Raw genomic sequence first — 56,871 nt, 5'->3', positions numbered from 1 at the left:
CCGGCTGAGCAGCGAGGTCAGCATCCCGACCCTGCTGATGCAGCGCATCAATGGCACCAACCCCTATGCCGATGGCGGCTATCCCAGCGGCCATACCAACCTCGCCAATTTCCAGGCGCTCAGCCTTGCCTTCCTGGTGCCGGAGCAGATGCAGAGCCTGCTCGCACGCGCCTCGGAACTGGGCGAGAACCGCATCCTGGCCGGCATGCATTCGCCGCTCGACGTGATGGGCGGGCGTATCCTCTCCACCGCGCTGGTCGCCAACAACATCTATCAGGCGCTCTATGACGCGAGCGGCAACCGGCTGGACTGGACGAACCCGGCCAATGCCAATGCCTATGCCACCTACCGCGCCTTCACCGAGACCCAGGCCTATCTCGCTTCTGCCTGCGGCACGGCAACAGTCGCGGCCTGCGTCGCCCAGGGCGGCAATGGCACCAGCGCCGCCTATGGCAGCTATGCCCAGAACCGCGCCGACTATATCCGCCGCCTGACCTACGACTTCACCCCGGAAGGCGAGAATGTGCCGATGACGGCGGCCGAGGTGCCGGTCCAGGCCCAGGTCCTGCTGCTGACCCGCCTGCCTTACCTCTCCGACCAGCAGCGCCTGGAGGTTCTGGCCAGCACTGCGCTGCATTCCGGCTATCCGCTGGCCTCCGGGAACACTTATGACGGCTGGGGGCGGCTTGACCTCTTCTCTGCCGCCAATGGCTATGGCGCCTTCACCGGCAATGTCGCCATCACCATGGATGCCAGCCAGGGCGGCTACAGCGCCTCGGATACCTGGATGAACGATATCGGCGGCAGCGGCGGGCTGACGCTGAACGGCACCGGCAAGCTCTCCCTGGCTGGCGCCAACACCTATAGCGGCGCCACCATCGTCAATGGCGGCACGCTGTCGGTGGATGGCTCCATCGCCTCGCAGGTCACGGTCAATAACGGCGGCACGCTGCGCGGCACCGGCACCATTGGCGGTGCGACGACGGTGGCCAGCGGCGGCCGCCTTGCCCCCGGCAACAGCCCGGGCACACTGAATTTCACCGCCCCCGTGACCCTGGCCGATGGCGCCACGACGGAATTCGACATCGACGGCACGGGCACTGGCACGGGGGCCGGCAACTACAGCCGCATCATCGTCTCTGGCACGGGCAACAGCTTCACCGCCGCCGGCACGCTGGAGCCGCTGCTGCGCGGCATCACGGGCAGCGCCACCAACACCTATACGCCGGAGATCGGCCAGCAGTTCACCGTCATCCAGGCGGAGGGCGGGCTGCTCGGCAGCTTCAGCGGGCTGACGCAGCCGGCGGGCCTGGCCAGCGGCACGCGCTTCGACGCCCTCTATGACAGTACCGCGCTGCGTCTGGTGGTGACCCCTGCCGCCTATGCCAGCTTCGCCACGACAGGCAACCAGGCCGCGGTGGCCGCGGCGCTCGACAGCCAGCGCCCAGTGGCCGGGGTCCGCATGGGCGCGGGGCTGGCCAGCGTCTATGCGCCGCTTTACGTCCTGCCGGCGCAGGCCATCCAGCCGGCACTGGAGCAACTCTCGCCCTCCGCCTATGGCGATGCGCTGGTGGCAGCGCGCGATGCCTGGTACCTGACCGACGCGGCGGTGAACCGTGCGCTGGAAGCCCGCCGTGGCGCCCAGCCTGATGCCGGCACCAGCACGGCCACCGATGCGCGTGGCCTCAACACCTGGATGACGGCGCTCAGCCAGTTTTCTTCCACCGGCGCCAGTGGCGGCGCGCCGGGGCACAGCCGCAGCCTGGGTGGCTTCGCCGCCGGCCTGGATGGCGACATCCGGCCTGGCCTGACGCTCGGCCTCGCGGCTGGCTATGCGACGCAGGATATGCGGGTGCGCAATGGTGCCAAGCTCTCCGCCGACACGTTGCAAGTGCGGCTCTATGCCAGCCTGCGGCAGGGCATCGGCTTCCTCGATGGGCAGATCGGCCTTGGCTATAACGAAGGCGGCCTGCGCCGCAGCGTCACCGCTTATGGCAGCCGCAGCAAGGGCGATGTGGATGGGCTGCTGGCCGGTGGCCAGATCCGCGCCGGCCTCGGCCTTGACTGGGGCGGCACGCGGATCGAGCCAAGCCTGGGCCTGCAGGGCGTGCAGGTGAGCCGCGACGCGACGCGCGAGAAGGGTGGCAATGGCGCCGCACAGGCGATTGATGCCGCCGACCTCACCAGCCTGCAGAGCGTGCTGGCGCTGCGGGCGGAGCGGCGCTTCAGCCTGCCGGGCGGCTACGCGCTGGTGCCTTCCGCCCGTATCGGCTGGACGCATGAGATGCTGGATATCCGCGGCACCACCACCGCGCGCTTCCTTGGTGCGCCGGACAGCGCCTTCACCGTGCGCGGTAGTTCGGCTGGGCGGGATGCCGCCGTCGCCGGCCTGCGCGCGGAATTGGAGACGGGCGCGCCCTTCACTCTCTATGCCGGCTATGACGGCGCCTATAATGCCCAAGCCAAGGCGCACAGCGTGACCGCAGGGCTGCGCATGAGTTGGTAAGAGAACCAACGCCACCCAGCCTCGTAGAGGCCGGGTGGCGTTGGAGTTGGAGTTGACCCACTTCTGTGGACGATTTGCGGGTTAGGATCAACTCCAGTGCGCAGCGCGCCGAAGCGGTCCATCAGCCGGCCGGTCAGGGCGGAGGCGATGGCCGCGGCCAGCGTGCCACAGAGCGGCCCGAGCGAGGCGGCGGAGCGGGACCACCCGAATTCCGCCGCCAGAGGCTTGAGGAACAGCCCCTGCGAGTATGAAGAACAGCGAGCTGACTCCCGCCGCCACGCCGATGAAACAGCCGAGCACGATGGCCCAGCCCCTGCGGAATTCTCCCATGGGTTCCTCCTGGTCTTGCTTGGTTTTGTCAGAAGGTCCGCCGGGCGGGGCAGGCGCGCGCCTTTCCATCCGGCAGCCGGGCGCCAGAGGAAGGAAGGCAGAATGATGCAGGGGCCGCAGGCCCCGCCCGTGCGGGGAAAGAGGACCAGCGCCCCTGTCCGGTCAGACCGGTTTGCGCTGGCCCTGGCCTCGTCGCGGATGGCGGATCACGGTGCGGGGGCGCATGCCCGGCGTCCTCTGCTGTGCGGTTTGTGGGGTCTCAGCCCTGCCGTGGCGGAGGCTGGGCCTGATCCCAGTACCCGGCGGCGTCGAGCACATCGGCGGTGATCATCATGTGCCGCTCGACGGCCGCCGCCGCCGCCGCCGCATCGCGCGCCAGGACGGTGGCCACCAGGTTCTCATGCTCGGCGATATGGGCATCGCGCGAGACCTCCGGGATGACGATCAGGCGGCGGTAACGCAGATGCTGTTCCTGGTAGCGCGCCTGCAGCGCGAGAAGCCGGGGGGAGCCGCAGGCGCAGATCAGGGCGCGGTGCAGGGCGTCATGCGCCTTCTCCCAGGCTTCCAGGGCGGCATCCTCCTCGAAGGCGCGGGCGGCGAGGCGCTTGTAGTGATGCAGCGCGCCAACGATCTGCGCCTCCCAGGCATCATCCCCCAGGGCTATGGCCCGGCGCACCGCCGCGGTTTCCACCGCGCCGCGGGTGATGGCGATGTCCAGCAGATCCGCCCGGCTCAGGGCGGGAACGCGGAAGCCCCTGTTGGCTTCCAGTTCGACAATGCCTTCCGCCAACAGGCGGGAGAGCGCCTCGCGGATGGGCGAGAGGCCGGCATCGAAGCGCGCCTTGAGCAGTTCCATGCGCAAGGGCTGGGAGGGTGCGAAGACGCCGCGGGCGATATCGGCCTTCAGCAGTTCTTCGACATGGTCTGTCAGGGATCGCGACATGAATCGATGATCGATTCGATTTTCGATAATATCAAAAAGATTCTAAAATCCTGGCGGCCTGGCCGGCTGCCCGCGCAGCCCGGGCGGAATCCCGGAAGCACCGCGCCACCGCCAAAGGCCTACGGCCTCTGGAAACTCATTCGCCAATGCCTCCCGGCGGCGGGTGCAGAGGCCCCTGTCCCCTGCCCGGAGACGGAGGCCCCTCACCCGCCCCCGGCGGCCCTCTTGCGCAGCGGGCGGGAAACGCTCTCGCCATTGCCCGTGAAGCCCAACGCGGCGCAGAAGCACGACGCCACCGTGCTTCCAGATGGCAGCGCCAGTTCCAGCCTGTCACAGCCAGCGGCACGGGCCCATTGTGACGCCGCCTTCACCAGCAGCCGGCCGATACCGGCGCCGCGCTCCGCCTCATCCACCACCAAGGCGGTGATGCGCGCTTCCGGCCGTTCAGCCAGCAGACTGGGGGTGCGATGCAGCGCCACCAGCCCGATCACCCGGCCATTCCAGCCCGTGGCCACCAGCACGCCACAGGCAGGGTCACGGGCCAGGGCCTCCAGCCGTGCCCCGGCCTGGGGCGGGGAGGAAGGGGCGCCCAGTTGTGCCAGCAGGGCCGCAACATCGGCGGCATCCGCCGGCAGCGGCCCGCGCAGTTCCACGCCGTAGCGCTGGCCGGCCGCCATCAGCGATCAATCGGGGGTCTGTGCATGCCCCCGATCTTGGCCCGGCTGTGCCGGCTGGCAAGCATCCGCCCCATTGAGACTTTCCCACGGCACGCGCCGGGCCACCGCCATCACCAGCGACAGCACCGCGAAGAGCAGCAGCGAGCCCGCCAGCAAGGCGTAGCTCTCCAGCCCCAGCACGATGTAGAGCACGCCATAGAGGGCGGCCAGCACGCCGCCGAAGACCAGGCCGAGCCCCCAGCGCGTGATCCCCGCGGTGAAGAGCGTGGTCTGCGCCGCCACCGCCAGGGCGCTGATCAGATAGGCGGTGCCGAAGCCCAGCGGTTCCCCCAGCGCCAGCAGCAGGAGCGGGAACAGCACCACGGCGCAGCCCAGCAATCCGTAATGCACCAGATGGATGCGCAGCCGGGCCAGCAGTTCGAAAAGCAGATAGGTGGTGAAAGCCAGCACCAGGAAGAGCAGCGCGTATTTCGCCGTGCGGTTGACCATGCGGTAGGTCGGCACCGGCTCCAGCAGCGTCACGCCGGCCGCTTCAGCGCCCGTTTGAGTCAGGGCCATGCAAGGGTCCGGGCTGCGCCGTAGAAGGTTGCCCTGTTGGGCTGTCACCCAGCGGGCACTGAAGCCATCGGCGTCGTTCTCGATGCTGTCCGGCATCAGGGCCTCGGCGAAACCCGGCGTGGGCCAGGGGGCGGAGACGGTGACCTCAGCGCGGGCGGCGGCGGCGCGCAGGCCGAAGTGCTGCGTGCCGCGCAGATCCAGCTGCAACCGGAAGGGAATGCGCTGCTCCGCCGCTGGCGGCCCGGCGAGCCGCACCGGCCAGCGCAGTGCCTGGGGGCAGCTGCGCGTCTCCGCCAGCATCACCTCCGGCGCCAGGCTGGCGCCATCCCATTGCAGAGGCGTCGCAGCGGGCAGGTCGCGCAGGTCGGTGGAACTGGCCATGACATAGGCCGCATCCCACAGGATCTCGCCCTCCGGCATGCCGGGGTTGCCCAGCAGGAACTCACCCTCCATCACCGTGGCGGCGGTATAGACGGTGGCGCTGAACAGGCCGCGCTGCCGCGATGCCGGGCTGAGTACCGCCTCGGCGCGCAGCGTGGCGGGGAGCAGCAGCAGGTTACCCTGCGTTTGGTTGTGGGCTTGGTGCTGGGCTTGGCCCGGGCCTGGGCTGGAGGCCTCGCCCGCCACCGGCCGGAGGGCGCGATAAGGCACCACCAGCACGGGCGTATGCACCATCTGCGCCGCCCCCCATTTGCGGGCGATCTCGCGCTGCACCTCCTGCTGCCGCGCCTCGCGTTCCCCGATCACATCGCCGATCATCAGGGTGGGTACCAGCAGCACGGCCAGCAGCACGGCCAGGGCGCCGAGCTTGCCGGGGCCGGGCAGGCCGCGCCGCAATGGCGAAAGGGAAGGAAGGGTCTCGGTCATGATGATGCGCCTCGTCGCGGTGGCAAGGCGGGCATCCTGGCGCGGCGGCATGCAGCCTTGACGGAAACGCCTTGCAACCGCCAAGGACATGCTGTGCAGACCCTGTGCAGGAGGCCATGCCGAAGGTCCTGGTCGTCGATGACGATCCCCATATCCGCAGCGTGCTGTGCTTCGCCCTGGCGCGCGACGGCTTCGCCACCGCCGAGGCCGCCGATGGCCTGGCCGCGCTGGAGGCCTTCGCCCGCGAGCGGCCCGACCTGCTGATCCTCGACGTGATGATGCCGGAGATGAGCGGCACCGACCTGCTGCGCCACCTGCGGCGGGAGGCGGCGACCCCGGTCATCTTCCTCTCCGCCCGGGATGACGAGCTGGATCGGGTGCTGGGCCTGGAGCTGGGTGGCGATGACTACGTGACCAAGCCCTTCAGCCCGCGCGAGGTGGTGGCGCGGGTGCGCGCCGTGCTGCGGCGCGGCGCCGCCGAGATGGCACCGCCACCGCAGGCGCCCTCCCCCGCGCTTCCACCCCCTGAGGCGCCGCTGCGGCATGGCCCGCTCTGCCTGCATCCGGAGCGGCTGGAAGCCTTCTGGCAGGACCAGCCGGTGCCGCTGACGGTCACCGAATTCGCCCTGCTGCGCAGCATGGCGGCGCAGCCCGGCCGCGTCTTCACCCGCGACATGCTGATGGACGTGGCCTATCCCGACCGCCGCGTGGTCAGCGACCGGACGCTGGACAGCCACATCCGCAACATCCGCGCCAAATTCGCCGCGCTGGGCGCGGAGCCGATCGGCACGGTGCATGGCATGGGCTACCGCGTCTTGCCGGTCCAGGGCGGCTGAGCGCGTGGCCCTGCCGGCCTGGCTGCGCCGCAAGCCGCGCATCCGCAGCCTGCTGCTGCTGGCCAATCTGCTGCTGCTGGCGCTGCCGCTCGGCGGGCTCTGGCTGCTGCGGCTGTATGAAAGCGCCCTGGTGCGGCAGACCGAGAGCGAACTGGTGGCCCAGGCGGCGGTGATCGGCGCCGCCTACCACGCCGCCTGGCGCGCGGCGGAAACCGGGCCGCCCACCGGGATGGCGCCCCTTGGGGCGTCCGGCTGGGCGCCGCGCCTGCCGCGGCTGGACCTGGCGCGCGACCCGGTGCTGCCGGTGCCGCCGCCCGCCACCGTGCCGCCGCAGCCGCCCATACCGCGCGCCCTGGCCGCCGCCCAGGGATTGCAGCCCGTGCTGCAGGAGGCGCAGCGCATCACCCTGGCCGGCATGCGGGTGCTGGATGCCCAGGGCATCGTGGTGGCCAGCAGCCGCGAGGAACAGGGCCTGTCGCTGCTGGGGCAGGAGGAGGTGGCCGCCGCCCTGGCCGGGCGCGAGGCGGCGGTGCTGCGCCGGCGGATTTCCACCTCGCCCCCGGCCGCGGTGGATTCCATCAGCCGCAGCGCCGGCCTGCGGGTTTTCGTGGCGCAACCGGTGCTGGAGGACGGGGCGGTGATCGGTGCCGTCCTGCTCTCCCGCACGCCGGCCAGCCTGGGGCAGGTGCTCTGGGGCAAACGGGCGGAGGTGGCCGCGCTGGTGCTGGCGGTGCTGGCAGGGGCGGCACTGCTGGCCCTGTTCATCGGCTATGCCGTGGCGCGGCCGATCCAGGCCGTGGCGGCGCAGGCGCGGGCGGTCGCCGGGGGCGCGCGCCGGCCGCCGCAGCGCCTCCGGGCCAGCGCGGTGCGCGAGGCGGACGAACTCCGGGAGGCGATCCAGGCCATGGCCGCGACGCTGGAGCGCCGGGCGGAGTATATCGGCGGCTTCGCGGTGGAGGTCAGCCACGAGTTCAAGACGCCACTGGCGGCGCTGCGCGGCGGGCTGGAACTGCTGCAGGACCATGGCGCGACCATGACCCCGGCGGAGCGCGATCGCTTCCTGGCCCAGGCCATGGCCGATGTGCAGCGGCTGGACCGTCTGGTGCGCCAGTTGCTGGAACTGGCCCGGGCCGAGGCGCCGCCACCGGCCGCAGAGGCGCGTTGCGAGGTCGGCGCCGTCGTGCAGGTGGCGGCGACCACGGCCCGGCAGGCGGGGTTGCCGGTCGCGCTCGAGGCGCCGGCGGCGCCACTCTGGGTCCGGATCGGGGCCGAGCCACTGCGCGCCGTGCTGGTCCTGCTGCTCGACAATGCACGCCAGCATGCCGGGCCGCAGGCCCAGGCGCGGATCACCTGGGGGCCGGCGGCGGGCGGGGCGGTGCTGCGGGTGTCCGATAGCGGGCCCGGCATTTCCCCCGGCCATGCCGGGCGGATCTTCGAGCGCTTCTTCACCACGGCACGGGCGCGGGGCGGCAGCGGGCTGGGCCTGCCGATCGCCCGCGCCCGGCTGGAGGCGGCGGGCGGGAGCATCCGCCTGCTGCCGGGCCAGGGTGGCGCCTGCTTCGAGATCCAGCTGCCCGGCGCGGACGGCTCGCTGCCTGCTGGGAGACGTCCTCGAACTGCCCAGTGAGAGCGACCCAGTGAGAGCGGCCCAGTGAGAGCGGCCCAGTGAGAGCGGCCCAGGCTCTGACTTTCGCATGGCTTTCTTACCACAGCGCCGGCTTCGCGATCATCAGCCAGAAGATCACGGCCACGCCCAGGAAAGCGGGCCAGCCCAGGCCAAACCAGAATGCGGCATAGCGATGATAGAGAGGCGGCAGAGGTGAGCCGGCCGTGGCGGCCTCCTCGGCCAGGCGGCGCATCCGGATTTGCAGCCACACGACAGGCAGCCAGCAGGCGCCAACGAGCACGTAGAGCATGATCGAGCCCAGAAGCCAGGAATCACGCAGCCCGAAGCCCGCCCGCTGTGCCAGGAGCAGGCCCGTCACAGGCTGCAGGATCACGGCGGGTGTCGTGAAGATCCAGTCGGCGATGACAACGTTCCGGCCGGAGATGGCCATCGCCTGCAGGTTTCCGCTGCGGGTTGCCATCCATCCGTGGAAGGCGGTGCCAAGACCCGTGCCGAAGAGCACGGTTGAGCTCAGCACATGGACCCATTTCAGAAGGAGATAGAGATCCATCGCTCAGTCCCTCATCGCCAGCAGGGCCAGCGTGGCCATGATCATGGCGAGGTTCTTCAGCAGCGGCGCGAAGGGATGGGCCCACATCTCCGGTGCCGCGATGCTCGCCAGGAGCGTGAAGGCGAGTGTCATGGCGATGGCCAGGGCGCCGGCCAGCCCCGTGTGGCGTGGCCGTAGAAAAGCCAGTCCCACCGCGATATCGAGCAGAGCCCCGGCCAGCAGCACGGCCTGCCCGGACATCCCGTGCAGGCCAAGACCTGCCAGGAGGGCCGCGTTGAACGCTGGCGGTGTGAACAGCAGGGGCACCACGCCCGAACCGATCCAGACGACCGCCAGGGCGCCGCGCAGGGCCGGGCGCAGGGGCAGCAGGCGCGCGTGCCAGCGATCCGCCGGGGTGGCCGGCTCCATGGCCAGGGCCTGTGCCAGCGGGCGTGCCTGCCAGCCTATCCGTTCCATGGCGGGGCGCGGATCACCGGTGCTGCCGTTCCGCAGCATCGCCAGCGTGTCGGGGGTCAGGGGTGAGGCGGGCAGGATCGCGCCCATGCTGGCGGCCAGGCGGAGCACCGCGCCCGGCACGGCGACGAAGCGGCGGGCCGGCAGGCGCAGCCAATCGCGCAGGGCCAAGGTCAGCGCATCCGTGCTCATGGCCTCTGGCCCGACCAGATCGAGGCCATCCGGCACAGGCAGCGGGTGCTCCAGCAGGGAGAGCACAGCGGCGGCGAGGTCCTCGACATGGAGGGGCTGGACCTGCCATGGCCCGCCGCCCAGCCGCGCCGGCCATGGCAGCGCGGCGAGCGCCGCGAAAAGCCCCGTGCTCGCCCCGCCGCGCCCCACCACCAACGCGGGGCGGAGCACGCACCACCCTGCCCTGCCAGCCTCCCGCCGCAGGCGCAGCAGATGGGCATCGGCCCTTCCCTTCGTGCGCAGAAAGGCCGTCGGTGCGTCTGGCGCGGCGCCCAGCGCGGAAATCTGGACCAGCCGGGCAATGCCCGCCACCGCGCAGGCATCGAAGAGCGTGGCCGGCCCGCGGTGGTGAATGCCATCGAGGTCACCGCGCAGGATGCCGGCCGCATTCACCACCGCATCCACCCCGGAAAGATGCTCCGCCCAGGTGGAGGGCTGCGCGCGGGAGAGGTCGGCATCGCGGCGGCCGAAGTCGAGGACCGTATGGCCCGCCTCCCGCAGCCGGGCGGCGATGCGGCCACCCAGGAAGCCACGGGCGCCCAGCAGCAGAATCCGCATGGCCGCCTCACTCCGCTTGCTCAGCGCCCGGGGTGCTGCCCTGCGGCGCCCTCTCAGGCCGCGCCGGACGGACGCAGGTGGCCACCGCGAGGCCCATGATGCCAAAGGCACCGATCAGCCCGAGCGAGCAGAGATAGACAGCCTGCCGGATGAAGGCGGCAAGCGTTTCCGCCCGGCCTGCCGCGAAGCACACCAGGAAGAGCGGCCCGCAGACGAGCATGACAGAGGCGAAGGTCGTCCAGAAGCGCGCGGGCACCGCGCCGTGGCAGACGAGTTCCAGCACGCCATAGAGCGGCCGCCACATGATGCGCGCGACGGTCAGCGTTGCCGCCAGGGTCAGCGTGAGAGCAATGCCGAGTTCGATCCAGGTGATCACGGGAGAACCTCCTTTGCCGGGATTGGCAGGCGGTTCTGCGCACAGGGCATGCCAGGGAAAGAATTCTTTCTAAGTATTTGATAAAATTAAAAAAATACATCGCTTTAGCCTCCCCCTGTTGCTGGTGGAGTCAGGTTCGGGGCGTCTCCTGTAAACCGCGTTTACAGCCCCCTGCCCCCCTGCCAGTCTGTTCCCAGGGCCGGCGAAGCTGGCCCGGCCCTTGCCCCGAATCCCGTATGGCCATCCACGTCAGCCTTGTCCTCGCGCTCCTTGGCTCCCTTCTGCTGGCGGCGGTGCTGGCGCGGCATGCGGCCCGCGTGCCTGGGGCCAGGCGGCTCGTGCTGTTCCTCCTCGGCGTGTCCGCCTGGATCCTCGGGAATGAATTGCCGGCACTTCTCGGCCCAGGGGCGGAGCGGGCCGGCCTCGCCCTGCTCGCGACCGCGCCGCTCACCTCGGCGGTCTTCCTGCACTTCGCCCTGGCCTTCACCGGGCGGGGCACATCCCGCGGGAAGATCGCGGCGGCCTATCTGGCCGGCGGCGGCGCATCCCTGCTGGCCCTGCTGATCGTGCCGGGCAGCTTCGGCCCCTATGCGGGTCTGCCCTTCGTCGCCACGCCCAATAAGGTGGGATGGCTGGCGAGCGTGGCGTGGGGTGGTCTTGCCGCGCTCGGCACGCTCGTGCTGCTGCGGGCCGGCATGGTCGCGCGCGGGCTCGCCCGCCGGCAGGTGCTCGCGGTCGCGGCCTCCTCAGGCTGGGGCGCCGCCTGCATGGCGGGCTACGCGGCCGCCGCGCTGCGGCTCGATCTCTACCCCTGGCCGTTGCTGGGCCTGCCGCTCTACCCGCTGATCCTCGTCTACGGCGTCCTGCGCTACCGCGTGCTGGTGGCCAATGCCTGGGCGCGCCGTGCCCTGGCCTGGACACTGCTCGGCGCGGTCGGGGCGCTCGTCGTCGCCGGTGCTTCCGCCGCTCCGGGTTTCGCCGCGCTGGGCCCGGTGGCTTCCGGCGTGGCTTCCGGCGCTGTCGCGGCGCTGGCCTTCCTCGCCCTGGGCGGCCCGGTGCGCTGGCTGGCGGAGCGCCTCATCTATCCCGGCGGCTAGGTGACGGAGGCGGTGCTCTCCGCCTGGCGCTCCACCCTCGCCCGCTGCGCCACCGAGACCGCGCTGGCGGAGGAAGCCGCGCGCCTGCTCTCGGCGCGGCTCCGCATGCCGGTCGAGGTGCTCGCGGGCGCCGCGCCAGCCCAGGATCCGACCGCCCCCCGGCTGCGCCTGCATCGCGACGCGCACGGTGCCCGCCGGACCGAGCTGGATGGCTGGGAGGCCGCTCCGCCCGGACCACGGCAACTCGGGATGGTCTTCGCCACCCTCCTGTCCGATGAAGCCGCGCGGCTGGACCGGGCCGCCGAACTGGCCAGACAGGCGCGGGAGCAGGCGCAGGCGGCACGGCTCGCGGAACTGGGCGCCCTCGCGGCGACGGTCGCGCATGACATCCGCAACCCGCTGAACATCATCGCCATGGCGGCCGCCACGGCTCCACCGGCAGCGCGGGCGGAAATCCGCGAGCAGATTGCCCGCATCACGCGGCTTTCCGCCGATCTGCTGGATTATGCCAGGCCCTGGCGCGTCGAACCCATTCCGATGGACCTCGCCGATCTCGCGCGTGCGGCCGTGCAGGGCGAATTCCCGGTCCGCTTCGGGCCCGGCCTGGATGCGCCACTGCCGGTGCGGGCCGATCCGGGCCGGCTGCGGCAGGCGCTGGGCAATCTGCTCGACAATGCCCGTGCCGCGCCCGGCGCGACCTGCGCCCTGCTGGATGCGGAGGAGGCAGCGGATGGCGCGCTGCGCCTGCTCGTCGCCGATGACGGCCAGGGCGTGCCGGCGGAATTGCGGGACCGGCTCTTCCAGCCCTTCGTCTCCCGCACGCCGGGCGGAACGGGCCTCGGGCTGGCGATCGCCGCCAAGGTGATGGAGGCGCATGGCGGGACGGCAGGTCTGGAGCCGCTTGCAGGCTGGGGAAGCTGCTTCGTTCTCACCCTGCCGGCCACCGCGCGCGACACTGGGGAGAAGGCCGCATGACGCAGGAAATCGCCGGCCGTATCCTGCTGGTGGATGACGAGCCGGCCTTCCGCCGCATGGCCGGCGCCTGGCTGGAAGGCTTTGGGCACCATGTTGACCTCGCCGCCGATCCGGAGAGCGCCACGGCGCGCTTCGCCGCGGCGGAGCCGGAGGTGGTGATCCTCGATCTGGTGATGCCGCCGCGGCTGGTGCCCGAGGCCGGGCTCGATCTGCTCCCGCGCTTTGCCGCCGTGCCCGTGATCGTGCTGACCGCGCATGCCGAGCATGAGCTGGCGCTGCGCGCGGTGGAGGCCGGGGCCTGGGACTTCCTCCCCAAGCCGGTGGAGCCGGAGCTGCTGCGCTTCGCGGTCGAGCGCGCGATCCGTGTGGCGCGGCTGCGGCGCGAACTGGCCGAGTGGCGCACCGGGGCTGCGGGGTCTGGGGATCTCGGCCTGATCGGCCGCAGCCCCGCCCTCACGCGCCTGCGCGAGACGATCCGGCGCCTGGGGCCTACTTCCCTGCCGCTCATCATCCTCGGCCCCACCGGGACGGGGAAAGAGCTGGTGGCACAGGCCCTGCACCGCAGCGGCCCGCGGCGCGGCGGCCCCTTCGTGCCGGTGCATTGCGGCGCGCTGCCGGCGGAACTGCTGGAGAGCGAACTCTTCGGCCATCTCAAGGGCGCCTTCACCGGTGCGCATCGCGACCGTCCTGGGCTGGTGGAAGCCGCGCATCGCGGCACGCTCTTCCTGGACGAGATTGGCGAGATGCCACCGGCGATGCAGGTGAAGCTGCTGCGCTTCCTGAACGACGGCACCTTCCTGCCCGTGGGCGCGCGCGAGCCGCGCCGGGCTGAACTGCGCGTCATCGCCGCGACACATCGCGATCTTGAGGCGATGGTGGCCGCGGGAGAATTCCGCGAGGATCTTTATTTCCGCCTGAAGGGCTTCATTCTGCGCACACCCGCGCTGGCGGAGCGGCGGGAGGATGTGGCGATCCTCGCCGCCACCTTCCTGCGCCGCGCGGCCCCCGGGATCAGGCTGGCAACCGATGCCACCCCCTGGCTCGCTGCGCGCGAATGGCCTGGCAATGTGCGCGAACTGCGGGCTCTTGTGGAAACGGCCGCGGCACTCGCGGGGCCGGAAGGGATGGTGGATGCCGCGTTGCTCCGCTTCGCCGCCGGCGAGGGAGAGGAGATGGATGCGGCCTCGTCTGCCACACCGGCCGCGCCTGGGCGGCTGGAGGAAGCCATCGCGGCGCTGGAGGCCCGGATGCTGCGCGAGGTGCTGATGGAGACCGGCGGCAACCAGTCGGAGGCGGCGCGGCGCCTGGGTATCTCCCGCCCCGGCTTGATCAAGAAGATGGCGCGGCTCGGCCTGCGTTGAACGGGCAACGGAAACCGTTCAAATCCGCACGCCAAGTTTGGCCCAGGCGAATGGGCCCGTGTGATGCCACGAAAGCGAGAGCATCGGTCTGCCATTGGCAGTCTGTCCTCGGTCATCGTGTCCTCGGTCGGCCAGGGGTGGGAGCCTCGCAACTCCACCCTAGCCGCCAGATCCGATCGCGCCCCAAGCCTTACACCCCGGCCGAGGCCGGAATTTCCATCACTGCCACGGACGCTCCCCCCCGGGGGCCTCGTCCAGCAGTTAACTAAGCTGTTGCGAAACGCATTTCGGGAAAGAATCAGCTATTTCAAATCCTCGGCAAACGGGATGTCGTGATCCACGAGGTCCCAGATATAGCGGCCTGTGGGCTCTCTTTGCTCTTCGGCCATGTGCGCCACCAGGCCCGCGGCCCGGGCAATGATCGCGAAGCCCCGCATCACGGCGACAGGGATACCGACATCAGCGAAAATCGCTGCGGCTGAGCCCGTGGCGTTGATGGTGAGGTGGCGGCCATATGCCTCGTCCACCAGAGGGGAAAGGCGCAGCAGCGCCTCCTGATGCGGCCCCGCCACGCCACGTTCCCGTGACATCTCCAGAAGCCGCATGGCCCGAGGGTCATCGGGGCTATGCAGATGATGCCCGAAACCAGCCAGGGGGCGCCGCTGCGCCCGGTGCCCGGCAATCAACTCGCGCCCGGCCGCCTCCTGCTCCATGGGGGAGAGCTTCGCCAGGCCGACGAGATAGGCGCCGCAATTCTCCATCGTCCCGACGAACTGCGAGGCAACCCCGAGCAGGCCGGCCGCGACGCCTGCCTGCATGTTCTCGGGTGAGCTCATGTAGATGGAACGGGCGGCGATGGCACTGGGGGTGAAACCATGCTCCATGACGGCGATCATGACGGCTTCGACCATCGCCAGATGCTCGGCGGGGAGGTCGCGCCCCAGGATCTGCCGGGACGCCACGGCCATGAAGCCAGAGGAGCCCAGAAGGTCCTCGACCAGATTTTTGTCCCGGTAATAGATGGCGTCCTGATAGTGCTTGCAGAGATACGTCGTCGGCTTTTTCTGGGCACTCATGGGTTCTTTTTCTCTCCTGCCGCAAGCTCAAGGCTCTTGATGCGGTGCTCGATCTGGTTACGAAGGTCGGTTTTCAGCACCTTGCCAACGCTGCTCCGGGGTAGGTCCTCGAAGATGTGGACCGCCTTGGGGGCTTTCACGGAATCCAAAAGCGCCTTCACATGGCTGATGATCTCGGCCTCGCTGGCCCGCGCCCCGGGGCGAAGCTGCACGGCGGCATGCACGGCCTCGCCCCATTTGGGATCGTCCAGCCCGACCACGGCGCAGTCGTAAATGGCGGGATGGTGCCCCAGGGCATTCTCGACATCCGAGGGGTAGACATTGAAGCCGCCGGTGATGATGAGATCCCGCGAGCGATCCTTGAGGGAGAGGAACCCATCCGGGTCCAGCACGCCACGGTCGCCGGTCCAGAGCCAGTTGCCCCGCAGGGCCTCAGCCGTCTTCTCCGGCAGGCGCCAGTAGCCGGTCATCAGCAGATCGCCACGGATACAGACCTCGCCGACCTCGCCATCCGGCAGGGGCCGTCCCTCGGCATCCAGGATGCCGATCTGGGAGAGCAGCGAGGCCCTGCCCACCGAGCCCATGCGGGCAGGCCCGACAAGGTCGGCGGGGGGCATGAAGGTTGCGATTTGCGGGGCCTCGGTCTGGCCATAAGTCGTGGCCAGGATGGGCCCGAAGATCATCTGGGCCTGGCGGACCATCTCCGGCCGCATCGGCGCACCGCCCCAGACCATGTAGCGCAGCGAAGCCGTATCACGCGGTGCGGCCACCTGTTCGGCCATGACCGCATAGAGCAATGTGGGTGGCATCCAGGTCATGGTGATGCGGTGGCGCTGAATGGCGTCCAGGATCGCCGCGGGTTTCGTGCTGTCAGGGAAGACCAGGCTCGCGCCACAGGCCAGGAAGGGCAGCAGATAGGTGGAAGTGCCATGCGTCACCGGCGCCACCGCGAGAAAGCTGTCCTCCTGGCGGAGGCCATAGCTGAAGATCTGCGTGACGATATTGGTGTTCCAGGCACGGTAGGGCTGCATCACGCCCTTGGGGATTCCTGTGGTGCCGCCTGTAAACTTAATGGCCTGGGTTGCCTCGGGTGGCAGGTCGAAAGCAGGAAGGCGGGCCTCCGCGTGGCGCTCCTCGACCCGGGCGAGGCTTTCATCACCGGCGCCATGCCCGAGCAGCAGCACCGCAGCCCGCCCGGTGTTCAGCCTGGCCATGTTGGCCCTGTCGAACACCAGGATGGTGGGTTCCGTCGTGGCGAGGATGGTATTGAGTTCAGGATTGCCGTTGCGCGGATTGACGGGCACCCAGATTTTTCCGGCGGCGAGCGTGGCCAACAGCGCGACCACATGGTCGGCGCTGTTGCCCGCGCAGATGCCGACCCTCTCCCCTGGGCGGGGATCGATGCGCAGCATACCCGCGGCTGCCGAGCGCACACGGCGTTCGAGCGCCGCATAGGTCAGCGTGCCCTCAGGCGAGATGATGGCAGGGCGCGCCGGGTGCTGGCGCGCGGCACGGAAGAAGAAATCTATGGGGAACACGGTTCAGCTTCCCTGAAAGCGTGTGGTGATCCCGCCATCGGCGAGGAATTCGCTGCCCACCACACAGGCAGCCTCGTCGCTGGTGGGATGAAGAGCCGCGTTGGCACCATTCCAGGCGTCGCCCGTCTTGCCGGTGGGGCACTGCGCGCCCCGCTTGCGGAGGGCCTGCACGGAGAGGCACCTGGCACGCGGGCGCCGGCCCCAGCCCACCGATGCGAGGCGTGCCCCAGGATTCCGCCGCCCGATATCAGCGCAACCTTGCACGCGAGGCTTGGGTTTTGCCCGGGAGCCGGGGGAATTCATTCGACGCGGGCTCCAGCCTCGCGCACCACGCCTCCCCACTTGGCAATCTCCGCCTCGATGAAGCTGCGGAATGCTGGCGGGGTGCTGATATCGGGCGTGGCGCCAAAGCCTGCCAGGGTGCTCCGGAAGCTGTCTGAGGCCAGGATCTCATTCATGGCCTCGTTGAGCTTCTGGACAATTGGCTCGGGCGTGCCCCGCGGGGCCAGGACGCCATTCCAGGCGACGGCAACAAAATCCTTCAACTCCGGCACTTCGGTGATCTCGCGCAGTGTCGGGATGTCGGGCAGTGCAGGATTGCGCTCCGCCGAGGACACCGCCAGCGCCCGCAGGCCGCCCGATCGGATATGAGGCAGGGAAGAAGGCAGGTTGTCGAAGATCATGTCCACCTGCCCGCCGAGCAGGGCGGCCAGCGCCGAGGCGCTACCCTTGAAGGGGACATGCAGCATGTCAGTGCCAGTCCTGGCCTTGAACATCTCGCCCGTCAGGTGGATCGAGGTTCCGTTGCCGGCGGATGCGAAGGTCAGCCGCCCTGGCTGGCGGCGGGCAGCGGCGACGATGTCGGCCACGCTGCGATAGGGGCTGCTGGCCTTGACCACGAGTACATTGGGGATCGATCCGATCCGGCCAACCGGCACGAAATCGGCCAAGGGATCATATTGCAGGCGGGCATAGAGGCTCGGGGCGATGCCGTGCGACGAGACCTGACCGAGGAAGAGCGTGTAGCCATCGGGCGCAGATTGCGCCGCCAGCACGGTTCCCAGCGTGCCGCCTCCACCCGGCCGGTTCTCGATGACAAAGGGCCGGCCGAAAGCCTGCGCGAGGCGGTCTGCCATGGATCTGGCCATGATATCCGTCGCGCCTCCCGCCTCGTAGGGGACGATCGTGCGGACCGGGCGTTCAGGATACTGGAGTTGGGCCGTTGCCGGCAGAGGCATCGCAGCCATGGCCAGGCAACTGGCGAGCACGCCAGCCCAGAGCTTTCGCATCGGACATATTCCCCCGTGATGGCATCCGCTCTGAGGCGGCTTCGCAGCCAGGATCGGGGATGCTTGACCAAAATGTCAATTAATGAATTTATTTATTCATAATATGAAAATAGAGGAAGAGCATGCCCCAGGGGAAAAAAGTCTCCGGCGCCCAAAGTGTGGAACGGGCTGCCGCCGCACTGCGGGCGGTTGCCCGCTATGGTCAGGCTGGCGTTACCGCTCCCGACATTGCGCGCGACCTCTCCCTGAATGGCACAACGGCCTATCGGCTCCTGATGGCGCTGGTCGGTGAAAGGTTGCTCGAACGCGATGCCAAGGAGCGCCGCTTCCGGATCGGACCCGGCATTCACGCGCTCAGCGCCAGTGCCACCAGCGGGTTCTCCTTCACCGAGCATTTTGACCAGGCTCTCAACAGGATCGCCGATGAAACCGGCGACACCGTGATGCTGTCGGTGCGGCGAGGAAACCAGTCGCTCTGCCTGGCGCGGAAAGAGGGTTCCTTCCCCATCCGAACCATGACGCTGCAAGTGGGCAGCAGGCGCCCGCTTGGTATCGGCGCGGGCAGCCTCGCCCTGCTGGCCTTCCTTCCCTCCGCTGAGATGGATGCGGCCCTGGAAGCCAATGCCCGGTTCTATCCCGAGTTCGGGCTGGACAGTGCCGTGGTGCGCCAGATGATCGAGGAGGCGAAAACTCTTGGCTATGCCTTGAACGACGGGCGCGTGCTCGAAGGCATGACCGCCATCGGCGTGCCGATCCGGGATATTGCGGGACGTGTGGTGGCCGCCGTTTCGGTGGCGGCCATCAGCCCACGCGTGGCGGGGGAAAGGCGGTCGGCCATCCTCACTGCTGTGCGCTCCGCTCTCGAGGGCTTGGCACCAGTGCCCGAATGAATGGCGGGCCATCCCATAAATTCCTGATAGTCCCCCAGCGCCCCCTTTTTGCTGCGATGGATGCGCTGCCCATGCAGGCATGGCTCCTGTCAATCCGGTCCGCTTGGTGCAAGCGGCACAGCAACGCCTGATACAGCCGGTCCCACACACCAGCTGCCTGCCAGTCGCGCAGCCACAGCCAGCAGGTGACGCCGGATCCACAGCCCATCTCCTGCGCCGGCATCTCCCATGGAATGCCAGAGCGCAGCACGAAGAGGATGCTGCTCAGGGCGGTACAGCCGGTCGCCCCCTTCGACTTGGGCAACTCCACGGCAACAGTGGCTCAATGACCGGCCAGAGTTCGTCTGGAAGCAGAGACTTCGCCATGGCCTTCAAATCTGTGCAGGCCTGCCGCTTTTCCAGATTTTGAAAGGCGCTGTTATTCCGGACAAGATGGCAGCGGCGGTTCCAGTGGCAGGTCGGGCCTGCGTCATCGTGTCCACATAAGCGCAGCAAGCTCAGAAGAGACGACCAAGCGAGAGTTTCATGTGCAGCCAAGGCGCAAGAGCGCTGAGGGAGCCATGCCGAAGCGGGTGCGGAATAGCCGTGCGAAGTGGCTGGGATTGGCATAACCGACAGCCAATGCCGCCTCCACCACGCTGACGCGGTTTTCCGTCAGCAGTCGATAGGCCTTTTGCAGCCGTGCCTGCTGGACGCAGCCATTCACCGTCGTGCCGAAATGTGCACGAAAGCCTTGCTTGAGCTGCTTCTCGTTCAACCCGACGCGTCTGGCCAGAAGCCGGATGGTCCAGGGTTCTTCCGGCTTCGCGGTGACCAGTTCCTGCGCCCGCTGCAGGCCGCCGATCCCGCGGGAGGCAGGCACCATGGCGCGGGGCGGTGCGTGCATGAGCGCCATGCCTGCCACCAACAATTCCAGAGCCCCTTTCTCGACCAACAGATCATTGGCGCTCCCTGTGACCCCAAGGCGCAGCAGGCTGGCCGCCGCATCCGCCATGGCGGCTGGGGTTGCCAGAAGGCCGATCCAGACCTGATCGAGCGCCACATGGCAAATGGGGTGGCCCGTCCCCGCCTGGCGGAAGACCTCGCGCATCCCGATGCTCTCCAGGAAGTCGAGCGAAAGGCGCAGTTCAACGGCGCGGAAGGGTGCCGCCGGCGGCAATTGGCTGCGGCCATGGATGAAGCTTTCCCCGAAGCACAGATAGGTCATGCCGCCGGCATAGGGGATGGCGATATCCGACATGGGCCGCCCCGGTTGCGCGAGGAACCCTCTGCCCTTGCCATCGAACAACACCGTCACGGTCAGGCCTGGCTCCATGGAACCCCCTTCGGGGAAGCCATGGGTCATGATGAAATCGTAGAGGGTCAGATCGAAGCCCGGCCGGATCCCGACCCGGTGGCAGAGCCCCTGATACTGATTGGGTGCCGGCGCGCGACTCTGGAGTTCCGACATGAGCGTGCACGGCTTGGCGGTGGGCTGGGCGTGGCGAAGTCCGCGCTCCTGCAGATCCAGCTGGGGGGTGCTGAGCGGCATGGGGACGCTCCGATTTATTGAGAACGATTATCAATATCATGTAAGGCCGTGGGCATGAAAGTCCCGATTCCGGCTGCCGCGGTCCCGCTTCGGGTGGAGCGGGAAGGCTGCCCCGCCTAGTCGGGTGCTGGTCCCGAGATTGCCCGGAGTGCTGCCAGATGTCCCGCCACCCGCCCCACTACCTGCCCGCCATGGCGCTACTCGCCTGCCTTGCTGCTCCGGTCAATGGCCAGGCCCAGGAACCACCTTCGTCCCCGCATCTCCTGCCCCCCATCGAGGTCAGTGGTGGCAAGCGCACGCAGGATCTGCAGGATGTCGATGGCACGGTGATGGTGGAGGAGGCCGAAAGCCTCGCCGCCCGCGGCATTACCGCGGTCGACCAGCTCGACCGCGTATTCCCCGACACCTTGATCCGCCCGCGCTCTTCCACCGCCTATTCCAACCTGACCATGCGCGGCCAGACCTCGTCGGATTTCTACAACCCCTCGGTCCTCGTGCTCGTGGATGGCGTGCCGCAGGATTTCGCCCTGGCGAGCCAGCTCCTGCCGTTGCAGCTGGATCATGTCGAGGCGCTCTATGGACCGCAGGGCACGCTGTATGGGGCGGGCGCGGTTGGCGGCGTGCTGAACATTGTCACGCGCCGGCCGGAAGACCGTTGGAGCGCCACGCTGACGGGCGGGCTGAGCAACAGGCAACGTGAAAGCGGGGTGCTGCTCAACGCGCCCCTCGTGCCCGGCGCCCTGTTCGGCGATCTCGCGCTCAGCACGCGGCAGGAAGTGGGCCGCTACCGCGACGCGAATGGCAGCGACGATCTCGGCGGCAATCGCGATGCCACCGGTCAGGTCCGCCTGCGCTACGCACCGGCCGGCAGCCCGTGGGACGTGATGCTCAGCGCCGCGCGCGCCATCCGGAACTCGGCCGAGGAGCAATATGTGCTGGGCTCGCAGCTCGGCGACCGCAAGGCCTTGCCCTATGATTCCCATTATCGTCTCGCGACGACGAGCCTTGGCCTGAATGCCAGCTATGACCTGGGCGGCGCGACCATCGCCAGCATCACCCACTGGCAGGACCGTGACCTCAACCGCACCATCCAGGGCTACTATAGCCCTGAGGCGCAAAAGACCTTCGGCCAGGAGCTGCGCCTTGCCAGCTCGCCCGGGCATGGCCGGGCGCTCGACTACGTGGCCGGCCTTTACTATCAGCATGTGGATTTCGAGCGGCGTATCCCCGGCCAGGTTTCCAGGCAGACCCTGCAATCCTATGCGCTCTATGGTGAAACCATCTGGCATGTCACCGACCGCCTCGACATCACCACCGGCCTGCGCTTCGATGTGATCGACACCGAAGCCTCGGCCCATGGCTTTGTCGACCTGCGCGGGGGCCGGCAGGATGCGGCTCTCTCGCCCAAGATCGCGCTGGGCTACAGGCTGACCGACGAATTGCGCGCCTTCGCGCTCTACAGCAGCGGCTTCAAGTCGGGCGGCTTCACCCGTACCGTCACGCCCTACAACTTCGCCTATGACTTCTCACATGCCCGCACCGACAATCTCGAAGCGGGCCTGCGCGGCCGCTTCCTCGGTGGGCGCTTCGAGGCCTCGGCCAGCGGATATTACAGCTATACCCACGGCTACCAGGCCTTCATCGGCACGCAGCCCATCCAGTATCTGCAGAATGTGGGCGATGTGGAGTCCTATGGCCTGAACCTCAGTGCCAGCGCCTGGCTCACGCGCTCCCTGCGCCTGGCGGGCGGGCTCGGGCTGAACCATACGGAATTCGTCTCCTACCGTGACCCCACGGGCACGGGGGCGGATTACAAAGGCCATGCACCCGCCTATGCGCCCAAGATCACGGGGCGCCTGGAGGCCAGTTACGTCATCGACCTGCCGGGCGAATGGGGCCAGCTGCTGCCTCGGGCGGGCCTGAGCCATATCGGCAAGACCTTCTATGACGAGGCCAATACCGTCAGCCAGGGTGCCTATACACTGTTCGACGCCGGCCTGTCCTGGCAGGCCGCTGACAAGCTGGCCGTGCATGTCTATGCGAACAATCTCACGGATCAGCGCTACACCACCTACGGGTTCGCCACCGGCACGGTGCTGGGCAATGCCTATCAGCTTGGCGCGGGCCGCGAGGTCGGCTTCCGTGTGGTGAAGGGGTTCTGATGCGCCCTCCCGCCAAGGCCGCCTCCGCGGGCGGCGTGCTACTTGCGATCGGTGGGCTGTATCTTGGCCAATCGGTCATCGGCGGTCTCGCCTTCCAGGCACTCCCTGCCATCCTGCGGCAACAGGGGCAGGGCCTGGAACTGATCAGCCTCCTCTCGTTGATGATGCTGCCGCAGGCGTTGAAATTCCTCTGGGCGCCGATGGTGGAGCGGTTGCGCCTCGCGCCGGATGGCCGGCGGCGTTCGCGGGCCATCATCCTTGCCGGGCAGGGCATGGCTGTCTTTCTGCTCCTGGTCATGGCCGTCGCCGATTTCACGCCCGGCCGGGTTTTCATCCTGCTTGCGGCCGCCATGCTCGTCGCGGCCACGCTGGACATCGCCTGCGATGCCTTCGCCATCGAGCAATTGCCGCCTTCTGCACGGGGCTGGGGCAATACGGTCCAGATCGGCGGTGCCTATCTCGGCATGATGCTGGGGGGCGGGCTCTCGCTGGTCGTCACGGCCTTCGCCGGATGGCGGATGGCCGTCGCGCTGCTGGCCTTGGTCCTGGGCCTGGCCGCCCTTCCGCTGGCGCTGATTGCCGAGGCGCCGCGCGGGCGGGGCGTGTCACCGCCGCGTCCTGCCCTGCGGCATGCCCTGGCCCGGCCCGCGCTGCGCCAGGGGCTGGGGCGGGTTGTGCTGATGCAGGCGGGGCTGCGCCTCGCCCTGCCCCTGGCACCCGCGCTGCTGGTCGATGCAGGCCTTTCGCTGGCGGCGCAGGGCTGGCTCAATGGAGTGGGCAGCACCGCGGTGGGTCTGGCGGGCGCGCTGGCTGCTGGCGCCCTCGCCAGCCACTTCGGACCCGCCCGCGTGATGCGGGGCGCGCTGGCCGTCCAGGGCCTCATCTTCGCGCTCATCGCGGCGGCCACCCTGGGCGGCGCGCCCAGCCCTGCCGTCATGGCCGCCCTCGCCCTGGCTCTTGGCCTGTTCGGCGCCATGGGCTTCGTCGCCCTCTACGCGGCCATGATGCATTGGGCGGATGGGCACCAGCCCGGCGTGGACTTCACTCTGCTGCAATGCGCCGATGCCCTGCTGGCTGCATTGGCCGGTCTCTGCGCTGGCCTGCTGGCCCAGGCCCTCGGTTATGCGCCTGTCTTCATGCTGGCGGCCTTCTGCGCCTTTCTTGCTGTTCCCTGGCTGACACCGCGCATGCCCCGGATGGAATCCCTGCCATGACGATGCCTCATGTCCTCATCCTTGGTGCCGGGGTTGCCGGTCTTGCGGCGGCACTTCAACTCGGCCGGGCCGGCTGGCAGGTGACGATCGCCGAACGGGCATCCGACCTGCGCTCTGACGGCTATATGATCGGCCTTTCCGGCCCCGGCTTGCACGCGGTGGACAAGCTTGGCCTCATGCCGCGCCTGCGTCCCATGGGCCGCGACATCGGCGAGAACGTCTATCGTGACCGTGCGGGGCGTGAACTGATCCGCCTGCGCTATCGTGATCTGTTGCGTGGGATCGACTGGCTGACCCTGGCGCGCACCGAACTCGTCGCGCTGCTGCAGGAGGCGGCAGCACCCTTCACCGCGCTCCGGCTGGGCACCACGCTGGTGCGGCTGGAACAAGATGAGGCCAAGGTTCGCGCCTGGCTCTCCGATGGCAGCATGCTCGAAGCGGATCTGCTCATCGGCGCCGATGGCGCGCGATCCTCACTGGGACGCCAGCTTTTCGGTGAGCAGGCAGGCTTCGAGCGCCCGCTCGGCTATCGCGCGGCCGCATTCCGTATCCCTGACCGCCTGGGCCTGGGCGAGGACTTCCTCTCCTATGTCGAGCCCGGACGTGTCGCGGAAACCTACCAGCTGGCCGATGGCGAACTGGCGACACTGTATGTCTGGCGGACCCGCGAGACGGGCTTTGTCCCAAGTACCGAACGCCGTGGCGTGCTGCGGGCGGCCTTCCGGGGTGCGCATCCCGATACCCTTGCATGGATCGATGCCTTGCCCAAGGAGGCACCGATCTATCTGGACGCGCTGACCATGATCGATCGTCCCAGATGGTCGCAGGGCCGTGCGGTCCTGCTCGGCGATGCTGCCCATTGCCTTACCCTGGTTTCTGGCCAGGGGGCGGGCATGGCCATGGCTTCGGCCTGCCTGTTGGCGCAGGAGTTGCAAAAGGGAAGCGTGATTTCGGCTCTCGCACGGCATGAAGCGAAACTCCGCCCGAGCATCGCCCGGCTCCAGGCGCATAGCCAGAAGACGGCCTCTTGGTTTGTGCCCCGTTCAGCGATCGGCTTTTCCTTGCGCAACGCAGCCCTGAGATACACGCCCCGCTGGCTGCTTGCCCGGCACTTCACGGGGGCTATCCGGCGGGAGCAGGCCCTGCTGGGTGACCAGACAGTTTTTATTGCCCTGGGGCGAAAGGCCCCAGCGGCGTGGTGAGCGTCATCATTTTATAGCTTGATGCATTGACGGTCGATGCATACCTTCCGGGCATGACCCCTGTCCGTCGTGCCCCTTCTCCCCGCGTCGACTATGCCTCCCGCGACTACTGGGCAGGCACGATCAAGATGGGCCTGAGCAAGTTCTTTATCCTGCGGGTCCTGCACAACGGGCCGCTGCACGGCTATGACATCGCTCGCCTGGTCGAGCGCACTACCAATGGCTGCTGCTCCCCCACCGAGGGCACGATCTACCCCGTGCTCCGCGAGTTCGAAGCCGGCGGCTTCGTCACCGCGACCGAGGAGGTCGTCGGCGGCCGCCAGCGCCGGGTCTATGCGCTGACGGACGCCGGTCGCGCCGCCTTCCGCGTGGCGCTGGAGGCCTGGATGGAGGCGACCGCCGCCCTGCAGGACACCGGCCGCGCCTTCGCCACCGCCGACCGTGCGCGGGCGGAGCAGCGCTCCGGTGGAGCGTGCTGTACGTGACCCCAATCGCGTTTTTTCGCGCATGGATGCCTTACCCCTCTATGCATCAAGGAGCATCACCATGAGCGCACCCAGCCTACCCATCGTCGTGATCGGTGCTGGCCCCATCGGCCTCGCCGCCGCCGCGCAGCTCCTCGCCCGTGGCCTCGAGCCCTTGGTGCTGGAGGCCGGGCCCGATATCGGCCATGCGGTGCGGGCCTGGGGCCATGTCCGCATGTTCTCGCCCTGGGCGTTCAACACCGATGCCGCAGCGCGGGCGCTGCTCGAGGCCGAGGGGTGGTCGGCACCCGACCCCACGCTTTACCCGACCGGCGCTGAACTCGTCGCCAGCTACCTCGCCCCGCTGGCCGCGACGGCGGCGCTGCGCGGGCGCATCCGCACCGGCTCGAAGGTCGTGGGCGTCGCGCGCCGCGACTTCGGGCGGCTGCACGGCGGGGCCGGCCGCGACACGTCCCCCTTCGTGGTGCACCTTGAAACCTGCTGCGGCGTGCGGGCGGTCGAGGCGCGCGCGGTGATCGACTGCTCCGGCACCTGGCATGCGCCGAACCCCGCCGGCAGCCACGGCATGCCCGCACCCGGTGAGACGCAGCACGCGGCGCGCTTCGCCTCTGGCATTCCTGACGTGCGCGGGACCGAGCGCGCGACCTATGCGGGCCGTACGACGCTCGTCGTCGGCGCCGGGCACTCGGCGATGAACGCCGTGCTGGACCTGGCCGCACTTGCGAAGGAGGCGCCGGGCACGCGCATCCTATGGGCCTTCCGCCGGCCGCTCGGGGCGGTGAATTTCGGCGGTGGCGCCAAGGACGGGCTCGCGCAGCGGGGCGAGTTGGGCGCCCGCGCACAGGCGCTGGTCGAGACCGGCGCCGTCACCGCCCTCGCGCCCTTCCTGATCGACCGCATCGCCGAAGCCGAAGGCAAACTCACCATCATGGGCCGGCAGGAGGCGCGCATCACAACGGTCCAGACCGACCGGGTGATCGTCGCGACCGGCTTTCGCCCTGAACTCTCCTTCCTGCGGGAGGTGCGGCTCGGCCTCGACCCGGCGGTGGAGGCGACGCCGGCGCTCGCGCCACTGATCGACCCGAACCTGCACTCCTGCGGCACGGTGCGTCCGCATGGCGAGGCCGAGCTGCGCCATCCAGATCGGGGCTTCTACATCGCCGGCATGAAGAGTTACGGTCGCGCGCCGACCTTTCTGATGGCGACGGGGCATGAGCAGGTTCGCTCGATCGCAGCCTTCCTTGCCGGCGATGTCGAGGCGGCGCGCCGGGTCGAGCTGGTGCTGCCGGAGACGGGGGTCTGCTCGACCGGCCGCGCACCGGCGGGCGCCGCGGCTGCCTGCTGCACGCCCGTCACCCCCCAGGGCATCTGCTGCGACCCGAAGCCTGCGCTGGCGCCGGAGGCGCCATGCTGCGCGACGGCGGAGGTGGCAGCGGTGCCCGACGGGCAGCGTGGCGCCTGCTGCGGCTGAGGCGCGGGCCTGTCGAGCATCGTGCGCGGCAGCGTCCCGCTGAGCCTGTTCGGGGCAACGGGCTATGGCGCCCGGCTCGGCCAGCTTGCCGCGGTGCGCACCGTGCTGAGCGCCGGAGCGCCCTTCCTGTTCGCGGCGGGGATCGAAGGGGTTGGGCCGGGGGCCGCGCTGGTTGCGGCTTTGGTGACCGGCCTGACCGCGCTTGTGCCACTCGGGTTGCTTCGCCGCCGCGTGGTGGGGCGCGGGCGGTGACAGCCCCCCCGAGACACCACGCGGATCAAGGCGGCGCCGGGATGTGCCGCGTACCCGACCGCTGACGCAACTGGCGGCGCGCGACCGGCGGGGCCGCCAGGTCATGCTGCAGCAGCGCGGGCAGGAGGACAGCGCCGATCTGCCCCAGTGACTGCGCCGCGACCACGACCGCCGCGAACCGGGCGGCCGGCGCAAGGCGGGAAAGGGAAAACACACGCCATCCCAGGCTCGGAGCCGAAACAGGGATGTCCGGTCTTGCCCGCCCCCATTCCGTCCGCCATTCTCGACAAATGGACGAGACATCTGCCGTCGAGGCCCTTGGCGCCCTTGCCCAGGAGACCCGGCTCCGCGCCTTCCGCCTGCTGATCCGGCAGGGCCCGGAAGGTCTTCCCGCTGGCGAGGTGGCCCGTCGCCTCGGCGTCCCCCACAACACCATCTCCACGCACCTCGCCATCCTCGCGCGGGCCGGCCTCGTCGCGTCCCGGCGCGAGAGCCGGCAGGTCATCTACGCTGTCGAGGCGGGCGGCGTCCGTGACCTGATCGGCTTCCTCGTGGAGGAGTGCTGCGGCGGACAGCCGGAGGCCTGTGCGCCGCTGATCGAGGCGGCGCTGCCGCTGGCCGCCTGCTGTCCGGAGGAGATGCGCGCATGAGCGACGCCGTGCCCCGCCGCCTGTCTTTCCTGGACCGCTGGCTGACCCTCTGGATCTTCGCCGCGATGGCGCTCGGCGTCGTGCTGGGGGCGCAGGTGCCCGGCCTGCCCGCGGCCCTCGACGCGCTGTCGTTGGGCGGGACCAACATCCCGCTCGCGGTCGGGCTGATCCTGATGATGTATCCACCGCTGGCGCGCGTCCGCTACGAGGCGCTGCCGCAGGTCTTCGCCGACCGCCGCGTGCTGCTGCTCTCGCTCATGCAGAACTGGGTCATTGGCCCGGTGCTGATGTTCGCCCTGGCCGTGATCTTCCTGCGTGACCAGCCAGAATACATGACCGGCCTGATCCTCATCGGGCTCGCACGCTGTATCGCCATGGTGCTGGTCTGGAACCAGCTCGCACGCGGCGATGGCCAGTACGTGGCGGGGCTCGTCGCCTTCAACAGCCTCTTCCAGCTGCTCTTCTTCGGCGCCTATGCCTGGTTCTTCCTCTCGGTCCTACCGCCCTGGCTTGGCCTCGAGGGGCGTGTGGTCGAGGTCTCCTTCGCCACCATCGCCGGGGCCGTGCTGCTTTATCTGGGCCTGCCCTTCGCGGCTGGCTTCCTGACGCGCCGCCTGCTGGTCGCCCGGAAGGGCGAGGACTGGTATGCGCGGGCCTTCCTGCCGCGCATCGGGCCGATCACGCTCGGCGCGCTGCTCTTCACCATCACCGCCATGTTCGCCCTCAAGGGCGGCGAGGTGGTACGGCTGCCGCTTGATGCGCTGCGGATCGCCGTGCCGCTGGCGATCTACTTCCTCGTCATGTTCGTCGTGTCCTTCTGGATGGGGCGGCTGATCGAGGCCGACTATCCGCGCACCACGGCCATCGCCTTCACCGCGGCATCCAACAACTTCGAGCTCGCCATCGCCGTGGCCATCGCCGCCTTCGGCCTGGCCTCGCCGGTGGCTTTCGCGACCGTCATCGGGCCTCTTGTGGAGGTCCCGGTGCTGATCCTGCTGGTGGGCGTCGCGCTGCGGCTCGGGCAACGCTGGTTCCCGCGGACGGCGCCGAGGTGACGGACGCGCCCGATGTGGCCGCGCCGGAAGCGCTCGACGTGGCTGTGATCGGCGGCGGCCAGGCGGGGCTCGCGGCCGGCTACTTCCTCCGCCGAACGCCCCTGTCCTTCGTCATTCTCGACGATGCCGATGCCCCAGGTGGCGCATGGCAGCACGCCTGGGATTCGCTCGCGCTGTTCTCGCCGGCGCAATGGAGCTCACTCCCCGGCTGGCCAATGCCCTCTCCGCAGGGCGGCGGCTACCCGCCGCGGGACACAGTGGTGAGCTACCTCGCCGCCTATGAGGCCCGCTACGCGCTGCCGGTGCGGCGCCCCGTGCGCGTGGCGGCAGTGCGGCGCGATGGGGATCGCCTCCGGGTCGAGGCCGTGGACGGCCGGTCCTGGCACTCCCGCGCCGTCCTCAGCGCCACAGGCACCTGGGGCAGGCCCTGGATCCCCGACGTGCCAGGGCGCGGCGTCTTTCGGGGCCGGCAGGTCCATTCAGCGCAGTACCGGCGGCCGGAGGACTTCGCTGGTCAGGCCGTGCTGGTGGTCGGGGGCGGCAACTCCGGCGCGCAGATCCTCGCCGAGGTGTCAAAGGTGGCGCGGACCACCTGGGTGACGGAGCGCGATCCGACCTTCCTGCCGGACGAGGTGGACGGCCGGATCCTGTTCGAGCGCGCGACGGCCCGCTGGCAGGCGGAGCGCGAGGGACGCCAGCCACCCGAGCCACGCGGCGGTCTGGGTGACATCGTCATGGTGCCGCCCCTGCGGGAGGCGCGGGCGCGGGGCGCCCTGACGCGCAGCCTGCGGCCCTTCGCGCGCCTCGAAGCGGACGGCGCGGTCTGGTCCGACGGAACCCGCGTGCCGGCCCAGGCGATCATCTGGTGCACAGGCTTTCGCCCGGCGCTCGACCATCTTGTGCCGCTCGGCGTGCTCGGGGCGGACGGACGGGCTCTGGTCGGGCCGGACGGACGAGCGGCGTGCGAGCCTCAGCTCTGGCTGCTCGGCTATGGGGACTGGACGGGGACCGCCTCCGCGACGCTGGCCGGCATCACCCGGGCCGCACGCGGCACCGTGGCTGCGATCTCGGGCGCGCTGGCCCTCGACACAGCCCGGGCAGACCCTGCGGTGGGATCACTGGGATCATCCTAGGCACCGTGGCGGGCGTATCGTCATCCAAGCTTCACGCACAGCGATTCCAATTCGACTATACTGGAATTATGGATAATGACGAGGCAGCAGCCGGCTTCACCGCCCTCGGGCAGGGCACACGGCTCGAACTGATGCGCAGCCTGCTGGCGGCCGGTCCTTCCGGCCTGCCGGCCGGCGAGATCGCGGTGCGGCTCGGCGTGCCGGCCTCCACCCTGTCGTTCCACCTCAAGGCGCTGGAGGCCGCGGGCCTGGTCGCCGCGACGCGGCACGGCCGCAGTCTGGTCTACGCCGCGCAGGTCGCGCGGCTGCGTGCGCTCCTCGCCTTCCTGGCCGAGGCCTGCTGCGGCGGCGATCCCGCGCGCTGCGGTGACCTGCACCGACTTTTCGACACCGATGGGGAGACTGCCATCATGCAGAAGCCCGTGTTCAATGTGCTGTTCCTGTGCACGCGCAACTCGGCCCGCTCGATCATGGGCGAGGCCATCCTGAACCGCATCGGCGAGGGCCGCTTCCGAGCCTTCTCCGCGGGTTCCGCGCCGTCAGGGAGTGGGCCGCTGCCAGAGGTGCTGAGCCAGCTCAAGGCGCTCGGCCACGACGTCTCGGCGCTGCGATCGAAGTCCTGGGACGAGTTCACCGGCGTAGCGGCACCCCGCATCGACTTCGTCATCGCGCTCTGCGACATGGTGGCAGGCCAGCTCTGTCCTGACTTCGGGGAGACGACCGTCACCGCTGCCTGGCCGCTGCCCGACCCGGCGAAGTTCACCGGCAGCGCGACCGAGCGCGCGACGCTGCTGAACGAACTCTACGCCGCGCTGCACCGCCGGCTCGGCATCTTCACCAACATCCCTTTCGCGTCGCTCGACCGGATGGCGCTGAAGGCGCGGGTGGACGAACTGGCCGACCCGCACGCATTGCCGCAGCGCGGCACGACCGCGACACCGCAGCGCGGCACGGCCGCGACACTGCCGCGCGGCACGGCCACGACACCGCCGCGCGGCACAGCCGCGACGGCACGCTAACCGACAAGAGCGGGAATACTGGGATGAGGGTTGGCATCAGCGGCATGGGCCGCATCGGGCGGCTGGCGCTGCGCGCCGCACTCGGCGCGGCGGAGCGGCCGGAGGAGGACCCCCGGCGGGGCAACCGGCTGGAGGTCGTCCACCTCAACGAGATCAGGGGCGGTGCTGTGGCCACCGCCCACCTGCTCGAATTCGACAGTGTGCAGGGCCGCTGGCGCGCGCCGATCGCCGCGGAAGGAAAGGACGCCATCCGCATCGGCCATCGCCGCCTTTCCTTTTCCGAGCAGCCGCATCCCGCCGAGATTCCCTGGGGCGATCTGGGTGTCGACGTCGTGCTGGAATGCACCGGCAAGTTCCTTGACCCAGAGACGATCGGGGGTCACCTGAAGCGCGGCGCGAAGCGGGTGATCGTGGCGGCGCCGGTGAAGTTCGACAGCGTGCTGAACGTGGTCGTTGGCGTGAACCATCATCGCTACAACCCCGCGCGGCACCCGATCGTCACCGCGGCCTCCTGCACCACGAATTGCCTCGCCCCAGTAGTGAAGGTGGTGCACGAAGCAATCGGTATCCGCCACGGCCAGATCACCACAATCCACGACCCGACCAACACCAACGCGGTGGTGGATGCGCCGCACAAGGACCTGCGCCGGGCACGCTCCGCGATGCTCTCGCTCCAGCCGACCACGACGGGCAGCGCGACCGCGATCGCCCTGATCTACCCGGAGTTGCAGGGCAAGCTGAACGGCCACGCGGTACGCGCCCCGGTGCTGAACGCCAGCCTGACCGACTGCGTCTTCGAGATGGCGCGGGAGACCTCGGCCGAGGAGGTCAACGCGCTGTTCCAGGCCGCCGCCGCGGGGCCGCTCGCCGGGATCCTAGGCTACGAGGCGCGGCCGCTGGTCAGCGCGGACTACGCCCGCGATACCCGCAGTTCCATCGTGGATGCGCCAAGCACCCTGGTCACCGACGGCACGCTGCTGAAGGTCTACGCCTGGTACGACAACGAGATGGGCTACGCCTGCCGCATGGTGGACCTCGCCTGCCACATGGCTGAGGCAGGGATCTGACGGGATGAGCAGCAGCGCCCCCATCCCGTCCTCCCCGGAGACCCGCAACTACGCCATCGTTACCGCAGCCTATTGGGGATTCACGCTGACTGACGGCGCGCTGCGGATGCTGGTGCTGCTGCACTTCTTCCGCCTCGGCTATTCGCCCTTCACGCTCGCCTTCCTCTTCCTGCTCTACGAGGGCACAGGGATAGGCGCGAACCTGATCGGCGGCTGGTTGGCGACGCGGTTCGGCATCGCGCGCATGCTGGCTGTCGGGCTGACCACGCAAATTGCCGGATTCCTGCTGCTCTCGGTGGTCTCGCCCGACTGGTCGGCCACCCTCTCAGTCGCCTGGGTGGTCGCAGCGCAGGGCGTCTGCGGGGTTGCGAAGGATCTGACCAAGACGGCGAGCAAGAGCGCGATCAAGCTCACCGCTGGCGAGACGTCCGGCCGCCTGTTCAAGTGGGTCGCGTTTTTCACTGGCAGCAAGAACGCCATGAAGGGCTTCGGCTTCTTCCTTGGTGGCCTGCTGTTGGAAGTTCTGGGCTTCCAGGGCACGCTGTGGGCCATGGCGGCTGCGTTGGGCGTGATCCTCGCCGGCGTGACGCTCTCGCTTCCGCCGATGATGGTGAGGGCGAAGGCGTCGAAGACCGCGCGGGAGCTCTTCTCGAGGAACCGTGGCGTGAACCTGATAGCCGCCGCGCGCGTCTTCCTGTTCGGCGCGCGCGATGTCTGGTTCGTCGTTGGCCTGCCGGTCTTTCTCTACGCGTCGGGCTGGACCTTCACCATGGTGGGCGGCTTCCTCGCGGTGTGGACGATCGGCTACGGCGTGGTCCAGGCGGCTGCGCCGGCCTTCGTCCGGCGCAGTGCTGACGGTTTATCGGCGGAGGTTCCTGCTGCGCGGGCCTGGTCCCTGGCGTTGATTGCCGTGCCCGCGGTGCTTACCGCGATGATGATCGGAGACGTGCCGGGGGCCGGTTTCTTCGTGCCGGTGGGGCTTTGCGCCTTCGGCGTCCTCTTCGCGGTGAACTCCTCGGTGCACTCCTATCTCGTGCTGGCTTACGCTGGCAGCGAGAAAGCGGCGGAGGATGTGGGTTTCTACTACGCTGCCAACGCGGCCGGCCGCTTCGCCGGCACCTTGATGTCCGGCCTGCTCTACGCCTGGGCAGGGCTCCCTGCCTGCTTGGTCGGCTCCGCCCTGATGCTCGGAATCTGCTGGGCACTGACGCTCGCCCTGCCGACGAGCGCTGCAACACGCGCAACTGCGGCGTAGCATTGCGCACCGTAAGGATACTCAGCCGGTGAGACGGATTGAACCGCCCCGGGTTGCCAGAGGCTGGTTGGTTTGGGTTAAGCGGCCAGGGCTGGTGTATCCCCCGTAGCATAGTAACGCGCCTCGCTTCGGCGTGAGGGATGTTTCCGATCGGCACGAGGAGGCGATGGTTCTTGAACCAAGGCACCCACGCGAGGGTGGCGTATTCAACGGCTGCCAGCGACCACCACATGCCGCGGCGGCGGATAACCTCGGCCTTGAACAGCCTGATCACCGTCTCAGCGAGCGTGTTGTCGTAGGAATCGCCAACGCTCCCGACGGACGGCTCGATCCCGCAGGCCTCGCGGTGAGCGTCGATGAAGGCGATCATGGCTTCGAGCAGCGGTCGAGTTCCACCATCGCAAAATACGCCGACGCCTTGCGCAGGATCTCATTGGCCTGCCGCAACTCGCGGTTCTCGCGCTCCAGGGCCTTGATCCGCTCCCCCTTCGCGCTGGTGGGGCCAGGCCGCAACCCCTGGTCGCGCTCGGCCTGCTTCACCCCCAGCCGCGCAGCGTCTGCCCAGTCGGCGGGGTTGAGCCCGATCGCGGCGTTGCGCACCAGCGCCGTGCCGGGTTCGGGCGCGCGTGGAGGCTGCTCGGCCAGGCGCAGAGCCAGGGGGCAGATCAGCCTGCCAGGTCCAGGTCAGATTCAGGCGCTCAGGCATAGGCCCCAGCCGAGTAGGTCAACTCGTAGCTGTGGCTGTAGATCTCAAGAATGTTGCCAAAGGGGTCTTCCATATAGACCATGCGGTAGGGCTTGCCGCCGGGGAAGTATTCGCGCACCGGCATGCGCTGCCTGCCACCGGCCGCCACGATGCGCGCGGCCAGCCCCTCGACGTCCGGGTCCTGCACGCAGAAATGGAACACACCGGACTTCCAGTACTCGAAATTGGCCTCGCGCCTCTCGGCGTTACGGAATTCAAATATATCGACGCCGACACGGTCGCCCGTTGAGAGATGCGCGATGCGGAAACTGCCCCAGCCAGGGCCGAAGACATCCGAGCACATCACGCCGATGGCGCTGCCGTCCTCGGTGATCGTGGTGGGCGGCATGATGAGGTACCAGCCCATAACCCCGGTGTAGAAGGCCACAGCGGCGTCGAGATCGGGCACGGAAAGGCCGATATGCGAGAAGCTGCGCGGATAGGGGCTCAGCATGGCGTACAAACTCCGGAGAAAATGGATCCCTGGAGATAGACGCCACCCAATATAATAAAAATACACCGCCTGTTATCAGATTGATAAGCAATCATGATGGCACAGCTGGAATGGCTCCATTCCTTCACAGCCACCGCAGAATTCGACAGCTTCACCCGCGCGGCACGACAGCTGAACCTGGCCCAGGCTGCCATCAGCCCGCACATCCGCGCGCTCGAAGCACAGTGCGGCCATCTGCTGATCCGCTGGCCGCAGTTGGTGGAGGTGACACACGCCGGGCGCGCCTTGCACAACTACTGAGCCGAGATCGAGCGTGTCGCCCAGCGTCTGGCCGCGCGCCTGGCCATGCAGGACGAAACCGACGGCAGTGGTGGGCTGCTCACGCCGGGCCGCGTGGGCCGGTAGTACGGCACCGTTCGCCCCCGACGATGAGGCCATCGCACGCGTCCTTGCCAGCCAGCACGGCATCGGGCTGACGGCATGCCGCCCCGATGACCCGCGCCTGACAGCAGCACCCTTCGCGCAGGAACCGCCCGAACTGGTGGTCCGGCGGGCACCTCGGTCACCGGCTGGGCCGATCTCACACCCGGGCATGCCGGCATTGCCGTATCGTGGCTTCAGCAGCCAGATCACGCTGATCCTCGGGCCGGTGGGGCTCGGGCCTGGCTTCACCGCGCTACAGCGCCCGGCAGCCATAATCTACAATCACCAAGTCAATCACGCCAAAACCATTAAATCAAATATTTATCCCCCATTTACAGGCCCTGCCGCTCTCCCCGTGGGCAGGGCGCCACAGGCCACCCACCAGTCCCGCTTTGCCCGCGCCATGACAGGCGGCGCCTCCCCGCCCCCCTCCAGAACAGCACGCGCCAGAGCGATCTCCGTCGCCGTGGCCGGCAGGGCGGTGCCAAGCGCCGGGGCCGCCAACCAGCCGGCGTCGGGCCGCGCCGCGAGTTGGTGGTTCAACCGCCAGCCGGGGGCCGGGTCGGGCAGCGGGCGCGCCACGGGGTGCAGACAGCCGCTCCAGAGCAGCATCTGTACCGCCTGGTTCAACTGGGACGGGTGCGGAGAAAACCCGGGCAGGCGCGCGAGTTCGCCCAGGCTGCGCGGCCCGCCCTGCAGCGCCCGCAGGAGGGGGCCAAACAGCGCAGCCTCACCGATCACGGGCCCGCCCGGCGTCTCAAAGGTGAGATCCCCCTCCCCCGAGGGCGCCCCAGGGAGCAGGGTCACGGCCAGCTGCTCCAGCGCCAGGGCGTGCTGCGCGGAGGAAAGCGGCGAGCCGCCACGCTGATAGAGATCCCGCCGCAGCGACTGGTTGCGGGCGAAGTCGCGCAGCGTCTCCGCCAGGGCCGGGTCCGCCACGCCGACCAGGCTGCGGCGCGCCCCCTGCGGCAGGCTGGCGGCATCGATATTGTCAAGCGGCGTCGCGCTGCCGCGATAGAGGCAGCCCAGCGCGGCAAAATCCTCCATCACCCTGGCGACGTGGAATGGCTCCCAATGCTCTGTCAGCCATTCATGCGCCAGGGCGGCGGGCGGCATGCGCGTGGCAGCCTCCAGCCGCTGGCGCTCCTGTGGATGGGCTGTGAAGAAACCCGCCCCGGCCTCGGACAGGCTCCGCAGGAAGGCCAGCGCCTCCGCCGCGCGCGTGGCGGAGCCACCCGGGCGCATGCTGGCATGGTACCTGACGAGGTGCTGGGCCGATGCCGCCGCCGCCATGCCCGGCTGCGCCATGTAATGCACATAGACGAGGCCACCGGGCTTCAGGCAGCGGTCGATGAAACGGTGGAGTGCCGCGCGCTGCGCAGGTGAAATCCAGGACAGCACGCCATGCGTGACGATGATGTCGAAGCAGCCTAGCGGCTCCGCGGGCAGCGCCGCGAGCTCCTCGAAGCCCGCCTGGAGGAAGGTGATGTTGGATAGGGCCGCGGCGGCGGCGATGCGCCGGGCCTCACCGATCTGCGCCGCATCCATGTCCACCGCCAGGAAGTCGCCCTGCGGGCAGGTCGCGGCGGAGACCAGGCTGTTCAGCCCGGCGCCACAGCCCAGTTCGCACCAGCGGAAGGGGGCCGCAATGTCGGGCGCGGCGCAGCCCAGCGCGCGGGCCACGGCATCGATCCAGGCGGGGGTCATCTCGCGGTGGAACAACGCCGGATAAGCGACGTCGCTGATATAGCCATCCATGGAGCTGATCACCTCGCGCGGGGCCGCCCCGCAATGCCGGAAGAGCCGGCCCGGGCGCGCGCCCGGGCCGGGAAAGGGAAGGCCGCGCTCAGGAGCGCGGGCGGATGCGCAGCAGCGTGTCACCTTCCTCGCCGCGGGCATTGGCCGACTTGTCCACGGCGAAGATCGTGCCATCCTTGCCGGCGGCGACATGGTTGGCCAGCGGAGCGGGGCCGAGATTGGCCAGGATCCGGCCATCGGCGTCGAGCACCGTCACCGTCCCGGCGCCACGGCTGGCGACATAGGCGCGGCGACGCTGCGGGTCGAACACCACATTCAGCGCGCCGGCGCCCACCGGCGTATCGGCCAGCACCGCGCCACTGGCGCCATCGAGCACCACGAGGTTGTCGCTGCCCTGGGCCGCGACGAAGATGCGCCCCGTCTGCGGATCATGCGCGACGCCGATCGTGCCGCGCGCGCCCGGCACGGGGAAGACCTTCTCGACGCGGCCGGCGCGCGTGTCGATGACCGCCACCTCGCTGGTGCTGTTGCTGACGACATAGAGCCGCCCCGCCGCGGCATCGAGCGAGAGGCTGGCGGCGGAGAAGGTGGCGCCGCGCTGGCGCGTGGCGATCTCGATGCGGCCCGCGACCTCTGGCGCGCGGGTGTCGAACACCACCACCTCAGGTTTGAAGGTGGCACTGGCATAGGCCTTGCCGGCCACCGCATCCACCACCACGTCGCGCGCATGACTCACCGTGCCGGGCGGAAACTGCCGGACCAGGGCGAGATCGGACTGGCGGTAGACGGCCACGGTGTCCTGCCGCGAGTTGGTCACCCAGACCGTGCCGTTCGCGTCATCGACGCCGATACCATAGACGGCATGGACACCACCCTCGGCATTGGCGCGCGCGGGCGCCGCCTGCGGCGTGACGCGCGCGGTGATGGCAAGGCTGTCCGCGTCCAGCCGCAGCAATTCGGACTGGCGCACCGGCGGGCGGCCCACGGCGGAGGTGACGAAGAGCGCATGGCTGCGCGCGCTGTAGGCGGACTGGTAGAGGCCCCGTGCCACCCGCGCCTCGCTCAACTCATAGCCGGCTTGGCCGGAGAGCGGGATCTGCGGCGAAATCTTCAGCGTGGCCAGGCTGGCGCTGTAGGGCGCCTGGGTGATGACGAGGATGGGATGGTTGCCGGCCACCGCATCGGCGGGCAGCTTCAACGTGGCGGCCACCTTGCCCTGCGCATCGGCCACCAGCGCGCCGCCCGGCAGCGCCGTGGTGCCGTAGAGCAGCGTCACCGGCTGGCCTGGGCGGAAGCCCTGCCCGGCGATGGCGACCTCCGCTCCGGCATGGATGGGCTGCTGTCCCTGCCCGGCGGCGCTGAAACGGAGTTGCGGACTGGCGGTGGCATCGAGAGGGCCGAAGAGCGGCTGGGCCTGCGCGGCCAGGCCGCCCAGCAGCAGCGAACCAGTGATGGCCAGGCCCGGCAGGGCGTGGCGCAGGCGGGAGGCGAAACGGGGCATAGGGTCGTTCCTCGCGGAGGAAGGGGGGCGGGTGCTGCAGCGCCCGCCTGGCGTTGGTCAGGTCAGAAGCTCGCGGTCAGGCTGACGAAATAGGCGCGGCCCGGCTCGTTGTAGGTGTTGGCGCCGGCGGCACTGGAGGTCGCCTCGCGGAAGAGTTGCTGGTCGAAGAGGTTGCTGATGCCCGCGGTCAGCCGCGTGGAGGTGTTGATGTCATAGGTGGCGCTGACATCGACGAGCGAATAGGGCTTGCGCTCGCGCAGCGCGTCGCCCGTGTTGGCGAAGCCCGTCATGCTCACCGTGCGCGCCTCCTGCCGGCCGTAATGCGTCACGCCAAGGCGGAAGGAGAGATCGTCACGCGCCTGCCAGTCCAGCGTGGTGTTGATGGTGTATTCCGGCACCAGGGAGAGCGGCTGACCGGTGGTCTTGTCCTTGCTCTCGATCATGTAGGTGAAGTTGGTGTTCCAGGAGAGGCTCTCGCGCAGCGGGATGAGGATATTGCCCTCGATCCCCTGGATGATGGCTTCCGGCGTATTCTCCCAGCGCAGGATGCGGCCATTGGCCGAGGTCTGGCCCACCGGGATCAGGCCGGCGACGATTTTGTCGTGATAGTCGTTGTGGAAATAGGTGAGGCTGCTGCTGAAACCGTCCTTGTTGTAGGACAGGCCGATTTCCTTGTTCAGGCTGGTTTCGGCGCGGAGATCCGCATTGCCCTGCACATAGCAGCCCGCGCCCAGGCTGGCATAGCCGTTGGGGCAGCCATTGCCCATCGTGTAGTAAACGAAGTTCGGGTTGGACTGGTAGAGGTTGGGCGCCTTGAAGGCGCGCGCGATGCCGCCCTTGATCGAGAAGCCGTCAAACAACTCGTAGGAGGCATTCAGCGACGGGCTCCAGTTCGAACCAAACTGGCTGTGGTTGTCGAAGCGGACACCCGGCGTCAGCACAAGCCGCGAGGTGGCGTAGATATTGTCCTCGACAAAGGCCGAATAGGTCTCGGCGCTGGCGCTGCCGGGGCGCGTGCCCGTGCTCAGGCCGGGCAGCACGCCGCCATTGGCCAGGGACTGGGTCATCGAATAGGGGTCGTTGAGATTTTCCCTGAGGAATTCGGCGCCGAGGGTCAGGCGCTGCGGTGCGACGAAGTCCAGCGGGATATTCAGTTCACCACTGGCCGAATAATTGTTCAGGGTCGAGGTGGAATAGCCGGTCGCGGTGTTGATGCTACCCTCAGGGCTGCCCGCCAAGCCTTCATTCAGCCGCTTGTTGCTGGTGCCTTCATACTGGAAGAGCAGACGCGAATCCGCCCAGCCCCATTCGCCACGATGCTGCAGCGAGGCCGTGCTGCGCGTCATGATATTGGTCTCGGCGCCATCGCTCGCGAGCTGGGTGAGCAGCGCACTGCCCGCGCTGTTCACAGCCCGGTCCCCGGCATAGATATTGCCCTGGCGGCTGTAGCCCAGTTCCAGTTCCACGACATGCTGCGGATTGAGGTCCCAGCGCAGCAGGCCATTGAGGTCGCGGTTCTCGACACCCTCGCGCCCGGCGGGCGGCGTATTGCCCGCAGCGGTATTGCCGGCGGCGCGGTTCAGTTCCAGGCTGTCGGCATCGGTGCGGTTGAAATTGCCATAGGCGCGGAAGCTCAGGCCCGGCAGGGTGGTCGGGCCGGAGAGGTTCAGCGTCACGCGGCGGCCATCGCCCTCACGGTCATCCTCAGGCTGAAGGGTATAGAGCGTGACGGAGCCATGCAGTTCGTCGGTCGGCGGCTTCGTGATGATGTTGACGACACCGCCCGCTGCCCCCGAGCCATAACGCGCCGCCGCCGGGCCGCGGATCACCTCGATCCGCTCAATCGCATCCGCGGGCACCCAGTTGGAATCGCCGCGCGTGTTGCGCTCACCACTGCGGCCCATGCGCACCGAGTTGCGGCTGCGCACCGGCTTGCCGTCGATCAGGATCAGCGTGTTCTCCGGCCCCATGCCGCGCAGGTCGATCTGCCGGTTGTTGCCATACTGGCCGGAGGAGGAATTGCCGGTGAGGTTCACGCCCGGCATGGTGCGGATGATCTCGGAGATGTCGTTGGCCGGCGGCATGCGCCGGATATCCTCGCCGGTGATGACCGAGACGCCCGGTGCCTGCTTCAACTCCTGCTCCGCCGTGGCAACGACGCTGACCTCCGCGAGGACCAGGGTACCATCCGCCGCCGGCGCCTCCGCCCGCGGCGCGGGCGCCACGCCGCGCAGTGTGTAGATCACGCCATCCCGCGAGACGGCCTCCAGCCCGGTGCCGGAGAGCAGGCGCACGAAGCCGCCCTCGATGCTGGACTGGCCGCGCAGCCCCGGGCTGCGCAGTTCCGCCACCTGCGCCGCGGTGAAGGAGAGGGTAATGCCGGATTGCTGGGCAAAGCGGTTCAGCGCACCGGCAAGGGGGCCGGCGGGAACATCATAGCTGGCCACCTGCGCGGAAGACCCGGTCTGGGAAAGGGCCTGCCCGGCCGGAAGGGCCAGCAGCGTCACGCTGCCAAGCAGCGCGGCACGCAGCGTCCAACCAAGGCGGCGGGAAGGGCGGCGGGCGTGAGTCATGGGGCGTTACGTCCGGTTTCCGTGAGTTACAGAAACGCAGACGGATGAGATGGCCGGAGAGACAGCGCCCCGGTGATGTTTTCCACATTTTTTTGTGGCGCGGCTCAAAGCCGACGCACGCTCAGAATGAAGGGCGCCTCATGCCGGATCTCAACCGGCAGAGCGGCAGCGATCGCCTCCAGCGCGGTCTCGGTCTTCCGCAGCGGCAGCACGCCGGAGAGGCGCAACCCCTCCAGCGCCGCGCGATCATAGCGCAGCAGGCCAGGCCGGTAGCGCGCCAGTTCGTCCAACACCTCGGCCAGCGGGCGGTCCTCAGCGACCAGCAGGCCCTGCGCCCAGGCGGTGGCACCGGGCGGGGCCGGAAAGGGCCCGGCGGCACGGTGGCCGGCCAGCCGCCCGGCCTGGCCCTGCCGCAGCGTGATACAGGCCGCGCCTTCCTCCACTGCGCCAGGGCAGGCCCGCACGGCAGATTCCTCGACCACGATGCCGGTTTCCGCCACGCCGCGCCGCACGGCGAAGCGGGTGCCCAGGACGCGCAGCCGCCCCTCGGGCGTCTCGACCACCAGCGGGCGGCCCGGGTCGGGCGCCACCTCGAGCAGAAGGGCGCCGCGCACCAGGATGACGCGGCGCATCCCCGCATCAAAGCGCAGGGTGATGGCGCTACCGGTGTCGAGCGTCACGCGCGAGCCATCAGGCAGGGTGAGGCTGCGGATCTCCCCGGTTTCCGCGCGGTGGTCGGCCAGCCACCAGGGCCAGTCCGGCAGCAGGGCGGCCAGGGCCAACAGGCAGGCGGCGCCGCCCCAGGCCAGGCGGCGGCGGCGTGGCGCGGCCTGCAGGGCACGCCGCGCCGGCTCGGCCGGCAGCCCCTCGAAACGGCCCAGGATGGTCTCCATGCGACGGAAGGCCTCGGTATGGCCCGGATGCTCGGCCTGCCAGGCGCGGCAGCGGGCCTGCTGCGCCGCTGTGGCCTCGCCGGAGGCCAACAGGGCATGCCACTCCGCCGCGCGGCGCACCATCGCGGCACTGGGTTCGGTCATGCCCGCTCCACGGGCAGGCCGTGGACCACGGCGTAGCAATGCACCAGGGCCGTGGCGACATATTTGCGCACCATGCTGGTGGAGACGCCCAGAAGGTCCGCGATCTCGGCATGGCCCAGCCCGTCCAGCCGGCTCAGCAGGAAGGCCCGGCGCGGCCTGTCCGGCAAGCCGTCCAGCATGCGGGCGATGAGGGTCAGAGCCTCCACCGCCTCACAGATCTGGTGCGGGGAGGCCGCCATCTCCCGCTCCTGCAAGGCGGTCAGGGCAGAGAGATAGGCCTTCTCCAGCGCCAGCCGGCGCTGCTGGTCGATCAGCAGGCGGATGGCGGCGGTGGCCAGATAGGCGCGCGGACTCTGGAGCCCCTCCCCCGGCGGCCGTTCCAGGATCTTACAGAAGAGGTCCTGCGCCAGATCGGCGGCCCGCTCATGGCAGCGCACGCGGCTGCGCAGCCAAGCCACCAGCCAGCCGGCATGGTCATTGTAGAGGTCGATCGCAAGGGTACTGCGCATGGCGGGCGATATGATTGAAACGGAGCGTAACCAGAAATAACGATAATGAGAATTAATCGCAATAGCGCATCGCATGGGCGGCTGAAACCAGCCAGCGGCTGGCGGCCAAACGGAGTTGCTTGCCAGCAGCGGCGGCGCATCGGTGGTCCGCCAGTGGGCCGCGGGCTCGACATAGGTGGCGCGCACCCTATTGAAGAGATCGCGCATCGCCCGGCTGCCCGGCTCGTGAAGATGCGTGCGGCGGACAGGTGAGGCACAGTGTTCGCCGACTCAGACGCCGGCAACCCGTCAGCGGAGCAAGAAGATCACCGGCGTCGTGATGGTGAGCGGCAGGCCCGCCGGGGGTGGCGGCACGCGCGCGGCGCGCCGGATCATTGCCAGCACTTCCTCATCCAGTTCCACGAAACCAGAGGAACGCTGGAGCGAGGCGGACAGCACGCGGCCCTCCTCGTCGATCGTGAAGCTGAGATAGGCCATGCCCTGCTCGCGGCGGGCGCGGGCCCCGGCGGGGTAACGCTTGTGCCGCTCCAGATGGGCGATGAGCCTGGCCTGCCAACTGACGACGCCCGCGGCGGAGACGCCGGAGGCGCTCTGGCGGCCGGCATCGCGGCTGGCCTGTTGAACCTGGGCCTGTGCGGCGACGGCGGCCTGCGCGCCGGGTTGCGGCGGGTCAGCCTGGTCCGGCATGGGCGGCCTCGCCCGCGGCTGCGGCTCTGGCTGGGAGCGCGGAGAGCGCCTCGCGGCTTCCTGCCGGGGTGGCGGCCTGGGCTTCGCGGGCGGAGGCAGCGCAACAGGGGCAGTCAGGCGCGGGGTTTCTTCCGCCACAGAGTTCTCAGCGGCGTCCTCTGGCGGGGGGAGCTGCGCCTGTACGGCCGCAGCCGTGGCATCTTCCCGGTCGGGCGTGATCTCGTTCCGTGCCACATGCCGCGCCTCCGCCACCTCGGCCAGTTCGATCGCGATCGCCATCGGGGGCGCGGCATCGGGAAGCGTGACGGCGGCTTCGCGCATCAGCCAGGCCACCGCGCCGAGATGCGCCATCAGCACGACAAGCCCCGCGCCGGGCCAGAGGGCGCCGACAAGCAGGCGGGCGCTGCGGCTGGCTGGCGCGCTCCAGCCGCTCATGGGGCGGCCCCCGCGGCAGGCACCGCCTCCACCCCAACCAGAGCGATCCGCAAATAGCCGGCCTCACGGAGCAGGTTCATCAGCGCCATCAGTTCCCCATAGGCGACGAGCCTGTCGGCGCGCAGGAAGATACGCGTCTCCTTGTCGCCATCGGCGATCTTGTCGAGTGCGGCGCCCAGGGCATCGCGCGGCACGGCAACCTCGCCCAAGGTCAGCGTGAGGTCGCCTTTCAGCGTGAGATAGAGCGGCTTCTCAGGCCGCGACGCGGGGGGCGCGGTCGAGGCCGGGAGATCGACATTGACATCGACGGTCGCCAACGGCGCGGCCACCATGAAGATGATGAGCAGCACCAGCATCACGTCGATGAAAGGCGTGACGTTGATCTCGTGATTTTCCTCGAGATCATGCTGCCGTTCGCGGATGCCTCCAGCCATCACGCCTACTCCGCCGCGAGGGCGCGCGCGGCAGGCAGCGGCTCGGGCATGGCCATGACATCGAGTTCGAGGCTCACCAGCCGTTCCACCGCGGCGGCGGCATCGGCCAGAAGATGCCGGTAATCGGCGTTGGCGCGCGCGAAGACGTTGTAGAGCACCACGGCGGGGATTGCGGCGACGAGGCCGATTGCGGTGGCAAGCAGCGCCTCGGCGATACCGGGCGCGACGACGGCGAGGCTGGTGGTCTGCGCCTTCGAGATGCCGATGAAGGCATTCATGATGCCCCAGACCGTACCGAAGAGGCCGATGAAGGGCGCCGTCGAGCCGATGGTCGCGAGGATGCCCGTGCCGCGCGAGAGACGGCGGCCAGCCTGGGCCTCGATGCGAATGAGGCGCGAGAGGACGCGCTCCTTCACGCCCAGCCCGCCGGCATGGGCGAGCAGGTCGCGCGAGCGGCGCATCTCCTCTGCCGCCGAGCGCAGCATGAAGGCGGCGGGGCCGCCCCGGCCGGCGAGGGCCTGCGCGGCGTCCGACAGATCGGCCACCGCCGCGAGGGTAGCCAGCGCACGCCGGGCCCGCGCCCTGGCGCAGGCCAGTTCGATGGTTTTCGCCAGCCCGACCGTCCAGGTCGCGAGCGAGGCCAGGGCGAGGCCGATCATGACGCCCTTCACCACCCAGTCCGCGGCCAGGAACATCCCCAGCGGCGAGAGATCATGCGGCCGTGCCCCGGCGGGGATGAGCAGCCGGGAAAGCCCGGTCGCGCCCTGCTCGATGGCCGTGGCCGCCTGGGCCGAGGCCTGGCCCGGCAGGGTGGCGAGCAGGGCTGCCAGTGTGCCGAGGAAGAGCGGTTTCAACCTCTGTGTAAAGCGGGCGGCGCGGCGATATCGGGTCATGGCGAGGGTCTCGTTTCTGGCACCTGTCGGCGAGACGGTCGTGAGGCGGCGGGGCCTCACTCCTCCCGGAAGGCGCGTTTGATCTGGTCGGAAATCGGCTTGAGCAGGTACGAGAGCGGGCTGCGCTCGCCGGTGCGGATCAGGGCTTCGGCGGGCATGCCAGGCAGCAGGGCGAGCCCCCCGAGGCGCTGCAACTCGCCGGGCGGGACAGCGATGCGCACCAGGTACCAGCTCAGGCCCGTCCGTTCGTCGCGGCTGATATCGGCGGCGAGGCGGCTCACCTGGCCGCTGAGTTCGGGCGTGGTACGCAGGTTGAAGGCGGACAGGCGCAGCACCGCCGGCTGGCCGAGCACGAGCTGGTCGATATCCTGCGGCGGGATCTGCACCTCCAGCGCCAGACTCTCACCCTCGGGGATGATCTGCAGGATAGCCTCGCCCGGCGCGATGACGCCGCCCAGCGTATGGATGGCGAGGCGATGCACGATGCCGCTCTGCGGCGCGAGGATATCGATCCGCTTCAACTGATCCTCGGCGGTGACGCGGCGCTCGACGAACTCACCGATCTGCGCCTGAACCTCGCGCAATTCGCGCCCCACCTCGGCCTTCAGCTCCTGGTCGATGGAGAGAATCTGCAGCCGCGCCTCGGCGATGCGACCGGCCGCCTGCGCCTGGAAGGCGATTTTCTCGCCATGCTCGCCGCCGAAGGTCGCGGCCTGGGTCGCAAGGCTGTTGAGCCGCTGGTTGCTGACGACGCCGCGCTCAAAAAGCGGGCGCAGCGCCGCGATCTCCTTGTCCAGCACGGCGAGGCCCTGGGCATAGGCGCGTTCCTGCGCCTTCAGCCCCTCGATCTCATGCGCGTATTGCACGATGCGCTCGCGCAGCTGTGCTTTTCGGCCTTCGCGGACCTCGCGGCGGGAGGCGAAGAGGCGCTGCTCGCTGCGCAGGGCGGCATCGAGATCGGCATCGCCACGCCGCGCGAGAAGCGTGGCGGGGAAAGCGATCTCGGCCATATCGTCCCGCTCGGCCTCGAGCCGGGCGAGGCGGGCGCCCATTTCGTCGAGGCGCTTGGTCACGATGGCGAGTTGCGCGCGCGTCTGGGTCGCATCCAGCCGCAGCAGGACGTCACCGGCGCGGACGCGCTGCCCCTCGGCCACCAAAATCTCGCCGACGACACCGCCCGTGGGGTGCTGCACCGTCTTGGCGTAGGTATCGACGACGAAGCTGCCCTGGCTGACGACGGCGCCAGCGAGGCGCGCCGTTGTCGCCCAGGTGCCGAGGCCCCCCAGCAGCGCGCCGCCGAGAGCCAGGCCCAGGAGGAGGTGCCGGCGGATGGAGCGCCCGGTGCGCGCGGCCTCATGCATCGGCATGCTCCCCCTGCCCGGCCGCGACGACGCGCAGGGCGCCCGGCTTCAGGACCTGCGCCAGCACAGCCTCGCGCGGGCCAAAGGCCTTCATCCGCCCGGCCTCCATCATCAGCAGTTGATCCACCGCGGCGATGGCGCTCGGGCGATGGGCGACGACGATCGCGATGCCGCGCCGCGCGCGGATGGCGGCGATCGCAGCGATGAGGGCGCGCTCGCCCTCGGCGTCGAGATTGGCATTCGGCTCGTCCAGCACAACGAGGAAAGGCTCGCCATAGAGCGCGCGGGCGAGGCCGATGCGCTGGCGCTGGCCGGCGGAGAGCGTGCCGCCCACCTCGCCGATCCGGGTATCGTAGCCGGCCTCCAGGGCCAGGATCAGCCCATGCGCCCCAGCAGCCCTGGCCGCGGCGACGATGGCCTCGGGCGTGGCTCCAGGCTCGAAGCGGGCGATATTCTCGGCGATGGTGCCGTCGAACAGCTCGACGCCCTGCGGCAGATAGCCGAGATGGCGGCCGAGCGCCTCACGTTCCCATTGCGCGAAGGTCGCACCATCCAGGCGCAGGCTGCCGGCCGCAGGCTCCCAGGCGCCGGCAAGGGCGCGGGCGAGGCTTGATTTGCCGCTGCCCGAGGGGCCGATGATGCCGAGCGCGCTGCCGGCCTCCAGCGCGAAGCTGATGCCCGTGACGGTCGGCTTCGGCGCGCCAGGCGGGCGGATCGTGAGCGCCTCGGCGCGAAGCCCCCGCTCGGGACGTGGCAGGGCCAGGGGGACGGCCGCCTCCGGCATGGCCGCGAACAGCTCCCGCAGCCGCGCCCGGCTCTGCCGCGCCAGGAGGAAGGGCTTCCAATTGGCGATCGCGAGATCGACCGGCGCCATGGCCCTTCCCATCATGACCGAGGCCGCGATCATCACGCCCGAACTGGCTTCCTGGCGGATGACGAGATAGGCGCCGATGGCGAGGATGGCCGATTGCAGCACGACCCGCAGCGCCTTCGAGGCGCCGCCGAGCCCGCCCGCGACATCGCCGGCCCGGCGATTGGCGGCCAGATAAGCGTCATTGGCCGCCTGCCAGCGCAGGCCGAACCGCCGGCCCATGCCCAGTGCCTGCACTACCTCGGCATTGCGGCGCCCGGCCTCCATCAGCGCGTTGCGCGTCATGTTGTGCTCGATCGTCGCGCGGGCCGGGGCGCGGGAGAGGAGATGGGCGAGCAGGGTGAGCGAGACGAGAAGGAGGGCGCCCGCCAGCGCGGCCAGGCCCAGCAAAGGGTGGAAAAGGAAGCAGAGCGCCAGGTAGAGCGGCATCCAGGGCAGGTCGAAGAAGGCCGTCGGCCCCTGGCCGGAGAGGAAGCCGCGGATATTGTCGAGGTCGCGCAGCGGCTGCAGCCCGTCGCCCGCCATCCGTGCCCGCAATGGCAGGCGCAGCACTGCCGCATGGACGCGTGCCGAGAGGCGCCGGTCGAACAGCTCGCCCAGGCGCAGCAGGATGCGCGCGCGCAGGATGTCGAGCGCCGCCTGGACAGCGAAAAGGCCGAGGGCAAGGAGCGCGAGGGCCGCGAGCGTGGGCAGGCTGTGGCTCGTCAGCACGCGGTCATAGACCTGGAGCATGAAGAGCGGCGAGGTGAGCGCCAGCACATTCACCACGCCGCTGATCAGGGCCAGCGCCGTGACGGTCGGGACCATACCAGACAGGCCAGCGGCCGCTTCGGGTGCTCGGGGCGGAGGGGCGGGCATGGGCGGGAACCTCTCTCGGCCCTGGGGCAGCTTGCCCCGGCGCGAGGCCGGGGCAGCGCCCGTGAGGCCGCGAAGCCTCAAGGATCAGGCGAAGACGAAGTCCGAGGCATCGAGCACGGCGGAATCGACGCCGACGAGCTCGATCGAGCTGTTACCATAGGCGACGTAGGCGGAGCCGCTGTCATCGAAGATCTCGAGCGAGGCGAAATCCGTCACCCCCCAGGCCGAGACATCGAGCGTGTCCGTCCCGTCCACATAGCCGGAGGTACCAGCCGGCCCGGCATTGGTCACGGTGTCGTCGCCACCGTTGAAGACGAAGGTATCGGTGCCGCCGAAGCCCACGAGCACGTCGCTGCCCGTGGTATCCTCGATCACGGTGCCGGTGGCCGCGAGATAGTTGTAGAGGTAGCTCAGCGTGCCGAGACGGGAGATGCCGTAGATGGTGTAGTCGAAGGCATCGAGGCCCGAGCCGTTATAGTTGAAGGACTGGTCGAGCCCGAGCGTCAGCTCGGCGGTGGAGAGGCCGACGCCGCTGCTGGACTGGCTGTAGCCGGTGCCGAAGGTGAGCGTGTCCACATCGCCGGTCAGGTTGCCGCCGCTGTACTGGAAGCTGCTGCTGCTCTCCAGCACGACGCCGTCACCGCCGCTGGTGACGCCATTGCCCCATTCGCTGTACTGCCAGCTCGGATTGGCCCCGATGGTCGCCGTGTTGGTCTGCAGCCCCACCGTGGGGCCGTAGAAGGCGCCGTAGGTCGAACCGTAACCGGCGTTGCTCCAGCTCGAAAGATAGCTTGCGAGGTTGGAGGAAGCGGAGGTTAAAGAAATCGTGGTCGCCATGGACTGGTTCCTTGTTCCTGGTGGCGGTGGCTGGCCCGGATCGGCTGATCCGGGCGGTGACTCCCCTGGCCGGGTTGCCCCCCGGCCGGGGGAACTCGAAGCGCGCGTCGCCGCGCGCGGCGATCACCAACGGGTCTGCAGGCTGACGTAGAAGGTGCGGCCAGGCGCCGGATACCGGCTACCGGCGGGCACGTGGTTGACGTCGGTGACATTGTCGACGCTCACCCGCACGGTGACGTTGCCGCTCACCGCATAGGACCCGTAGAGATCGAATTTCGTGTAGTCATTCGTCAGGTAGGTGCCATCGGAGCTGATGGTCTTGACCTGCGAGAGGGTCGGCGTGACGTGGCTCACGCGCCCGCCGAGCGAGAGGCGCTCGTTGAGGAAGCGCATCCCCGCATCGATCGTGCCCTTGAACTTGGGCGGCACGTCCGCGGCATAGAGCTGCACGGCGTCCGAACTGGTCTGCTGCCCGTACCAGCTGCCCTGGACCTTCTGCGGCCAGTCGGTCTCGAGCCAGGTGGCCGAGCCGCCGATCCAGAAGCGCCCGGTATCATAATTGCCTTCGGCCTCCACGCCGCGCATCCGCGTGGTGCCCTCGGCATTCACATAGCCGGTGTACTGGCGGGCGGTGGCGTTCGGGTAGAAATAGCCCAGAACGATATAATCCTCGATCCGGCGGTCGAAGGAGGAGAGCTTGAGGCGCAGGCTGTCCCTTTCCGTCAGGAGGCCGTCGAGCAGGATATTGGCCCCGATCTCCCAGGTCACCGCGGTTTCGGGCCGCAGGGCCTCGTTGGACGCGTAGCCATAGCCGGGGTTCGTGGCGCTCGGCAGGTCGCCGGTGAAGAAGGCCTCGGCCGTGCTCGGCGGGCGATAGCTCTGCGAATAGGTCACATAGGGGCGGAACCAGGGGACGGGCTTCAGCTCGATGGTCGCCGAGGGCAGCAGGGCGCTGCCGGAACGGTCGATGTCGAGTGTCGTCGCCGGGTAGGAAACTGGCGTGGAGAGGGCGCTGATCGCGCTGCCCGTGCCATAGAATGTGCCGTTATAGGCCTCGCCGCAGCGGTTCCGGAGAATTCGGGTCAGCGCGGCTGAGGCCGTGAAGTTCGGGTTCTGGCTCAGCCGGAAATCATACTCGCTCATCACGCAGCTGGCCGTGTAGGTCGTCGCTGCCTGATAGCCGTAATAGGTCGGCGAGCCCTTCAGCCGGTACCAGTCGTAGCGCAGGCCGGTGGAGAGGGTGAGCCAGTGGGTCGCATCCCAGCTCTGGCTGGCGAAGGCGCTCGCGGTGTCACGCCGGCCGGCGGGGCTGAAGGAGGTAAAGTTGCTCTCCAGCTCCGGCCAGGCCGTGATGGCCTCGCTCGCCGCGTTCGAAGTGGCGGTGTCGCGGAAGGCCTCCACGCCATAGTTGAAGCGGAAGGCACCGATGGGCGTGGCGAGGCGGCTGGTATTGTCGAGCCCGGCGCCGATGGTCAGGTAGTTGGCATGGATCATGGTGTCGGGATAGCCGCTGGCCGGGTAGCTGCCGCGGGCGCGGCGCAGCGTCTCCTCCCGCGTGCGGTTCATCCAGATCCGCGCCTGCAGGTCGATCAGCGGGTTGTCGGCAGGCTTCCAGCCAAGGGTGGCGGTGATGGTATCGACCATCGCCCGCTCCTCGCTGGGCGCGCTGCCGGCGCCCTGGGACCAGGCGAAGCTCTTGTCCTGGTGCGTCCAGGCGATGGCGGTGCGCAGATCGCCGAAATCGCCTTCAAGCTTGAGCAGGGAGGACCAATTGTCGCGTCCCATGAGCGAGGTCCGCCCGCTCTGGTCGCCCGACCATTCGACGGTGCCGTTATGGCCGACGCGGTATTCGCCCAGATCCTGCCGGCTGAGGCCCGCGGTGAGCGTGAGGGGCGTGCCGATGATGCGCGTGGCGCCAAGGATGGAGCTCTGGAAGCGCTGGTTATTGGTGCCGAAGGTGGTGTTGGTCTCCACGCCCCAATCCTCGCCGGGCTGGATCAGATCCTCCGCGCCGACGGTGCGGAAGGTGACGGCGCCGGCGAGCGAGCCCGCGAGCCCGGCGCTCGCGCCCGTCATGCGCTGCACCTCGACCGAGCGGATGAAGGCGGTATCGACGAAGCCCTTGCCCGAACTGCCGACATAGCTGTCGCCGCCGGAGGTGAGAGTGCGGTTGGCATTCTGCCGCGCGCCGTCGATCGAGACGACGATGCGGCCCATATCCTGCAACCCGCGCAGATTGGGCGAAACAGCGGGGGAATTGGCGACCGAGCTGTTCACATAGGCGCCGGCCACATTGCCGAGCAGGTCGCGCGCATCGCGCGCGCCGGCCGCACCCTTGATCGCCTCACGCGAGATGACGCTGACGGATTCTGGGGTTTCGTAAACCCAGTCGGGCGTCGCCATGAAGCCCGCGCCGGTGGCAGCCCCCCGCCCGGCCTGATCGGTGACGGTGATGGGGGCGAGCAGGACCGAGCCATCGGCCGCGACCGGCGCCCCACCGGCCATCTCGCCGGGCGAGGCGGCTGGCGTGGCCTCGGCCAGGCGGGGGCCGATCAGCACGCTGGCCGGATCGGTGAAGCGATAGGCGAGGCCGCTATCCTGCAGCAGCAGCACGATAGCCTGCTCGCGGGAGGCCGGCCCCGAGAGGCCTGGCGAGAATTTTCCGGCCACCACCGCCGGATCATAGGAAATCTGGGTCCGGGACTGGCGGCCGAAGGCGGCGAGCGCGCGATCGAGCGGCCCGGCGAGCACCTCGAAGGCCGGGGTCGCTTCCGGTGTTATTTTTTGCAGATGACTCTCATTCGCAATTGCAGACAAACCCGACGAAATGGCCGTGGTCGCCAGCAGGGCCGCCACCATGGTCCGGCCACCGATACGCTCAACACTGCCCCTGAGAGACCCGATCCCCATCGTCAACGCACCCCGTCATGTCGATTTGGAAGGGGTGCTTGCCTGCGTGCAGGGTAGTGCAGCCCCTATTGACCCTTACGAACGGGGAAGGCGGATTTTCTGCCCGCCATGCACTTTTTTCGCCTCCCCCCCATCGGCCCGCCTTTCGGGGTGCCTCAGGCGGGCGCGATCACCGTCATGAAACGCCCGAGCGCGTGCACCCTCGCATCGAAGGGGCGCACCACCGCCTGCAAGGCGCGCAGGGGATCGTTCAGCGTGAAGACGCCGCTCACCACGCGCCGGCCCAGCCGGCTGTCGGCCAGCACCACGCGGCCCGGCTGCCAGCGCGCGATCCGCGCGACCACGGCCGAGACAGGTTCGCTATCGGCGATGATCATGCCCCGGCGCCAGGCCGCGACCTCCCGCCCGTCGCGCGTGCCGCGCGCGGAGAGGCCGCCCTCAGGGTCCAGCGTAAGGCGCTCGCCCACGCCGAGGCGGCTGCCCCAACCCATCGCCGGCATGCGGATCTCAAGGCTGCCCTGTTCGACACAGAGGGTGGTAAAGCCTGCATCGTTGGAGAGTTCTAAGGCGGCTGCCGCCGCCTGCACGACCAGCCCGCCAGCCGAGACGGAAAAGGGCAGCGCCGGGTCGGCCGCGATGTCAAAATAGGCCATGCCGGCGAGCAGCGTGGCGGAGCGCCCTGCCCCACCCCGGCCGATGGCGATGGCGCTGTCAGGGCCGAGGGTGATCGCGCTGCCGTCGGGCAGGCCGATCCGCTCGATCTGCGCGGTCTGGGTGAGGCGGTCGGCCTTCCCGGCCATGATGGCACGCGGCACCGCCCAGGCCCCGAACGCCACTGCCGAGAGCGCCGTGACCCCGCCGGCGACGAGCCCCCGGCGTGACAGCCCCCTCCTCCCGGCCGCCTGACGTTCCCGCGCAAGGATCTGGCCGGCCATGCCGTGGATCTCAGCCACGCTGGCCCAGGCGGCGGCATGGCGCGGGCTGCGCAGCGCCCAGGCGCGGACCATCTCCTGCGACACCGGATTGGCGGGGTCGTTCTGGAGTCTGATCGCGAGATCGGCCGCCTCGCGGAACAGCCGGCGTTCCTCCGGCACCTCTGTCATGCATCCCCTTTTTGCCAGCCCGCGATCACGGCACGGAAATCGTGCCTTCTCTTAACCCATACGAGTGGCGAGCGGGAATTTTCGGCGCTTTCGGTGGGACAGCAGTCAATCGCCGTTCAGGCGAACGCCGATATGCTCATAGGCTTCGCGGATCAGCGCCCAGCTGCGCGAGGTGGAAAGGCCCAGCTCGGCCGCGACCGCCGCGAGGGTCATCCCTTCCATGCGGTGCAACTCGAAAGCCTTTCGTGTCCGTTCGGGCAATTCCTCGATAGCCGCCTGGGTGCGCAGCAGCCGTTGGCGGTCATAGGCAATGGTATCGGGCGCGGGCGCAGGGTCGAGGATGGCCGTGAAATCTTCCGCCGCGAGATCCACGCGGGGCAGCAGGCGTTCGCGCCGCTGGTGGTCGATGCCGAGATTACGCGCCACCCGGAAAAGATAACCGACGGGGTTATGGGCGACTGCTGCCTCGGCAGGTGGAGCAGCGAGAATCCGGACGAAGGTGTCCTGCGTCAGGTCGGCCGCCGTTTCCGCGGAGAATCCCCTGCGGCGGAGGGATTGGAGAATCTCCTTCGCGTGGCGCCAGAAAAGCTCTTGCAGATCCCAAGTCAAAGCGGGGGCCACCTTGATCTTCAATGCGGCAATCCGCCTAGCGGATCATCAAATCCCCTACAATGGCGGCCGGGCGCGGCCGGCCCGCTGAATGCCAGGGCGATAGGGCCGGCAAGAGTGAGTTTACCGGTTGATTTCCCTCACGTCAGAAAGGGGTGAGAAAGGCCCGCCACAAACGGCCGCACATTTTCGGGGGATCAAAATCTTTTTAATCAATTTTTCGTGACAATTTACATGAACATGATTGGCATGCGGGATTGATCCGGCTTTGCAGACACCGTGAAGCTGTCGCATGGGCGTTCCCAATGCCCGAAAGCCGACCGCCCTATTCGCCTGAGTTCTTCTTTAAGCTGTTGATCTTTTTTGATCTGGACGAGCATTCCTGCCATGCAAATCCGCGCCCGCGGTGAGGCAGATGTGGCTGGCCGGCACCACGCCCATGCGGAAGTCCTCATGCCGCTCGAGCAGCCGCTCCCAATCCGGCTGTAGCTGCCGTTGCGAAACTGACCCGAGCGCCATTTGAAATCTGACCTATGCCTAAGGTGGCCCCGTCGTGGTGACGGGGGTGACCAGCCCCCATTGACTGGTCCGGGCAAGATTTTAGTGGAGCATGGTCAGAGGCGGCGGCGATGAGCCATTGGAACCGGGGGGCATTGGTCCGGCTCTTTCCGACATGATCACCTCCGGCGCTGGTGGCCTGTAGCCCAGCAAGGAATGGGGGCGGGCCGTGTTGTAGTGGACACGCCACTGCTCGATCAGCACCCTGGCTTCGGCCAGTGTGTTGAGCACCTCGCCGTCAAGCAGTTCATCGCGCAGCTTGCCGTTGAAGCTCTCCACATAGCCGTTCTTCCAGGGGCTGCCGGGCTCGATGAAGGCGCTCTTTGCGCCGGCGCCGCAGATCCAGCCCTGCACCGCCTTGGCCACGAACTCAGGGCCATTGTCGGAGCGAATATGGGCAGGCGTGCCCCGGGCGATGAACAACTCCGTCAGCACGTCGATGACATCAAGGGAGTTCAGCTTGCGCGCCACCCGGATCGCCAGGCATTCCCGGGTGAACTCGTCCACCACGTTCAGCATGCGGAGCTTGCGTCCGTCGCGGGTCCGGTCCTCCACGAAGTCGTAGGCCCAGACATGGTCTGGCCGTTCGGGGCGCAGCCGCATGCAGGAGCCGTCGTTCAGCCATAGCCTTGCGCGTCTGGGCTGTCTGGCAGGCACTTTCAGCCCCTCGCGGCGCCAGATCCGCTCCACCTGCTTGTGGTTTCAGTGCCAGCCTGCGGCCCGGAGCTGGGCCGTGATCCGGCGGTAGCCGTATCGGCCGTATGGCCGGGCCAGACCAATGATCGCCGCCGTCAGCACCGCTTCGTCGTCCGGAGAAACTGCTGCCTGCCGCTGCGTCGCGCCCCCGCCCACCTGGCATGGCAGGCGGGGTCGTATCATATCACCCGAAGAGGAAACTATCGGCGCCTAAATCGCTGATAGCCACAGCCTTGATGAGGAGCTTATCTCCGCTGCCAAGATCCAGGATGGTGTTGCTGCCTGAGGTGCGCAACGCCGCCTGGACTTCCGCCCAGCTATCGAAGGACGTGCCAAAGCCGCTGAGCTGGAGCTTGTCCTGGCCTACCGCGAAGTCGGTGATCTGGTCATAGCCATCACCCTTGGCGAGCAGGAAGAGATCCGCGCCCGCACCGCCCGTCAGCGTATCCGTGGCCGCACCGCCCACCAGCACGTCATTGCCGGCGCCGCCCTGCAGCACATCATTGCCGGCGAGGCCGCGCAGCGTATCATTGCCACTGCTGCCGGTCAGCATATTGGCCAGCTCGTTGCCGGTGCCGGTCAGGCCGCCGCTCAGCAGAACGAGACGTTCCACCCCCTCACCCAGCGTGTAGCTGATAGAAGATTTGACGATATCGATGCCGCTGCCGCCCGCTTCGGACACCGCATCGCCGGCATCATCGACGCTGTAGGTATCATTGCCGGCGCCACCCATCATGGTGTCCGCACCGGCCTGGCCGTTCAGCACGTCATTCCCCGCGCCGCCTTCCATCCAGTCATTGCCATCACCGCCGCCCAGAGTGTCATCGCCCCCGTTGCCGTAGAGCCTGTCATTGCCACCGCCGCCCAGGAGCGTGTCATCGGCGCCGCCACCGATGAGCACATCCTGACTCGCATTGCCGGTCAGCCGCTGCGACACGTTGAACTGCTGCAGCGCGATGTCCGTGCTGTTGCCATAGGCCTCGCTGGTCCAGCTGGCCACGAGCGTGCCGTTAGTGAGTTGCACGATGGAAGGCTGGGACTGCCAGAGAGTGGCCTGGGTATCGAGCAGGAAGTAGTCCGTCATCTCGGTGCCATCGGCCGCGAAGCGCTGCGCGCTGACGGCCGAGCCATCGCCATCGGCACCGCCCTGCCAGGCGATGATGAAACCGCCATCAGCCAGTGCAGTAATGCTCGGCGTCACAGAACCGTTCGGGCTGTTGTCCACTGCCGTTTCGGCACCCAGCTTGTTGCCATTCGCATCAAAATGCTGGAACGCAACGCCGCCGAAGGCTGCAGAATAATAGGCGACCACGAAGGTGCCATCCGCCAGGGTGGCGGCAGCGGGCTGTCCCTGCTCGAGCCGTTCATCCGTATTGACGCGGAAAGCACTGCCCACCACACTGCCCGACGGGGTCAGGATTTCAGCCCAGACATCGGAATAATTGTTACTGGCATGCGGCTCGGACCAGATCGAGACGACATTGCCGTTCTGGAGCGCGATCAACTCGCCAGGCCCGTTGGACAGGTAAGTGGAACCGCCAGAGGGCGAGAAAGCCTTGCTGGCCGTGAAGGCGCTGCCCAGCGCATTCCAATTGGCATCGAAATGCTGGGCCATCTCCTGCACGGCGCCACCGGTCAAGCCAGCCTGCTGCCAGGAAACGACGAAGCTGCCATCAGGCAGCGCCACGACATTCGCCCCCTGCTCTTGCAGGGCGCTGGAAGAGGCGATGGCGAATTCACCGCCGAACTTGGCGCCGTTGGCATCAAAGCGCTGGGCCATGATGTCATTCGTACCATTCTGGGAGCTGGTCCAGAGGATGGTGAAGGCGCCACCGGGCTGGGCCACCACGGTCGCCCCGGCCTGATGGTCACCGGTGCTCGTGTTGACATGAAATTCGCCGCCGATCTTCGTGCCATTGGCATTGTAGTGCTGGGCGTAGACGCCCCAAAGGCTGTCGCCAGGCTGATTCATCGAGCTCCAGACGACAAGAAAGGTCCCGTCCGAGAGGGCCGTGACCTGCGAACCTTGCTGGAGGTTGGCGGTGTAGGTGTTGACCAGGGTTTCCGTCCCAATTTTCTCAGGAACAATGGCAATGTTCGGCAAATTCGTCTCCCGTATAAAATTTTGCATGAAAAAGGGGTTTTGCAAAAGTGAATGGGTTCGATTTTGGTTGATATTCCATTCACACACATCACGGATTTTTTATGAAAATTAATCCCCACGTCAATCTTTTTTGTGACGCACAAACTGCACCAAAACCGTGCCGGGCTTGTGCAGCAACCGTTAGAGTGTTTTTCGATCAGTCTGCATCATATCCGCAGTTGGCGAAGTAGTTTGCGCATTCCTGTGGCGAGTAGAGGTCGAGGATGCGGCCGATGGCGTTC

The 56,871-nt window shown here is 68.7% G+C and carries 49 protein-coding genes, 3 pseudogenes and 1 other annotated feature (1 of these 53 only partly in view); of the genes and pseudogenes, 20 read left to right on the top strand and 32 right to left on the bottom strand.

Features of this window, described 5'->3' with window-relative positions; translation table 11 throughout:
* Positions 1-2,506, top strand: the 3' portion of a protein-coding gene (locus tag NON00_RS11490; RefSeq protein WP_256020905.1) for an autotransporter domain-containing protein. 767 nt of this gene lie to the left of the window's left edge; the window shows 2,506 of its 3,273 coding nt (coding positions 768-3,273); the start codon falls outside the window, past its left edge; it ends in the stop codon at positions 2,504-2,506.
* Positions 2,507-3,095: 589 nt separating this feature from the next.
* Here NON00_RS11490 and NON00_RS11485 read toward each other — a convergent pair.
* The 3 genes from NON00_RS11485 to creD form a co-directional block, all read right to left on the bottom strand.
* Entirely contained in the window at positions 3,096-3,779 is a 684-nt protein-coding gene (locus NON00_RS11485) for an FCD domain-containing protein (protein WP_256020902.1), read from the bottom strand.
* 203 nt (positions 3,780-3,982) lie between these two features.
* On the bottom strand, positions 3,983-4,456 hold the full coding sequence (locus tag NON00_RS11480) for a GNAT family N-acetyltransferase (RefSeq protein ID WP_256020899.1): 474 nt from the start codon (positions 4,454-4,456) through the stop codon (positions 3,983-3,985).
* A gap of 6 nt (positions 4,457-4,462) precedes the next feature.
* The gene (creD, locus tag NON00_RS11475; RefSeq protein WP_256020895.1) at positions 4,463-5,881 is read right to left on the bottom strand and encodes a cell envelope integrity protein CreD; all 1,419 of its coding nucleotides are present in this window, start codon (positions 5,879-5,881) and stop codon (positions 4,463-4,465) included.
* Between the two features lie 116 nt (positions 5,882-5,997).
* Between creD and NON00_RS11470 the strand changes: the two genes are divergently transcribed.
* Both NON00_RS11470 and NON00_RS11465 read left to right on the top strand, forming a co-directional pair.
* A complete protein-coding gene (locus NON00_RS11470) occupies positions 5,998-6,717 on the top strand; it encodes a response regulator transcription factor (RefSeq protein ID WP_256020893.1) in 720 nt (239 codons plus the stop codon).
* Between the two features lie 4 nt (positions 6,718-6,721).
* Positions 6,722-8,344 (top strand): HAMP domain-containing sensor histidine kinase, encoded by a 1,623-nt coding sequence (locus NON00_RS11465; protein WP_256020890.1) that lies wholly within the window; start codon positions 6,722-6,724, stop codon positions 8,342-8,344.
* Positions 8,345-8,420: 76 nt separating this feature from the next.
* Here NON00_RS11465 and NON00_RS11460 read toward each other — a convergent pair whose 3' ends face one another.
* From NON00_RS11460 to NON00_RS11450, 3 genes are read right to left on the bottom strand one after another with little or no spacing between them, the layout of a single operon-like run.
* On the bottom strand, positions 8,421-8,894 hold the full coding sequence (locus tag NON00_RS11460; RefSeq protein ID WP_256020887.1) for a DUF2269 domain-containing protein: 474 nt from the start codon (positions 8,892-8,894) through the stop codon (positions 8,421-8,423).
* A 3-nt stretch (positions 8,895-8,897) separates the two neighbouring features.
* On the bottom strand, positions 8,898-10,136 hold the full coding sequence (locus tag NON00_RS11455; RefSeq protein ID WP_256020883.1) for an SDR family oxidoreductase: 1,239 nt from the start codon (positions 10,134-10,136) through the stop codon (positions 8,898-8,900).
* A gap of 7 nt (positions 10,137-10,143) precedes the next feature.
* Positions 10,144-10,512, bottom strand: a complete 369-nt coding sequence (locus NON00_RS11450; protein ID WP_256020880.1) for a hypothetical protein — start codon at positions 10,510-10,512, stop codon at positions 10,144-10,146.
* Positions 10,513-10,748: 236 nt separating this feature from the next.
* Here NON00_RS11450 and NON00_RS11445 point away from each other — a divergent pair, with 236 nt between their 5' ends.
* Genes NON00_RS11445 through NON00_RS11435 form a run of 3 tightly spaced genes read left to right on the top strand, consistent with a single transcriptional unit; the run spans position 10,749 to position 13,945 of the window.
* Positions 10,749-11,609 (top strand): histidine kinase N-terminal 7TM domain-containing protein, encoded by an 861-nt coding sequence (locus NON00_RS11445; protein WP_256020877.1) that lies wholly within the window; start codon positions 10,749-10,751, stop codon positions 11,607-11,609.
* On the top strand, positions 11,610-12,584 hold the full coding sequence (locus tag NON00_RS11440; RefSeq protein ID WP_256020875.1) for a HAMP domain-containing sensor histidine kinase: 975 nt from the start codon (positions 11,610-11,612) through the stop codon (positions 12,582-12,584).
* The gene (locus tag NON00_RS11435; RefSeq protein ID WP_256020872.1) at positions 12,581-13,945 is read left to right on the top strand and encodes a sigma-54 dependent transcriptional regulator; all 1,365 of its coding nucleotides are present in this window, start codon (positions 12,581-12,583) and stop codon (positions 13,943-13,945) included. Before NON00_RS11440 ends, NON00_RS11435 begins: the two co-directional genes overlap by 4 nt.
* A gap of 302 nt (positions 13,946-14,247) precedes the next feature.
* Here NON00_RS11435 and NON00_RS11430 read toward each other — a convergent pair whose 3' ends face one another.
* The 4 genes from NON00_RS11430 to NON00_RS11415 form a co-directional block, all read right to left on the bottom strand.
* Positions 14,248-15,021 carry a citryl-CoA lyase gene (locus NON00_RS11430; RefSeq protein WP_256020869.1) on the bottom strand — a complete coding sequence of 258 codons (774 nt, stop codon included), beginning with the start codon at positions 15,019-15,021 and terminating at the stop codon, positions 14,248-14,250.
* On the bottom strand, positions 15,018-16,559 hold the full coding sequence (locus tag NON00_RS11425) for an AMP-binding protein (RefSeq protein ID WP_256020866.1): 1,542 nt from the start codon (positions 16,557-16,559) through the stop codon (positions 15,018-15,020). Before NON00_RS11425 ends, NON00_RS11430 begins: the two co-directional genes overlap by 4 nt.
* Positions 16,560-16,562: 3 nt before the next feature.
* A complete protein-coding gene (locus tag NON00_RS11420) occupies positions 16,563-16,730 on the bottom strand; it encodes a hypothetical protein (RefSeq protein WP_256020863.1) in 168 nt (55 codons plus the stop codon).
* 128 nt (positions 16,731-16,858) lie between these two features.
* Complete coding sequence (locus tag NON00_RS11415; RefSeq protein ID WP_256020860.1) at positions 16,859-17,848, bottom strand: tripartite tricarboxylate transporter substrate binding protein; 990 nt, start codon at positions 17,846-17,848, stop codon at positions 16,859-16,861.
* Positions 17,849-17,970: 122 nt separating this feature from the next.
* Between NON00_RS11415 and NON00_RS11410 the strand changes: the two genes are divergently transcribed.
* Complete coding sequence (locus NON00_RS11410; RefSeq protein WP_256020856.1) at positions 17,971-18,738, top strand: IclR family transcriptional regulator; 768 nt, start codon at positions 17,971-17,973, stop codon at positions 18,736-18,738.
* A gap of 40 nt (positions 18,739-18,778) precedes the next feature.
* On the opposite strand, the pseudogene NON00_RS11405 reads toward NON00_RS11410, so the two are convergent.
* Positions 18,779-19,104: pseudogene (locus NON00_RS11405) on the bottom strand (transposase); the annotation flags it as partial.
* 157 nt (positions 19,105-19,261) lie between these two features.
* A complete protein-coding gene (locus NON00_RS11400) occupies positions 19,262-20,269 on the bottom strand; it encodes an AraC family transcriptional regulator (RefSeq protein ID WP_256020853.1) in 1,008 nt (335 codons plus the stop codon).
* 158 nt (positions 20,270-20,427) lie between these two features.
* On the opposite strand from NON00_RS11400, the gene NON00_RS11395 reads away from it, so the two are divergent.
* From NON00_RS11395 to arsJ, 12 genes are all read left to right on the top strand, one after another.
* On the top strand, positions 20,428-22,431 hold the full coding sequence (locus tag NON00_RS11395; protein WP_256020850.1) for a TonB-dependent receptor: 2,004 nt from the start codon (positions 20,428-20,430) through the stop codon (positions 22,429-22,431).
* Positions 22,431-23,645, top strand: a complete 1,215-nt coding sequence (locus tag NON00_RS11390) for an MFS transporter (protein WP_256020847.1) — start codon at positions 22,431-22,433, stop codon at positions 23,643-23,645. The genes NON00_RS11395 and NON00_RS11390 overlap by 1 nt, the downstream gene beginning before the upstream one ends.
* Positions 23,642-24,847, top strand: a complete 1,206-nt coding sequence (locus tag NON00_RS11385) for an FAD-dependent monooxygenase (protein WP_256020844.1) — start codon at positions 23,642-23,644, stop codon at positions 24,845-24,847. Before NON00_RS11390 ends, NON00_RS11385 begins: the two co-directional genes overlap by 4 nt.
* 53 nt (positions 24,848-24,900) lie before the next feature.
* Positions 24,901-25,332 (top strand): PadR family transcriptional regulator, encoded by a 432-nt coding sequence (locus NON00_RS11380; RefSeq protein ID WP_256020841.1) that lies wholly within the window; start codon positions 24,901-24,903, stop codon positions 25,330-25,332.
* A 22-nt stretch (positions 25,333-25,354) separates the two neighbouring features.
* The gene (locus tag NON00_RS11375; protein WP_256020838.1) at positions 25,355-26,803 is read left to right on the top strand and encodes an FAD-dependent oxidoreductase; all 1,449 of its coding nucleotides are present in this window, start codon (positions 25,355-25,357) and stop codon (positions 26,801-26,803) included.
* 21 nt (positions 26,804-26,824) lie between these two features.
* Entirely contained in the window at positions 26,825-27,055 is a 231-nt protein-coding gene (locus NON00_RS11370; RefSeq protein WP_256020835.1) for a hypothetical protein, read from the top strand.
* 290 nt (positions 27,056-27,345) lie between these two features.
* Positions 27,346-27,705 (top strand): helix-turn-helix transcriptional regulator, encoded by a 360-nt coding sequence (locus NON00_RS11365; protein ID WP_256020830.1) that lies wholly within the window; start codon positions 27,346-27,348, stop codon positions 27,703-27,705.
* Positions 27,702-28,760, top strand: coding sequence for an ACR3 family arsenite efflux transporter (gene arsB / locus NON00_RS11360; protein ID WP_256020827.1), 1,059 nt, complete (start codon positions 27,702-27,704; stop codon positions 28,758-28,760). The genes NON00_RS11365 and arsB overlap by 4 nt, the downstream gene beginning before the upstream one ends.
* Complete coding sequence (locus NON00_RS11355) at positions 28,757-29,893, top strand: ArsO family NAD(P)H-dependent flavin-containing monooxygenase (protein ID WP_256020824.1); 1,137 nt, start codon at positions 28,757-28,759, stop codon at positions 29,891-29,893. Before arsB ends, NON00_RS11355 begins: the two co-directional genes overlap by 4 nt.
* A 68-nt stretch (positions 29,894-29,961) precedes the next feature.
* Positions 29,962-30,912: a metalloregulator ArsR/SmtB family transcription factor gene (locus tag NON00_RS11350; RefSeq protein ID WP_256020822.1), complete on the top strand. Its 951-nt coding sequence runs from the start codon at positions 29,962-29,964 to the stop codon at positions 30,910-30,912.
* A gap of 23 nt (positions 30,913-30,935) precedes the next feature.
* On the top strand, positions 30,936-31,979 hold the full coding sequence (locus tag NON00_RS11345) for an ArsJ-associated glyceraldehyde-3-phosphate dehydrogenase (protein ID WP_256020819.1): 1,044 nt from the start codon (positions 30,936-30,938) through the stop codon (positions 31,977-31,979).
* Between the two features lie 4 nt (positions 31,980-31,983).
* Positions 31,984-33,234, top strand: a complete 1,251-nt coding sequence (gene arsJ, locus NON00_RS11340) for an organoarsenical effux MFS transporter ArsJ (protein WP_256020816.1) — start codon at positions 31,984-31,986, stop codon at positions 33,232-33,234.
* 124 nt (positions 33,235-33,358) lie between these two features.
* Here arsJ and NON00_RS24905 read toward each other — a convergent pair.
* From NON00_RS24905 to NON00_RS11330, 3 genes and pseudogenes are all read right to left on the bottom strand, one after another.
* Positions 33,359-33,568 (bottom strand): annotated as a pseudogene (locus NON00_RS24905) (IS3 family transposase); the annotation flags it as partial.
* Positions 33,532-33,646 (bottom strand) — a sequence feature (AL1L pseudoknot). It overlaps the preceding pseudogene by 37 nt.
* Positions 33,601-33,834 carry a hypothetical protein gene (locus NON00_RS24900; protein WP_370688706.1) on the bottom strand — a complete coding sequence of 78 codons (234 nt, stop codon included), beginning with the start codon at positions 33,832-33,834 and terminating at the stop codon, positions 33,601-33,603. It overlaps the preceding feature by 46 nt.
* Positions 33,835-33,932: 98 nt before the next feature.
* Positions 33,933-34,433, bottom strand: coding sequence for a lactoylglutathione lyase family protein (locus NON00_RS11330; protein ID WP_256020814.1), 501 nt, complete (start codon positions 34,431-34,433; stop codon positions 33,933-33,935).
* A gap of 93 nt (positions 34,434-34,526) precedes the next feature.
* On the opposite strand from NON00_RS11330, the gene NON00_RS11325 reads away from it, so the two are divergent.
* Complete coding sequence (locus NON00_RS11325; RefSeq protein ID WP_256020810.1) at positions 34,527-34,733, top strand: LysR family transcriptional regulator; 207 nt, start codon at positions 34,527-34,529, stop codon at positions 34,731-34,733.
* 444 nt (positions 34,734-35,177) lie between these two features.
* Here the strand turns inward: NON00_RS11325 and NON00_RS11320 are convergent, their stop codons facing one another.
* The 17 genes and pseudogenes from NON00_RS11320 to NON00_RS11245 form a co-directional block, all read right to left on the bottom strand.
* Positions 35,178-36,614, bottom strand: coding sequence for a class I SAM-dependent methyltransferase (locus NON00_RS11320; RefSeq protein ID WP_256020808.1), 1,437 nt, complete (start codon positions 36,612-36,614; stop codon positions 35,178-35,180).
* An 88-nt stretch (positions 36,615-36,702) separates the two neighbouring features.
* The gene (locus NON00_RS11315) at positions 36,703-38,115 is read right to left on the bottom strand and encodes a YncE family protein (RefSeq protein ID WP_256020804.1); all 1,413 of its coding nucleotides are present in this window, start codon (positions 38,113-38,115) and stop codon (positions 36,703-36,705) included.
* Positions 38,116-38,177: 62 nt separating this feature from the next.
* The gene (locus NON00_RS11310; RefSeq protein ID WP_256020802.1) at positions 38,178-40,688 is read right to left on the bottom strand and encodes a FepA family TonB-dependent siderophore receptor; all 2,511 of its coding nucleotides are present in this window, start codon (positions 40,686-40,688) and stop codon (positions 38,178-38,180) included.
* Between the two features lie 104 nt (positions 40,689-40,792).
* Positions 40,793-41,725, bottom strand: a complete 933-nt coding sequence (locus tag NON00_RS11305; RefSeq protein WP_256020800.1) for a FecR domain-containing protein — start codon at positions 41,723-41,725, stop codon at positions 40,793-40,795.
* Positions 41,722-42,234, bottom strand: a complete 513-nt coding sequence (locus NON00_RS11300) for a sigma-70 family RNA polymerase sigma factor (RefSeq protein WP_256020796.1) — start codon at positions 42,232-42,234, stop codon at positions 41,722-41,724. Before NON00_RS11300 ends, NON00_RS11305 begins: the two co-directional genes overlap by 4 nt.
* A gap of 288 nt (positions 42,235-42,522) precedes the next feature.
* Positions 42,523-43,356: an energy transducer TonB gene (locus NON00_RS11295; RefSeq protein WP_256020794.1), complete on the bottom strand. Its 834-nt coding sequence runs from the start codon at positions 43,354-43,356 to the stop codon at positions 42,523-42,525.
* Positions 43,353-43,790 carry a TonB system transport protein ExbD gene (gene exbD, locus NON00_RS11290; RefSeq protein ID WP_256020793.1) on the bottom strand — a complete coding sequence of 146 codons (438 nt, stop codon included), beginning with the start codon at positions 43,788-43,790 and terminating at the stop codon, positions 43,353-43,355. Before exbD ends, NON00_RS11295 begins: the two co-directional genes overlap by 4 nt.
* Before the next feature lie 5 nt (positions 43,791-43,795).
* The gene (exbB, locus tag NON00_RS11285) at positions 43,796-44,683 is read right to left on the bottom strand and encodes a tonB-system energizer ExbB (protein WP_256020791.1); all 888 of its coding nucleotides are present in this window, start codon (positions 44,681-44,683) and stop codon (positions 43,796-43,798) included.
* A 56-nt stretch (positions 44,684-44,739) separates the two neighbouring features.
* Positions 44,740-46,050, bottom strand: coding sequence for an HlyD family type I secretion periplasmic adaptor subunit (locus tag NON00_RS11280; protein ID WP_256020790.1), 1,311 nt, complete (start codon positions 46,048-46,050; stop codon positions 44,740-44,742).
* On the bottom strand, positions 46,037-47,722 hold the full coding sequence (locus NON00_RS11275; protein WP_256020789.1) for a type I secretion system permease/ATPase: 1,686 nt from the start codon (positions 47,720-47,722) through the stop codon (positions 46,037-46,039). Before NON00_RS11275 ends, NON00_RS11280 begins: the two co-directional genes overlap by 14 nt.
* A 135-nt stretch (positions 47,723-47,857) precedes the next feature.
* Complete coding sequence (locus tag NON00_RS11270) at positions 47,858-48,610, bottom strand: hypothetical protein (protein ID WP_256020786.1); 753 nt, start codon at positions 48,608-48,610, stop codon at positions 47,858-47,860.
* Positions 48,611-48,733: 123 nt separating this feature from the next.
* Complete coding sequence (locus tag NON00_RS11265) at positions 48,734-51,469, bottom strand: TonB-dependent receptor (RefSeq protein ID WP_256020783.1); 2,736 nt, start codon at positions 51,467-51,469, stop codon at positions 48,734-48,736.
* 206 nt (positions 51,470-51,675) lie between these two features.
* The gene (locus NON00_RS11260; RefSeq protein ID WP_256020779.1) at positions 51,676-52,623 is read right to left on the bottom strand and encodes a FecR domain-containing protein; all 948 of its coding nucleotides are present in this window, start codon (positions 52,621-52,623) and stop codon (positions 51,676-51,678) included.
* A 105-nt stretch (positions 52,624-52,728) separates the two neighbouring features.
* The gene (locus tag NON00_RS11255; protein ID WP_256020777.1) at positions 52,729-53,256 is read right to left on the bottom strand and encodes an RNA polymerase sigma factor; all 528 of its coding nucleotides are present in this window, start codon (positions 53,254-53,256) and stop codon (positions 52,729-52,731) included.
* Between the two features lie 321 nt (positions 53,257-53,577).
* Positions 53,578-53,751, bottom strand: coding sequence for a terminase gpA endonuclease subunit (locus tag NON00_RS24895; RefSeq protein WP_370688705.1), 174 nt, complete (start codon positions 53,749-53,751; stop codon positions 53,578-53,580).
* Positions 53,752-53,832: 81 nt separating this feature from the next.
* Positions 53,833-54,666: pseudogene (locus tag NON00_RS11250) on the bottom strand (IS3 family transposase); the annotation flags it as partial.
* Between the two features lie 4 nt (positions 54,667-54,670).
* Positions 54,671-56,590 (bottom strand): calcium-binding protein, encoded by a 1,920-nt coding sequence (locus tag NON00_RS11245; protein ID WP_256020774.1) that lies wholly within the window; start codon positions 56,588-56,590, stop codon positions 54,671-54,673.
* Positions 56,591-56,871 lie beyond the last annotated feature (281 nt).

This window comes from Roseomonas sp. GC11, from assembly GCF_024437745.1.
In the GTDB taxonomy this organism is placed as follows: domain Bacteria; phylum Pseudomonadota; class Alphaproteobacteria; order Acetobacterales; family Acetobacteraceae; genus Pseudoroseomonas.
Note: the sequence above shows the minus strand (reverse complement) of the source record. Positions and strands in the feature narration are given on the sequence as shown.

Bases quoted from the DNA above. Each gene is read 5' to 3' on its own strand.
- NON00_RS11485 (WP_256020902.1), bottom strand. From the start codon at position 3,779: ATGTCGCGATCCCTGACAGACCATGTCGAAGAACTGCTGAAGGCCGAT.
- NON00_RS11480 (WP_256020899.1), bottom strand. From the start codon at position 4,456: ATGGCGGCCGGCCAGCGCTACGGCGTGGAACTGCGCGGGCCGCTGCCG.
- creD (WP_256020895.1), bottom strand. From the start codon at position 5,881: ATGACCGAGACCCTTCCTTCCCTTTCGCCATTGCGGCGCGGCCTGCCC.
- NON00_RS11470 (WP_256020893.1), top strand. From the start codon at position 5,998: ATGCCGAAGGTCCTGGTCGTCGATGACGATCCCCATATCCGCAGCGTG.
- NON00_RS11460 (WP_256020887.1), bottom strand. From the start codon at position 8,894: ATGGATCTCTATCTCCTTCTGAAATGGGTCCATGTGCTGAGCTCAACC.
- NON00_RS11455 (WP_256020883.1), bottom strand. From the start codon at position 10,136: ATGCGGATTCTGCTGCTGGGCGCCCGTGGCTTCCTGGGTGGCCGCATC.
- NON00_RS11445 (WP_256020877.1), top strand. From the start codon at position 10,749: ATGGCCATCCACGTCAGCCTTGTCCTCGCGCTCCTTGGCTCCCTTCTG.
- NON00_RS11435 (WP_256020872.1), top strand. From the start codon at position 12,581: ATGACGCAGGAAATCGCCGGCCGTATCCTGCTGGTGGATGACGAGCCG.
- NON00_RS11430 (WP_256020869.1), bottom strand. From the start codon at position 15,021: ATGAGTGCCCAGAAAAAGCCGACGACGTATCTCTGCAAGCACTATCAG.
- NON00_RS11415 (WP_256020860.1), bottom strand. From the start codon at position 17,848: ATGCGAAAGCTCTGGGCTGGCGTGCTCGCCAGTTGCCTGGCCATGGCT.
- NON00_RS11410 (WP_256020856.1), top strand. From the start codon at position 17,971: ATGCCCCAGGGGAAAAAAGTCTCCGGCGCCCAAAGTGTGGAACGGGCT.
- NON00_RS11400 (WP_256020853.1), bottom strand. From the start codon at position 20,269: ATGCCGCTCAGCACCCCCCAGCTGGATCTGCAGGAGCGCGGACTTCGC.
- NON00_RS11395 (WP_256020850.1), top strand. From the start codon at position 20,428: ATGTCCCGCCACCCGCCCCACTACCTGCCCGCCATGGCGCTACTCGCC.
- NON00_RS11390 (WP_256020847.1), top strand. From the start codon at position 22,431: ATGCGCCCTCCCGCCAAGGCCGCCTCCGCGGGCGGCGTGCTACTTGCG.
- NON00_RS11385 (WP_256020844.1), top strand. From the start codon at position 23,642: ATGACGATGCCTCATGTCCTCATCCTTGGTGCCGGGGTTGCCGGTCTT.
- NON00_RS11380 (WP_256020841.1), top strand. From the start codon at position 24,901: ATGACCCCTGTCCGTCGTGCCCCTTCTCCCCGCGTCGACTATGCCTCC.
- NON00_RS11375 (WP_256020838.1), top strand. From the start codon at position 25,355: ATGGATGCCTTACCCCTCTATGCATCAAGGAGCATCACCATGAGCGCA.
- NON00_RS11365 (WP_256020830.1), top strand. From the start codon at position 27,346: ATGGACGAGACATCTGCCGTCGAGGCCCTTGGCGCCCTTGCCCAGGAG.
- arsB (WP_256020827.1), top strand. From the start codon at position 27,702: ATGAGCGACGCCGTGCCCCGCCGCCTGTCTTTCCTGGACCGCTGGCTG.
- NON00_RS11350 (WP_256020822.1), top strand. From the start codon at position 29,962: ATGGATAATGACGAGGCAGCAGCCGGCTTCACCGCCCTCGGGCAGGGC.
- NON00_RS11345 (WP_256020819.1), top strand. From the start codon at position 30,936: ATGAGGGTTGGCATCAGCGGCATGGGCCGCATCGGGCGGCTGGCGCTG.
- arsJ (WP_256020816.1), top strand. From the start codon at position 31,984: ATGAGCAGCAGCGCCCCCATCCCGTCCTCCCCGGAGACCCGCAACTAC.
- NON00_RS11330 (WP_256020814.1), bottom strand. From the start codon at position 34,433: ATGCTGAGCCCCTATCCGCGCAGCTTCTCGCATATCGGCCTTTCCGTG.
- NON00_RS11325 (WP_256020810.1), top strand. From the start codon at position 34,527: ATGATGGCACAGCTGGAATGGCTCCATTCCTTCACAGCCACCGCAGAA.
- NON00_RS11320 (WP_256020808.1), bottom strand. From the start codon at position 36,614: ATGGATGGCTATATCAGCGACGTCGCTTATCCGGCGTTGTTCCACCGC.
- NON00_RS11315 (WP_256020804.1), bottom strand. From the start codon at position 38,115: ATGCCCCGTTTCGCCTCCCGCCTGCGCCACGCCCTGCCGGGCCTGGCC.
- NON00_RS11310 (WP_256020802.1), bottom strand. From the start codon at position 40,688: ATGACTCACGCCCGCCGCCCTTCCCGCCGCCTTGGTTGGACGCTGCGT.
- NON00_RS11305 (WP_256020800.1), bottom strand. From the start codon at position 41,725: ATGACCGAACCCAGTGCCGCGATGGTGCGCCGCGCGGCGGAGTGGCAT.
- NON00_RS11300 (WP_256020796.1), bottom strand. From the start codon at position 42,234: ATGCGCAGTACCCTTGCGATCGACCTCTACAATGACCATGCCGGCTGG.
- NON00_RS11295 (WP_256020794.1), bottom strand. From the start codon at position 43,356: ATGAGCGGCTGGAGCGCGCCAGCCAGCCGCAGCGCCCGCCTGCTTGTC.
- exbD (WP_256020793.1), bottom strand. From the start codon at position 43,790: ATGGCTGGAGGCATCCGCGAACGGCAGCATGATCTCGAGGAAAATCAC.
- exbB (WP_256020791.1), bottom strand. From the start codon at position 44,683: ATGACCCGATATCGCCGCGCCGCCCGCTTTACACAGAGGTTGAAACCG.
- NON00_RS11280 (WP_256020790.1), bottom strand. From the start codon at position 46,050: ATGCCGATGCATGAGGCCGCGCGCACCGGGCGCTCCATCCGCCGGCAC.
- NON00_RS11275 (WP_256020789.1), bottom strand. From the start codon at position 47,722: ATGGTCCCGACCGTCACGGCGCTGGCCCTGATCAGCGGCGTGGTGAAT.
- NON00_RS11270 (WP_256020786.1), bottom strand. From the start codon at position 48,610: ATGGCGACCACGATTTCTTTAACCTCCGCTTCCTCCAACCTCGCAAGC.
- NON00_RS11265 (WP_256020783.1), bottom strand. From the start codon at position 51,469: ATGGTGGCGGCCCTGCTGGCGACCACGGCCATTTCGTCGGGTTTGTCT.
- NON00_RS11260 (WP_256020779.1), bottom strand. From the start codon at position 52,623: ATGACAGAGGTGCCGGAGGAACGCCGGCTGTTCCGCGAGGCGGCCGAT.
- NON00_RS24895 (WP_370688705.1), bottom strand. From the start codon at position 53,751: ATGGCGCTCGGGTCAGTTTCGCAACGGCAGCTACAGCCGGATTGGGAG.